Annotated in this window: 49 protein-coding genes, 1 tRNA gene and 1 pseudogene (1 of these 51 running past the window's edge); 39 read left to right on the top strand and 12 right to left on the bottom strand. The window is 64.9% G+C overall.

From position 1 onward, the window contains the following. A protein-coding gene (locus AC0V2Y_RS14935; RefSeq protein WP_475417320.1) for a sensor histidine kinase crosses the window boundary here: on the bottom strand, positions 1-605 show its 5' end (the start). 1420 nt of this gene lie to the left of the window's left edge; 605 of the gene's 2025 nt are visible here — the first part of the coding sequence; the start codon lies at positions 603-605; its stop codon lies off the left edge, out of view. A gap of 145 nt (positions 606-750) precedes the next feature. Between AC0V2Y_RS14935 and AC0V2Y_RS14930 the strand changes: the two genes are divergently transcribed. From AC0V2Y_RS14930 to AC0V2Y_RS14905, 6 genes are all read left to right on the top strand, one after another. Further along, on the top strand, positions 751-1743 hold the full coding sequence (locus AC0V2Y_RS14930; RefSeq protein WP_475417358.1) for a TRAP transporter substrate-binding protein: 993 nt from the start codon (positions 751-753) through the stop codon (positions 1741-1743). Between the two features lie 119 nt (positions 1744-1862). Further along, positions 1863-2435, top strand: a complete 573-nt coding sequence (locus tag AC0V2Y_RS14925) for a TRAP transporter small permease (RefSeq protein WP_092796197.1) — start codon at positions 1863-1865, stop codon at positions 2433-2435. Continuing rightward, on the top strand, positions 2432-3712 hold the full coding sequence (locus AC0V2Y_RS14920; RefSeq protein ID WP_099666605.1) for a TRAP transporter large permease: 1281 nt from the start codon (positions 2432-2434) through the stop codon (positions 3710-3712). The genes AC0V2Y_RS14925 and AC0V2Y_RS14920 overlap by 4 nt, the downstream gene beginning before the upstream one ends. Positions 3713-4137: 425 nt before the next feature. Beyond that, entirely contained in the window at positions 4138-4650 is a 513-nt protein-coding gene (locus tag AC0V2Y_RS14915; RefSeq protein ID WP_475417321.1) for a methylated-DNA--[protein]-cysteine S-methyltransferase, read from the top strand. Next, positions 4647-5564 carry a site-specific tyrosine recombinase XerD gene (gene xerD / locus AC0V2Y_RS14910; protein WP_475417322.1) on the top strand — a complete coding sequence of 306 codons (918 nt, stop codon included), beginning with the start codon at positions 4647-4649 and terminating at the stop codon, positions 5562-5564. The genes AC0V2Y_RS14915 and xerD overlap by 4 nt, the downstream gene beginning before the upstream one ends. Positions 5565-5644: 80 nt before the next feature. Next, positions 5645-5833 (top strand): hypothetical protein, encoded by a 189-nt coding sequence (locus AC0V2Y_RS14905; RefSeq protein ID WP_475417323.1) that lies wholly within the window; start codon positions 5645-5647, stop codon positions 5831-5833. Positions 5834-5899: 66 nt separating this feature from the next. On the opposite strand, the gene AC0V2Y_RS14900 is transcribed toward AC0V2Y_RS14905, so the two are convergent. From AC0V2Y_RS14900 to AC0V2Y_RS14890, 3 genes are read right to left on the bottom strand one after another with little or no spacing between them, the layout of a single operon-like run. Then, a complete protein-coding gene (locus tag AC0V2Y_RS14900; RefSeq protein ID WP_475417324.1) occupies positions 5900-7177 on the bottom strand; it encodes a TolC family protein in 1278 nt (425 codons plus the stop codon). Next, positions 7164-10268, bottom strand: a complete 3105-nt coding sequence (locus AC0V2Y_RS14895) for an efflux RND transporter permease subunit (protein WP_475417325.1) — start codon at positions 10266-10268, stop codon at positions 7164-7166. Before AC0V2Y_RS14895 ends, AC0V2Y_RS14900 begins: the two co-directional genes overlap by 14 nt. Continuing rightward, a complete protein-coding gene (locus tag AC0V2Y_RS14890) occupies positions 10261-11385 on the bottom strand; it encodes an efflux RND transporter periplasmic adaptor subunit (protein WP_475417326.1) in 1125 nt (374 codons plus the stop codon). The genes AC0V2Y_RS14895 and AC0V2Y_RS14890 overlap by 8 nt, the downstream gene beginning before the upstream one ends. Before the next feature lie 238 nt (positions 11386-11623). On the opposite strand from AC0V2Y_RS14890, the gene AC0V2Y_RS14885 reads away from it, so the two are divergent. Together AC0V2Y_RS14885 and AC0V2Y_RS14880 are read left to right on the top strand one after the other, a co-directional pair. Continuing rightward, on the top strand, positions 11624-12304 hold the full coding sequence (locus AC0V2Y_RS14885) for a response regulator transcription factor (RefSeq protein ID WP_475417327.1): 681 nt from the start codon (positions 11624-11626) through the stop codon (positions 12302-12304). After that, entirely contained in the window at positions 12297-13694 is a 1398-nt protein-coding gene (locus AC0V2Y_RS14880) for a sensor histidine kinase (RefSeq protein WP_475417359.1), read from the top strand. The genes AC0V2Y_RS14885 and AC0V2Y_RS14880 overlap by 8 nt, the downstream gene beginning before the upstream one ends. Here AC0V2Y_RS14880 and AC0V2Y_RS14875 read toward each other — a convergent pair. The 4 genes from AC0V2Y_RS14875 to AC0V2Y_RS14860 all read right to left on the bottom strand — a co-directional run bounded on the left by AC0V2Y_RS14875 (position 13686) and on the right by AC0V2Y_RS14860 (position 19428). Further along, the gene (locus tag AC0V2Y_RS14875) at positions 13686-13997 is read right to left on the bottom strand and encodes a hypothetical protein (RefSeq protein WP_475417328.1); all 312 of its coding nucleotides are present in this window, start codon (positions 13995-13997) and stop codon (positions 13686-13688) included. The genes AC0V2Y_RS14880 and AC0V2Y_RS14875 overlap by 9 nt on opposite strands. Further along, positions 13997-14716 carry an MgtC/SapB family protein gene (locus AC0V2Y_RS14870; RefSeq protein WP_216350415.1) on the bottom strand — a complete coding sequence of 240 codons (720 nt, stop codon included), beginning with the start codon at positions 14714-14716 and terminating at the stop codon, positions 13997-13999. Before AC0V2Y_RS14870 ends, AC0V2Y_RS14875 begins: the two co-directional genes overlap by 1 nt. A gap of 362 nt (positions 14717-15078) precedes the next feature. After that, positions 15079-18192 (bottom strand): efflux RND transporter permease subunit, encoded by a 3114-nt coding sequence (locus tag AC0V2Y_RS14865; RefSeq protein WP_475417329.1) that lies wholly within the window; start codon positions 18190-18192, stop codon positions 15079-15081. A 3-nt stretch (positions 18193-18195) separates the two neighbouring features. Continuing rightward, a complete protein-coding gene (locus tag AC0V2Y_RS14860) occupies positions 18196-19428 on the bottom strand; it encodes an efflux RND transporter periplasmic adaptor subunit (protein ID WP_475417330.1) in 1233 nt (410 codons plus the stop codon). A gap of 389 nt (positions 19429-19817) precedes the next feature. Here AC0V2Y_RS14860 and AC0V2Y_RS14855 point away from each other — a divergent pair, with 389 nt between their 5' ends. Further along, positions 19818-22352 (top strand): sensor domain-containing protein, encoded by a 2535-nt coding sequence (locus tag AC0V2Y_RS14855; protein WP_475417331.1) that lies wholly within the window; start codon positions 19818-19820, stop codon positions 22350-22352. Here the strand turns inward: AC0V2Y_RS14855 and AC0V2Y_RS14850 are convergent. Continuing rightward, complete coding sequence (locus AC0V2Y_RS14850) at positions 22349-23326, bottom strand: endonuclease/exonuclease/phosphatase family protein (RefSeq protein WP_475417332.1); 978 nt, start codon at positions 23324-23326, stop codon at positions 22349-22351. The two genes, AC0V2Y_RS14855 and AC0V2Y_RS14850, sit on opposite strands and share 4 nt — an antisense overlap. A gap of 37 nt (positions 23327-23363) precedes the next feature. On the opposite strand from AC0V2Y_RS14850, the gene ybaK reads away from it, so the two are divergent. From ybaK to eutC, 21 genes are all read left to right on the top strand, one after another. Then, positions 23364-23855: a Cys-tRNA(Pro) deacylase gene (ybaK, locus tag AC0V2Y_RS14845; RefSeq protein WP_326458013.1), complete on the top strand. Its 492-nt coding sequence runs from the start codon at positions 23364-23366 to the stop codon at positions 23853-23855. Between the two features lie 97 nt (positions 23856-23952). Further along, positions 23953-24597: a glycerol-3-phosphate 1-O-acyltransferase PlsY gene (plsY, locus tag AC0V2Y_RS14840; RefSeq protein ID WP_289945846.1), complete on the top strand. Its 645-nt coding sequence runs from the start codon at positions 23953-23955 to the stop codon at positions 24595-24597. Positions 24598-24687: 90 nt separating this feature from the next. Then, positions 24688-25359, top strand: a complete 672-nt coding sequence (locus AC0V2Y_RS14835; protein WP_475417333.1) for a DsbA family oxidoreductase — start codon at positions 24688-24690, stop codon at positions 25357-25359. 70 nt (positions 25360-25429) lie between these two features. After that, entirely contained in the window at positions 25430-25720 is a 291-nt protein-coding gene (locus AC0V2Y_RS14830) for a DUF427 domain-containing protein (protein WP_475417334.1), read from the top strand. A 44-nt stretch (positions 25721-25764) separates the two neighbouring features. Further along, the gene (locus AC0V2Y_RS14825; RefSeq protein ID WP_475417335.1) at positions 25765-26724 is read left to right on the top strand and encodes a DUF2157 domain-containing protein; all 960 of its coding nucleotides are present in this window, start codon (positions 25765-25767) and stop codon (positions 26722-26724) included. Beyond that, entirely contained in the window at positions 26721-28382 is a 1662-nt protein-coding gene (locus AC0V2Y_RS14820; RefSeq protein ID WP_475417336.1) for a GDYXXLXY domain-containing protein, read from the top strand. The genes AC0V2Y_RS14825 and AC0V2Y_RS14820 overlap by 4 nt, the downstream gene beginning before the upstream one ends. 102 nt (positions 28383-28484) lie before the next feature. Continuing rightward, a complete protein-coding gene (locus AC0V2Y_RS14815) occupies positions 28485-29729 on the top strand; it encodes a metal-dependent hydrolase (protein ID WP_475417337.1) in 1245 nt (414 codons plus the stop codon). Positions 29730-29836: 107 nt separating this feature from the next. Then, complete coding sequence (locus tag AC0V2Y_RS14810) at positions 29837-31588, top strand: cation:proton antiporter domain-containing protein (RefSeq protein WP_475417338.1); 1752 nt, start codon at positions 29837-29839, stop codon at positions 31586-31588. 81 nt (positions 31589-31669) lie between these two features. Continuing rightward, entirely contained in the window at positions 31670-32578 is a 909-nt protein-coding gene (locus AC0V2Y_RS14805; protein ID WP_475417339.1) for an ion transporter, read from the top strand. Between the two features lie 49 nt (positions 32579-32627). Beyond that, positions 32628-33608, top strand: coding sequence for a 3-oxoacyl-[acyl-carrier-protein] synthase III C-terminal domain-containing protein (locus AC0V2Y_RS14800; protein WP_070287756.1), 981 nt, complete (start codon positions 32628-32630; stop codon positions 33606-33608). A gap of 10 nt (positions 33609-33618) precedes the next feature. Then, a complete protein-coding gene (locus AC0V2Y_RS14795) occupies positions 33619-34656 on the top strand; it encodes an NAD-dependent epimerase/dehydratase family protein (RefSeq protein ID WP_475417340.1) in 1038 nt (345 codons plus the stop codon). Next, positions 34649-35479 (top strand): MBL fold metallo-hydrolase, encoded by an 831-nt coding sequence (locus tag AC0V2Y_RS14790; RefSeq protein ID WP_475417341.1) that lies wholly within the window; start codon positions 34649-34651, stop codon positions 35477-35479. The genes AC0V2Y_RS14795 and AC0V2Y_RS14790 overlap by 8 nt, the downstream gene beginning before the upstream one ends. Next, complete coding sequence (locus AC0V2Y_RS14785) at positions 35476-36798, top strand: F390 synthetase-related protein (RefSeq protein WP_475417342.1); 1323 nt, start codon at positions 35476-35478, stop codon at positions 36796-36798. Before AC0V2Y_RS14790 ends, AC0V2Y_RS14785 begins: the two co-directional genes overlap by 4 nt. A gap of 11 nt (positions 36799-36809) precedes the next feature. Beyond that, a complete protein-coding gene (locus AC0V2Y_RS14780; protein ID WP_475417343.1) occupies positions 36810-37433 on the top strand; it encodes a phosphatase PAP2 family protein in 624 nt (207 codons plus the stop codon). Then, positions 37430-38545 (top strand): sterol desaturase family protein, encoded by a 1116-nt coding sequence (locus tag AC0V2Y_RS14775; RefSeq protein WP_475417344.1) that lies wholly within the window; start codon positions 37430-37432, stop codon positions 38543-38545. The genes AC0V2Y_RS14780 and AC0V2Y_RS14775 overlap by 4 nt, the downstream gene beginning before the upstream one ends. After that, the gene (locus AC0V2Y_RS14770; RefSeq protein WP_475417345.1) at positions 38542-39648 is read left to right on the top strand and encodes a fatty acid desaturase family protein; all 1107 of its coding nucleotides are present in this window, start codon (positions 38542-38544) and stop codon (positions 39646-39648) included. The genes AC0V2Y_RS14775 and AC0V2Y_RS14770 overlap by 4 nt, the downstream gene beginning before the upstream one ends. A gap of 67 nt (positions 39649-39715) precedes the next feature. After that, positions 39716-40279 (top strand): GbsR/MarR family transcriptional regulator, encoded by a 564-nt coding sequence (locus AC0V2Y_RS14765; protein ID WP_475417346.1) that lies wholly within the window; start codon positions 39716-39718, stop codon positions 40277-40279. Further along, positions 40276-40917 (top strand): DUF4166 domain-containing protein, encoded by a 642-nt coding sequence (locus AC0V2Y_RS14760; RefSeq protein WP_475417347.1) that lies wholly within the window; start codon positions 40276-40278, stop codon positions 40915-40917. Before AC0V2Y_RS14765 ends, AC0V2Y_RS14760 begins: the two co-directional genes overlap by 4 nt. Then, a complete protein-coding gene (locus AC0V2Y_RS14755; RefSeq protein WP_475417348.1) occupies positions 40914-42377 on the top strand; it encodes a TIGR01777 family oxidoreductase in 1464 nt (487 codons plus the stop codon). The genes AC0V2Y_RS14760 and AC0V2Y_RS14755 overlap by 4 nt, the downstream gene beginning before the upstream one ends. Before the next feature lie 43 nt (positions 42378-42420). Beyond that, on the top strand, positions 42421-43809 hold the full coding sequence (locus AC0V2Y_RS14750) for an ethanolamine ammonia-lyase subunit EutB (protein WP_475417349.1): 1389 nt from the start codon (positions 42421-42423) through the stop codon (positions 43807-43809). 8 nt (positions 43810-43817) lie between these two features. Then, entirely contained in the window at positions 43818-44591 is a 774-nt protein-coding gene (eutC, locus tag AC0V2Y_RS14745; protein ID WP_475417350.1) for an ethanolamine ammonia-lyase subunit EutC, read from the top strand. Here the strand turns inward: eutC and tsaD are convergent, their stop codons facing one another. Beyond that, positions 44592-45632, bottom strand: a complete 1041-nt coding sequence (tsaD, locus tag AC0V2Y_RS14740; protein ID WP_475417351.1) for a tRNA (adenosine(37)-N6)-threonylcarbamoyltransferase complex transferase subunit TsaD — start codon at positions 45630-45632, stop codon at positions 44592-44594. It abuts the gene before it with no gap. Between the two features lie 210 nt (positions 45633-45842). Here tsaD and AC0V2Y_RS14735 point away from each other — a divergent pair, with 210 nt between their 5' ends. Further along, a complete protein-coding gene (locus AC0V2Y_RS14735; RefSeq protein WP_475417352.1) occupies positions 45843-46250 on the top strand; it encodes a nitrite reductase (NAD(P)H) small subunit in 408 nt (135 codons plus the stop codon). Between the two features lie 158 nt (positions 46251-46408). Here the strand turns inward: AC0V2Y_RS14735 and AC0V2Y_RS14730 are convergent, their stop codons facing one another. Together AC0V2Y_RS14730 and AC0V2Y_RS14725 are read right to left on the bottom strand one after the other, a co-directional pair. Continuing rightward, entirely contained in the window at positions 46409-47470 is a 1062-nt protein-coding gene (locus tag AC0V2Y_RS14730) for a 3-deoxy-7-phosphoheptulonate synthase (protein ID WP_102294162.1), read from the bottom strand. Positions 47471-47620: 150 nt separating this feature from the next. Next, positions 47621-48298, bottom strand: coding sequence for a hypothetical protein (locus AC0V2Y_RS14725; protein ID WP_475417353.1), 678 nt, complete (start codon positions 48296-48298; stop codon positions 47621-47623). Positions 48299-48458: 160 nt separating this feature from the next. Here AC0V2Y_RS14725 and ybiB point away from each other — a divergent pair, with 160 nt between their 5' ends. From ybiB to AC0V2Y_RS14685, 8 genes and pseudogenes are all read left to right on the top strand, one after another. Next, positions 48459-49451, top strand: a complete 993-nt coding sequence (gene ybiB, locus AC0V2Y_RS14720) for a DNA-binding protein YbiB (protein WP_475417354.1) — start codon at positions 48459-48461, stop codon at positions 49449-49451. Between the two features lie 56 nt (positions 49452-49507). Next, a complete protein-coding gene (locus AC0V2Y_RS14715; RefSeq protein WP_475417355.1) occupies positions 49508-50722 on the top strand; it encodes a BaiN/RdsA family NAD(P)/FAD-dependent oxidoreductase in 1215 nt (404 codons plus the stop codon). Between the two features lie 162 nt (positions 50723-50884). Next, positions 50885-51097, top strand: a complete 213-nt coding sequence (gene rpsU, locus AC0V2Y_RS14710; protein ID WP_008451879.1) for a 30S ribosomal protein S21 — start codon at positions 50885-50887, stop codon at positions 51095-51097. A gap of 196 nt (positions 51098-51293) precedes the next feature. Beyond that, complete coding sequence (locus AC0V2Y_RS14705) at positions 51294-51746, top strand: GatB/YqeY domain-containing protein (protein ID WP_070223119.1); 453 nt, start codon at positions 51294-51296, stop codon at positions 51744-51746. Positions 51747-51876: 130 nt separating this feature from the next. After that, entirely contained in the window at positions 51877-53673 is a 1797-nt protein-coding gene (dnaG, locus tag AC0V2Y_RS14700) for a DNA primase (RefSeq protein WP_475417356.1), read from the top strand. Between the two features lie 464 nt (positions 53674-54137). Continuing rightward, on the top strand, positions 54138-56381 hold the full coding sequence (gene rpoD / locus AC0V2Y_RS14695; RefSeq protein WP_475417357.1) for an RNA polymerase sigma factor RpoD: 2244 nt from the start codon (positions 54138-54140) through the stop codon (positions 56379-56381). 108 nt (positions 56382-56489) lie between these two features. Then, positions 56490-56568: transfer RNA gene (locus AC0V2Y_RS14690), tRNA-Ile, on the top strand. Positions 56569-56847: 279 nt separating this feature from the next. Continuing rightward, a pseudogene (locus AC0V2Y_RS14685) lies at positions 56848-57057 on the top strand (tyrosine-type recombinase/integrase); the annotation flags it as partial. Positions 57058-57083 lie beyond the last annotated feature (26 nt).

Raw genomic sequence — 57083 nt, 5'->3', positions numbered from 1 at the left:
CACCACGGCACCATTTCATCGAGCAGGCTGCTGATCTGATAGGTGGCCACCAGGCTGCCGACATAGCGCTGGCCATCGAACAGGGGCTGGTGGTAATCCATCAGCATGGCACCGGGTGGCGCGTCGGGAAAGCCCGTCTGCTGCGAAGGCTGGGCGTATTGGCCCCGGTGCAGGCGGCGCGCATTGTCGGCCGCCGTCAGCGAGGCGGGAGAAAACGCCAGGGCGTGCGGCGGATTGCTGTCGCTGGTGGCCAGCACCTTGCCGCTCGTGTCGAGCCACAGCACGCGCTGCAGTTCACGGCCATTGCGCAACATCTGCTGCAGCCGTTCGTGCACTTTTTCCGCCGACAGGGAGCCGCTGGCGATGTCCACGCCCAGGTTGAACAGGCTTTCCTCGTTGCGCGCCAGCTGGAAGCGGATGGTCTGCTCGACCCACAGCGTGTCGGCGATCAGCTGCTCCTGGCGCTCGTTGCTTTCCATCTGGCGCGCCTGCCAAGGCAGCCAGAACAGGACGGAGAGGAACAGCAGCAGCAGGATGACGGGCAGCAGCCAGCGCATCGGACTCGATAGCTTGAAGCGGCGCGCAAGGGTGGGGGGAGTCGGCATGGCTGGCAGGGTAGCGGCTTATCGGGAACCGGCTATTGTGGTTAACCACAATAGCCGAGGCAGTTTCTTTGGCACAATATCCAAGTAGACAAATAATAAAGTTTTTTTAAACACCATTCAGGAGACAAAAATGCAACTGCCACCAATGAAAACCCTGTTCGTCGCGCTGTGCGCAGCCATCGGCGCCACCGCCGGCGTGCACGCTTACGCGCAGGCGCCCATCGTCATCAAGTTCAGCCACGTCGTGGCCACGGACACGCCGAAAGGCCAGGCCGCCGAACGCTTCAAGCAACTGGCTGAAAAAGCCACGAATGGCAAGGTCAAGGTCGAACTGTACCCGAACAGCCAGCTGTACAAGGACAAGGAAGAACTCGAAGCACTGCAGCTGGGCGCCGTGCAGATGTTGGCGCCTTCGCTGGCCAAGTTCGGTCCGCTGGGCGTGAAGGAATTCGAAGCGTTCGACCTGCCCTACATCTTCCCCACCAAGACGGCGCTGTACAACGTCACCGAAGGCGAAATCGGCAAGAGCCTGCTGAAAAAGCTGGAACCCAAGGGTATCACGGGCCTGGCCTACTGGGACAATGGCTTCAAGGTGATGTCTGCCAACAAGCCGCTGCACACGCCGGCCGATTTCAAGGGCCTGAAAATGCGCATCCAGTCGTCCAAGGTGCTCGATGCGCAGATGCGCGCGCTGGGCGCCAACCCGCAGGTGCTGGCCTTCTCGGAAGTGTATCAGGCGCTGCAGACGGGCGTGGTCGACGGCACGGAAAATCCTCCATCGAATATGTACACGCAAAAGATGCATGAAGTGCAAAAGCACGTGACCGTGTCCAACCACGGCTACCTGGGTTATGCCGTCATCGTCAACAAGAAATTCTGGGATGGCTTGCCGCCCGATATCCGCGGCCAGCTGGAAAAAGCCATGCGCGAGGCGACCACGTTTGAAAAAGCCATCGCCCAGCGCGACAACGACCAGGCCCTCGAGGCCATCAAGAAAGCGGGCAAGACGCAGATCTACACGCTGACGGTGCAGGAACAGGCCGAGTGGCGCAAGGCGCTGGCGCCCGTGCAGAAGGCCATGGAAGGGCGCATCGGCAAGGATCTGATTTCGGCCATCAACAAGGAAAGCGCGAAGTAAGCAGCATGCTGTAGCGCACCGCCTGGTGCGCCAGGCAGGGTCTTCCCTGCCAATGGCTCGAATGACTCCTGCGCGTCCTGCGCGGGAGTCCGTGTACCCGCATTCTTTGAAAGTCCACCATGAAATTTCTGGATCACCTGGAAGAGTGGCTGATCGCGTCCCTGATGGGCGCGGCCACCTTCATCATCTTCGTGGCGGTCGTGCACCGCTACCTGGCAGGCTTGCCGATACCGGGCCTGCAAGACTTCCTGATTCAAATCAACACCAGCTGGGCCCAGGAACTGTGCATCTACATGTTCGTCTGGATGGCCAAGTTCGGCGCCGCGTATGGCGTGCGCACGGGCATCCACGTGGGCGTCGACGTCCTGATCAACCGCATGAACCCGCGCTGGCGCGACCGCTTCATCGTCTTCGGCCTGGCCGCCGGCGCCCTGTTTACGGGCATCGTCGGGACCCTGGGCGCCAGCTTCGTGTGGTCGATCGGCCACACGGACCAGACTTCGGCCGACATGGAAATACCGATGTGGCTGGTCTACCTGGCCGTGCCGCTCGGTTCCTACCTGATGTGCTTCCGTTTCCTGCAGGTGATGGTGCATTTCATCAAGACGGGCGCCCTGCCAAAACACGACCACTCGCATGTCGAGGGGCTGGAAGACGAACTGACGGCGGAAGAAAAAGGAGCCAAGGCATGAACGCGCTGATTATTTTTGTGCTGCTGCTGGCACTGATGCTGACCGGCATGCCGATCTCCATCTCGCTGGGCCTGACGGTATTGACGTTCCTGTTCACCATGACCAGCGTGCCCATCGAATCGGTGGCCCTGAAGATTTTTACGGGCATCGAGAAATTCGAGATCATGGCCATCCCGTTCTTCATTTTGGCGGGTAACTTCCTCACGCATGGCGGCGTGGCGCGGCGCATGATCAATTTCGCCAGCTCGATGGTCGGTCACTGGCATGGCGGCCTGGCGCTGGCCGGCGTGATGGCGTGCGCGCTGTTTGCGGCCGTCTCTGGCTCCAGCCCCGCCACCGTGGTGGCGATCGGCTCCATCATCCTGCCGGCCATGGTCAAGCAGGGCTATCCGCGCGGTTTCGGCGCCGGCGTCATCACCACCTCGGGCGCGCTGGGCATCCTGATCCCGCCCTCGATCGTGATGGTGATGTATTCCGTCAGCACGAACACGTCCGTGGGCAAGCTGTTCATGGCGGGCGTGATTCCCGGCATGATGCTGGCCATGCTGCTGGGCCTGACCACGTGGTTTTTGGCGCGCAAGCACAACTATCCGCGCATGCAGAAGGCCAGCTGGGGCGAGCGCTTCGTCACGTTCAAGAAGAGCGCCTGGGGCCTGCTGTTGATCGTCATCGTCATGGGCGGCATCTATTCGGGCGCGTTTACGCCGACGGAGGCGGCCGCCATGGCTGCCGTGTACGCCTTCATCATCGCCGTCTTCGTCTACAAGGACTTGAAGATCAAGCAAGTGGGCAAGGTCTTGCTCGATTCGGCCGCCATGTCGGCGATGCTGTTGTACATCATCACGAATGCCGTGCTGTTCTCGTTCCTGATGACGAGCGAAAACATCCCGCAGGCGATGGCCGAATGGATCACGGGCAAGGGCCTGGGCGTGATCAGCTTCTTGTTGGTGGTCAACGTGCTGCTGCTGTTGGCTGGTAACGTCATGGAGCCGTCGTCCATCGTGCTGATCATGGCGCCGATCCTGTTCCCCGTCGCCATGAAGCTGGGCATCGATCCCGTGCACTTCGGTATCTTGATCGTGGTCAATATGGAGGTCGGCATGTGCCATCCGCCCGTGGGCCTGAACCTGTACGTGGCGTCCGGCATCACCAAGATGGGCATCTCGGAGCTGACCGTGGCCGTGATGCCGTGGTTGCTGACGATGCTGGGTTTCCTGGTGCTGATTACCTACGTACCACAAATCTCGCTGTGGCTGCCAAATTTAATTTACAACTAAAACAGTTGTCCCCGTCATGGTGCAAAAAAAGTCGATCCGGCCGAACAAATGCGCTATGATGGGCAGCCTTAAGGGGAAACACGTATATGCATATGCGCCCCGGTAGCAAGGCTGAAATACAGAATTGGCAACAAGGTTAGTGGGGGAGTGGTCTATAAAAACGGTATTGATACCGGGGATATATTGAGGAGACACACGTTTCACAGAAGTTGTTGAGTCATAGCTGTCTGCGGCCACAAGCCGGCACCGGCGGACCCAAACGACCGGGAACGTGAAGCAATATTTGAAGCGCACCGGCTGGTGCGCTTTTTTTTCGTCCCCGGGAAACGTCCGCCGGCACGCCCAAAGTCGGTGCATAATTCCCGTGGCGCCGTTTCCGGCGCCGGCAGGTTGCATATATGCCACACTTGAATAATGATCAGCAGATGAAAAAACAACAGGGCAGTGAACTGTTCAGCGCCATCGTGGCCGCGCCGTTCGGCGCCATGGGCGTGCGCGCGCAGGACGGCCGCTTATGCGAACTGGTCTACCTGCCGCCGCACTTCGCCGAGAAGGAGGCGCAGGATGCCGTTTCAGAACGTGCCTGCGCGCAACTGGCGCGCTATTTCCGCGATCCCGATGCGCCGTTCGACCTGCCGCTGGCAGGCCTGGGCAGCGCTTACCAGCAACGGGTATGGGCGGCGATCGCCGGCATTCCGCGCGGCCAGGTGCGCACGTATGGCGACGTGGCACGCCTGATCGGCTCGGCGCCGCGCGCCGTGGGCCAGGCATGCGGCGCCAACTGGTTTCCCGTGGTGATCCCCTGCCACCGCGTCACGGCCGCCGGCGGCCTGGGCGGCTTTGCGCACCACGACGACGCGACGGGCTTCCACCTGGGCGTGAAGCGCTGGCTGCTGGCGCATGAAGGCGTGGCGGGCATGGGGTGGTCAACACGATGATGAACAGCCTGCTGGCGCCGGACAACGCCACCCTGATCGATGAATTCTGCGACAGCCTGTGGCTGGAGGACGGCCTGTCGAAAAACTCGCTCGATGCCTACCGGCGCGACATGCGGCTGTTCGCCCGCTGGCTGGAAGTGGCGCGGCCCGGGCGCGAGGGCCTGTACGAGGTGGCCACGGCCGACATCGAGGCGTATTTCGCCGCCCGCCACGACGAGAGCAAGGCGACCTCGTCGAACCGGCGCCTGTCCGTGCTCAAGCGCTTTTACCAGCTGGCGCTGCGGCACAAGCATATCGCCGCCGACCCGTGCCTGAAGATGGTGTCGGCCAAGCAGCCGGCGCGCTTCGTGCACACGCTGAGCGAAGCGCAGGTGGAAGCCTTGCTGGCGGCACCCGACGTGAGCACGCCGCTGGGCTTGCGCGAGCGCACCATGCTCGAACTCATGTATGCGAGCGGCTTGCGCGTGTCGGAACTTGTGGACTTGCAATCGGTGGAGCTGAGCCTCAACGATGGCGTGCTGCGCATCACGGGCAAGGGCAGCAAGACGCGCCTGGTGCCGTTCGGCGAACAGGCGCGGCTGTGGATCGAGCGCTACCTGAAGGAAGCGCGCGGCGTCATCCTCGACGGGCAGATGGACGACGCGCTGTTCGTCACGCGGCGCGGGGGCGCCATGACGCGGCAAATGTTCTGGGTCATCATCAAGAAACACGCGCTGAGCGCCGGCATCACGGCGCCGCTGTCGCCGCATACCTTGCGCCACGCGTTCGCCACGCATTTGCTCAACCATGGCGCGGACTTGCGTGTTGTGCAATTGTTACTGGGGCACTCGGATATTTCCACCACGCAGATTTACACGCATGTGGCCCGTGAGCGGCTGAAACTGCTGCATGCGCAGCATCATCCGCGAGGCTAAACATTTGGAGTTTGCTCCAACTACGTCATAATGTGCCTTATATGCTTATGTGTAACATCTAAAAACTAAAGAGGTAGTAAATGGCCAAGACAAATTTCCAATACGAAAAACGGCAAAAAGAGCTGGAAAAGAAGAAGAAAGCCGAGGAAAAAGCCAGGCGCAAGCTGGAAGCGAAGAACAATCCGAAGCCGGCCGATGGCGAAGAGGGTGCCGAGGGTGACGAGCCCGAAGCGGACGACGCTACCGACGCTCCTGCCCAGCCTCAGTAATTCCCCTGTTTCTGACGACCGGTGCGGCATGGCCGCGCCGGTCTCCCTTCGTTTTCCCTTCCCCCGCTACAAGCGCGGCCGCTGGCCGATCGCCAGTTGCAGCTGCGTGCTGGCGATGGCCGCATCGGCGCGCACCTGCACATAGCCCTGATACGCCTCATCGGCCGAACGCTGCGCCGCCAGCCATTCCAGCAGCGAAGCATTGCCGCTGAAGTAGGACAGGCGCATGCCGTCGACCACCTTTTGCGCATCGACCAGCACGCCGTCGCGGTAGCGCGCCAGCCTGTCCTGCGCCGCACGCAGCTGCCGCTGCGCCGTGCGTACCTGCGTTTCCGCCGCCAGTTCCGCCTGGCGCAGAGCCAGCATCGCCTGCGTCACGCCCGCTTCCGCCTGCACCACGTCGCCCTTGTCGCGCCGCGACAGGGGGATGGGGATGGCCAGCGATACGCTCAAGGCGCGCGAGCGCGGCGACCCGTCGACGGGATTGCCGCTGGCGTCAAAGCCGTCATGGTAGCCGCGCGCGGCGGCCAGGCCCACGGTGACGGTCGGGTCGACCGAGCGGTTGGCGCGCACCAGCGCCGCGCCGTCGCGCAGATTGTCCACGGTGGCGCGGGCGATGCGCACGTCGCTGCGCTCGCGCAGCGCCTGCGGCACCAGGGTGCTGGCATCCTGGTCGGCATACGCGGCGAAATCGCAGGCCAGCTGCGCGTCCGGAAACAGGCTGTCGAACTGGCGGCCCAAGGGGGGCGACAAATTCAACATGGCGCTGTCCGCCTCGCTGCGCGCCTGCGCCAGCTCGGCCTGGAACTGGTCGCGTTCCACGCGCGACTGCAGCAGCTCGATGCCGCCCACGTCGCCCGCCTTGCGACGCACGGCGTTCGCCTCGACGACTTTCGACAGGGCCGCCATGGTCTGCTGCTTGCGCGCGAGGACCTCGCGCGTGCGGCACGCTTCCGTGAACGCCGCGGCGGCCGTGCCATACAGTTCGCTTTTGAAGCCGGCCACCGTTTCCTCGGCCAGCGCGACATGGCTGTGCGCCGCCTTCAAGCGCGCGGCGCGCTTGCCGCCTGTCTCGATGGCCATGCTGATGGCCGGATTCCACGTGACGGGACGGTGTTCGACGCTGCGCACGGTTTCGCGCGTGGCGCCCAGCGTGAATTCGGGATCGGGACGCAGGCCGGCGATGCCGATGCCGGCCTTGGCCGAGACGATGTCTTCCTGCTGCGCCTGCAATTCCAGGCTGTGGCTCTCCACGGCGGACAAATAGGTCTCGAAGGTCAAGGGCGCGGCGTTGGCGCCGGGGGCGATCAGCCAGGCCGCCAGCAGGACTTTAAAACGTGTCATGGTTCACTCCTTCGGTATCGATCCGGCGTTGTTGTACATACGCCTCGATCAGGTAATACAGGGCCGGCAACAGCAGCAAGGTCAGCGCCGTCGCCGTCACCAGGCCGCCCACCACCACGGTGGCCAGCGGGCGCTGCACGTCGCTGCCCAGGCCCGTCGCCAGCATGGCCGGCGTCAGCCCCAGGGCGGCCACGGTGGCCGTCATCAGCACGGGGCGCATGCGGTCGCGCGCGCCACCCAGCACGGCCTCGCGCAAGCTCATGCCTTCATCCGCGCGCAAGCGGTTGATCTGCGCCAGCATCAGCACGGCATTGAGCACGGCCACGCCGAACAGGGCGATGAAGCCGACGGCGCTCGACACGTTCAGGGTCATGCCGCGCAGGTGCAGCGCGGCCAGGCCGCCCAGCATGGCCAGCGGCACGGCCAGCAAGACCAGCGCGGGCTGGCGCAGGTTGCGGAACTGGCCAAACAGCAGCAGGAACATGGCGCCCAGGGTCATCGGCAGGATCAGGGCCAAACGGCTTTGCGCGCGCTGCAGGTTTTCAAACTGGCCGCCCCACTCGACGCTGATGCGCTGGTGCTCGTTGGCCACGGCTTGCGCCACCAGCGGGCGCGCTTCGGCCAGGAAACCGGCCAGGTCGCGTCCGCGGGCGTTGAGGCGCACGATGATGTGGCGCCGCCCCATTTCGCGCACGATCACGCTTTCGCCCGAGGTGGTGCTGATGGTGGCCACCTGCGCCAGCGGTATCCTGGCGCCGTTGGCGGCCGTGAGCTTCAGGCTGGCGATGGCATCGGGGCTGGAACGCGTGGCGGGCGGGAAGCGCACGGCGATGTCGTAGCTTTTCTCGCCCACGTACACCTGGCCGATGGGCGCGCCGCCGATGCCGGTGGCAATCAGGTCGGCCACGTCGGCTGCATTGATGCCATAGCGGGCCGCCTTGGCACGGTCCAGTTCCACCTTCAGGTTGGGCAGCGGCGGCTCCACGTCCACGGCCACGTCCGAGGCGCCATGGACAGCCTTCAGGACATTTGCCACCTTGCCGGCGATGGCGCGCACTTCATCGAGGTCGTTGCCGAAGATTTTCACCGTCAGGTCGCTGTGCGCGCCCGACAATTTATCCTGCACGCCATCGATCATCGGCTGCATGAAGGCCACCGTGACGCCCGGCATGCGCGCGAAGCGCGCGTTCATTTTCGCGATCAGCTGCTGTTTGCTCATGCCCGACTTCCAGCTTTTGTATGGATGCAGTCCCACGCTCGCCTCGATGTGCGACGGCGTCCAGTAATCGGTGCCGTCGTCGTTGCGCCCCGTCTGCGTGACGATGGTCGACACTTCGGGAAATTCCAGCGCGGCGCGCCGCAGTTCGCCGGCCATGTCCGACGCCTTGTCCAGGGTGATCCCGGGCGGCATCTGCACCTGCAGCCACAGCGAACCCTCATCGAGGTAGGGTAAAAAATCGCGGCCGATGCTGCCGCCCAGGATGGCAAGCGCTGCGAGCGATCCTGCGCACACCATCGCCACCCAGCGCTTCTTGCCCACCATGCGTTCGAGGAAGCGCCCGTACGCGCCCGCCAGCTTGTCCAGCGCGCGGTTATGGAAGGTGCGGCGCGGCTTGCGCAAGGCCAGCCAGGCCAGGCCGGGGATCAGCACCAGCGCCACCACCAGCGCGCCCGCCAGCGCCGCGCCCACCGCATACGCCATGGGCGAAAACAGCTTGTACTCGATGCGCTGGAAGGCGAACAGGGGCAGGTAGGCGGCGATGATGACGGCCATGCCGAACATGATGGGGCGCGCCACCTGCAGGGTCGCGTCGATGGCGTCCTGCAGGGTGAGGGGCCGCTCCTGTTCCCGCTCGCGGCGGCGCAGCATGTTTTCCAGCACCACCACGGAACCGTCGACGAGGATGCCGAAGTCGATCGCCCCCAGCGACAGCAAATTGGCGGGAATCTTAAAGTGGTGCATGAAGATGAAGGCGATCAGCAGGGCCAGCGGAATCGTCAGCGCGACGATGGCGGCCGCGCGCGGGCTGCCCAGATACAGCAGCAGCACGAGGGCGACCAGCAGCATGCCTTCGCCCAAGGTGAATCCGACCGTGTGCAGGGTGGCGTCGATCAGCGAGCTGCGGTCCAGGTAGGGCACGACCTTGACGTCCTTCGGCAGCACGTTGGCGTTCAAGTCATCGACGGCCGCATGGATGCCGGCCAGCGCTTCGGACGGGTTGAAATCCTTCAGCAGCAGGGTGATGCCTTCGATGGTGTCGGGGTTGTCGTCCTTGCCGAGGATGCCGCGCCGCTCGACGTTGCCGTAGGCGAGCTTGCCCAGGTCCTTCACCAGCACGGGCACGCCGTCCTTGCTGCTGACGACGACGTTGCCCATGTCATCGAGCGAATGCAGCAGGCCCACGCCGCGCACCACGTACGATTGCTGGCCGCGGTCGATGACGCTGCCGCCGCCGCTGACGTTGTTGGCGTTGATGGCGTCCTTCACCTGTGCCAGCGAAAAGCCGTAGCTGTCCAGTTTTGCGGGGTCGAGTTCCAGCATGAATTGCGTCGTCAGGCCGCCGAAATTGCTGACGTCCGCCACGCCGCGCACCTGCTGCAGGCGCGGGATCACGGTCCAGAACTGCAACTCGGACAGTTCGCGTAAAGACCGTGTTTTCGACTCCAGCGTGTAGCGGTAGATCTCGCCCGTGGGCGAGGTGTAGGGATCGAGCCCCGGCTTGGCGTCGTACGGCAGGTTCACGCTGGCCAGGCGCTCCTGTAACCGTTCGCGCGTGAAGTAGCCGTCGCTGCCGTCCTCGAACACCACCGTGATCAGCGACAGGGCGAACAGGCTGCGCGTGCGCAGCACGTGCATGCCGGGCGTACCCAGCAGGGCGCGCTCGAGCGGAATGGTGATCTGCTGCTCGATTTCCTCGGCGCCCAGGCCCGGCACCTGCGTGACGATCTGCGAGGTGACGTCGGCGATGTCGGGATAGGCTTCGATGGGCAGCTGCTTCCAGCAGTAGACGCCGTAGACGGCGACGAACAGCAGCACCAGCCAGACGATGCCGCGCCGCTGGCAGCAGGTGGCGATGAAACGGTCAATCATTGAGCAGCACTCCTTCCTTGACGACGATGCGTTCGCCCGCTTTCAGGCCGGCGAGGATTTCCACCTGTTCTCCATGGCTGGCGCCCACTTCCACCGTGCGCGGCGTGAATACCAGCGGGCTGCGCTCGACCATCACGCGCGTCGACGGCCCGCTCTGCAGCACGGCCGCTGCGGGCACGAGGAGTGCGCGGCGGCTGGCGCCGGCGAATCCCGCGTGGGCGAACATGCCCGGCTTGAAGGCGCCGGCGCGGTTGTCGATGGCCACGCGCACTTGCACCGTGCGCGTCTCGGGATCGAGCACGGCGCCCACATACGCGACCTTGCCCTCGAAAGCCTTGCCGGGCCAGGCGTCGACGGTGATGCGGGCCGAATGGCCCACGGCGACCTGGGCCAGGTCCCGCTCGGCCACGTTGGCCGACAGCCACACGGTGGAGAGATCGGCCACCGTCATGACGGGCGCGTTGATATCGTTCCAGTAGCCGCCCTGGGCGCCGTCCATGGCGATCACGGTGCCGGCGATGGGCGAACGCAGCACGTAGTCGCGGCGCGAACCGCGCGCGCCGGCGCCGTACTGGGCCAGCTTGTCGGCGCTGGCCTGGGCGTCGCTGCCCGCCTGCGCAAAGGCCGCCTGGGCCGATTCGTACTCCTTGCGCGCGGCGATCTCCGCCTCGAACAGGGTTTTCTGGCGCTCGAGTTCCTGGCGCGCCTGCAGCAGGACGGACTTCGCCTTGCTGTCGTCCGCGTAGACGGCACTGAGTTCCGCCGAGTCGAGCGTGAACAGCGGGTCGCCCGCCTTCACGCTGTCGCCCAGCGCGCGCTGCAAGCGCGTGATCCGGCCTGCCAGGGGCGGCGTGATCTTCACCAGTTTTTCCGGCATCGCTTCGATGCTGCCCGGCGCCTCCGTCTGCGTGGCGAACTCCTGTTCCTGCACGGACGCGATCTGCAGGCGCTGGCGCAGCGGCGACATCCTGTCGACGGCGATGCTGCCGTCGTCCAGATGCATCGATTGGACGGGCGGCGTGGCTGCCGCCGTCGGTTTGGCGCAGCCGGCCAGGGCCGAGCAGGCGAGAGCGAGGGCGCAGCTGGCGCCCAGGGCGTTGCGGGTGGTCGTGTTCATCCCGTGTTTCCTTGTTATTGATGGTGATGGGGCATGCGTGGATGCCGTGCCCAGGCGGGCGGTCAGAGGGGAGCGCGGGCAGCGGTATGACAGCGCCGGAAAAGCATAGCAATGTGCTCCTGAAGAAGCGCCCAAGAACGCCTGAATCATTCTTCAGGTTCCGCGCGCGCACGGTGCGGCGCGGTAAAATGCAAGGATGGAAAATGCGGGAAAACGCAGCACAATGGGAAAGGCAGGCATGAGAATCCTCCTGGTGGAAGACGACCGCAAGGCTGCGCGCCTGCTGGCCCGTGGCTTGCAGGAAGAAGGCTTTGTCGTCGACGTGGCGCACAGCGCGGAAGAGGGCGAGGACGAAAGCTACGCCGTCGATTACGACGCGATCGTGCTGGACTGGATGTTGCCGGGCAAGCAGGGCATCGATTTTTGCCGCGATTTGCGCGCGCGCGGCATCCAGACGCCCGTGCTGATGCTCACGGCGCGCGACGCCACGGCCGACCGGGTGGCGGGCCTGAACACGGGCGCCGACGATTACCTGACCAAACCGTTCGAATTCGAGGAGCTGCTGGCGCGCATCCGCGCCTTGCTGCGCCGCTCCGACATCAGCCGCCCGCTGGTGCTGGCGCTGGCCGACCTGACGCTCGATCCCGTCAGCCACCAGGCGACACGGGCCGGCGCGCCGCTGGTGCTGACTCCCAAGGAATACGCGATTCTGCTGATCCTGCTGCGCCAGGCGGGCGAGGTGGTCAGCCGCGCGCGCCTGGCCGAGCAGATCTGGCAGGCGGACCTGATCGGCATCGACAACCTGATCGATGTCCACGTGCGCAACCTGCGGGGAAAAGTGGATGCGCCGGGCTTGCCGCCCTTGATCCACACGGTGCGCGGACGCGGCTTCCGCCTGGCGGAAAACCATGATGGCTAGCTTTCGCAAGCGATTGCTGCTGGTGCACCTGGCCGTCATCCTCGCCATCGTCGCCTGCACGGCGCTGGCCGGCTACTGGGGCCTGTCGCGCGCCGTGCATGGCCAGCTCGATGCGGCGCTGCTGGCGCTGGCCGAGACGGAAATGGCCATGCTGCCGGCCGCGCCGCGCCAGCCCGTGCAGGTGCACGAGGTGGCGCCGGGACTGGCGCCGCCGTCGTTGACGCGCCTGGACCGCCTGGTGCAGATCATCGATGGCGAAGGCCGCGTGCTGGCGCGCAGCCGCAACCTGGAGGCGGCGCAGCTGCCGGCGCCGCCCGCCCTGCTGGCGCGCCTGGCGGCCGGCGAGACCGTCTTCGAAACCCTGCCCAAGTTCGGCGAAGAGCCGCTGCGCATGGTCTCGATTCCCGTGCCCTCATCCGGCGCGCGCCTGGCGGTGCAGGTGGCCGGTTCGCTCGACGACGCCAACCACGTGCTGGCCGCGGCCACCGTGCTGTTTGGCGCCATGGCGCTGGCCTTGCTGGCGGCCGTGGGCCTGGCCGGCGAAATGCTCACGCGCCGCGTGCTGGGCGCCATTGACGATGTGGTGGACCAGGCGCATTCGATCGGCGAAGCCAGCCTGCACCAGCGCCTGCCCCATCCCGGCACGCAGGACGAGATCGGCCGCCTGGTCGATACCCTGAACGCCATGCTGGACCGCCTGGAACACGGCTACGATGCGCAGCGCCGCTTCACGGCCGACGCCTCGCACGAACTGCGCTCGCCCCTGTCGCGCCTGCGCACGGAAATCGAAATCACCCTGCGCCACCCGCGCGAAGCGCCCGAGTATGTCGATGCGCTGGCGTCCTGTCTCGACGAAGTGCAGCGCCTGACGACGCTGGTGGAAGAGCTCCTGATGCTCACGCGCCTGGACGTGGGCCAGGAGCGCAATGCCGTGGAAACCATCGCGCTCAATCCGCTCGTGCGGGCGGCCGCACAGCGGCTGGAAAAGCCGGCCGCGCAGCGCGGCATCCGCATCGTCTTCGATGACAGCGTGGCCGTGCAGGCGCGCGTGGCGGCCGGTCCCGTGGATCTGGTGCTGGCCAATCTGCTCGATAACGCCGTGAAGTTTTCGCCGCCAGGAAGCAGCATCACCGTGCACGTGGCGCGCGAGGGCGAACATGCGCTCGTCGGCGTGGCGGACGCGGGACCGGGCATCGGCGTGGAAGACCTGCCGCATCTGTTCGAGCGCTTTTACCGGGGCGCCCAGGCGCGCGCGGGCGAGGCGCCCGGCTTCGGCCTGGGCCTGGCCCTGTCGCAAGCCATCGTGCACGCCTACGGCGGCAGCATCGAGGCGCGCAACCGCCCGCAAGGCGGCGCGCTGTTCCTCATGCGCCTGCCCGCGTCAAGCTGAGGGGGCCACGCCTTCCCAGCGCACCTGCCGCACTTGCGGCCAGGCGCCCGCGCGGTTGACGAAGCGCACCAGCACGGCGCGCTGCACGGCCTGGCACAGCACCGTGGCGATCAGCCGCACCACTTGCCGGGCATCGTCCCAGCTGCGCAGCATCTGCGACGGCGCCAGGCCCGCGCCTTTGAGTTCGGCCAGCAGCAGGCGCACCACGTGGTCGGCCTGCGCCGCGGGGCAGGTGACGGTCAGGCGGTAGGTGGCCACGACGGGGCCGCGCCTGGCGAACCAATGGAAGAATTTTTTCATCATCACACTCCCCGTTCGGCGACAAATTCCGCGTTGTTCACCAGCGCCCAGCGCACGGCCGAGACGCTGCCTTCCAGGCTCACCTGGCTGACGATCTGTTCCAGCAATCCCAGGCTGGACAAGGGCGTGAGCAGGTCGGCCCGCACTTCGATGCGCCCGGCCTGCGCGGCGTCCTCGCTGTGCAAGGATTGCAGCATCAGCGCCGGCATGCCGCTGATCAAGCGCAGCATCAGCTTGCGCACCTGGACTTCCTGCTCCGCCTCGCACACGGCCGTCACGCGGTAGATGCTTTCCGTCTCGATGCCCGCTTCGCTGCCGTGGGCGTTGATGCGTTGCGCCAGGTGGCGCAGCACCAGGTTGGCGATCAGCACGAAGCCCGTGCCGATGGCCGCTTCCAGCGCGAAGCCCAGGCCGCACAGGATGCCGATGGCGGCCGAGCACCACAGGGTGGCGGCCGTGTTCAGGCCGCGCACCGTCATGCCCTCGCGCATGATGACGCCGGCACCGAGAAAACCGATGCCCGACACCACCTGCGCGGCGATGCGCATATGGCCGGAGGCATCGCCTTCGAGCACGGAAACCATCACGAACAGCGAGGCGCCGACGGACACCAGCGCATTCGTGCGCAGGCCCGCCATGCGCTGGCGCAGCTGGCGTTCGGCGCCGATCATGGCGCCCAGGGTCAATGCCGCGGCAACGCGCAGCGCAAAGTCAAATACCACCATCAGTTTCTCCCGGCTGGGGAGGAACAGGCGAGTGCAAGGGCGAAGACAATCCGCCCGCAAGGGGGCAGCAGACGATCACGGTGGAACGATGAGGAGGGAAGTGGCGGCGAGAGAGTACTGCCGCTGGTAAAACCGCACCTTGCCGAGGGCAGGGCGGGCGGAATGCGCGCGTCTTGCCTAAGGCCGATCGCCGATGGTCAATCGACTACTGTCACTGGAACAAGCACCCACGAGTCACTCCATATCATTGATAACGGGGACAGTCTAGCCAGTGGTGCCGCTTTGGTCAACTGAAGCTCTCTTCAGGCAGCCGCCGCGTCGTCCCCGCCAATGCGGGGACGGTGAAGGCGACCGGTCAATCAGTGGGCGTGTGCCTTGCCGTCATCGGCGGATTCGGCATGCTCGCCGCCGCCGAAAAAGCGCGCGGCGCGCTTGCCCAGGCTGTCGAGATAGGTGTAGGCGACGGGCACCACCACCAGCGTCAATAGCGTCGAGGTGATCACGCCGCCGATGACGGCGCGGCCCATCGGCGCCTGCGATTCGCCGCCGTCGCCCATGCCGATGGCCATCGGCAGCATGCCGAACACCATCGCCAGGGTCGTCATCAGGATGGGGCGCAGACGCACTTGCCCCGCTTCCATCAGCGCCTCGAACTGCCCCAGGCCTTCGCGCTGGCGCTGATTGGTGAAGTCGACTAGCAAAATCGCGTTCTTCGTCACTAAGCCCATGAGCATGATGAAGCCGATCACGGAGAAGATGTTCAGGGTGCTGCCCGTGATCAGCAGCGCGGCCAGCACGCCGATCAGGGACAGCGGCAAGGACACCATGATGGCGATCGGTTGCAGGAAGCTGCCGAATTGCGACGCCAGCACCAGGTAGATGAAGATCACGGCGATGCCCAGCGCCATCATCGCACCGCCCATGGTTTCGGCCATCTGCTGCGCATTGCCGGCCACGTCGAAGCGCACGCCCGGCGGCAGGTCGATGGACTTGATGGCCTTCTGCACGTCGGCGTCGACGTCGCCGGCAGGGCGGCCCTGCACGCCAGCATAGATGGCGACGCGGCGCTGCAAGGCCTGGCGTTTGAGCACCTGCGGGCTGGAGGACGGCACGAATTCGACCACCTGGCGCAGCGGAATCATGACGGGCTTGCCGTTCGCGTCAAGCTTGCTCGACGCGAGCGACAGGTCGGCCAGGTCGGCCACTTTTTGACGGCCCGATTTCGGCAGCTGCACGTTGACGTCGTAGTTCTGCCCGTCGCTGGCCAGCCAGTGGCTGACCGTGTCGCCCGCCACGAACGGCCGCAAGGCATTGCCGATCTGCTGCACCGACAAGCCCAGGTCGCTGGCCAGTTCGTTATTGATCTTCACGGTGGTCGAGGGATTGGCGCCTTCCTGGCTGTATTCCATGTCGGCCAGGCCCTTGATGTTGCGCATCTTGTCCATCAGGGTGTGCGCCACCGCATCGAGCTTGCCTTCATCCGTGCCGAGGATGGCGATGAAGATGGGACGCTGGCCGACGGACAGGGTGATGCCGGCAATCGGCGCCAGGCGTTCGCGGATCAGCTTTTCCAGTTCCTGCTGCGAGCGGCGCTTGTGCGTCTTGATGTCCGTCAGCTTCAGGTTCACCTCGGCCGTGTTGCGCCCATCGGGCGTGCCGATATTGGCCACCAGGCTGTCGATCTCGGGAAATTCCTTCAGCGCCGTTTCGATCTGGCGCACCTTGGAATCCGTGTATTCGAGGCTGGAGCCGACGGGCGTCTTGAAGCGCAGGTTGACCCAGCCCTGGTCCGTTTCCGGGAACATCTCGCCGCCGATCATGGGCACGAGCATCAGGCTGCCGACGAACAGCGCCACGGCCGTGGCCAGCGTGGTCTTGCGCCAGCGCAAAGCGACTGCCAGCACCTTGCCGTACCAGACGTGCAGGCGGTCGATGCCCGTTTCGATCCAGGCCATGAAGCGGCCCAGCCACGGCGCGTACTTGAAGCGGTCCTTGACGGGATCGCGCCAGACGGACGACAGCATGGGGTCGAGCGTGAAGCTGACGAACAGGGAAACGAGCACGGCGACGGCCACGGTGATGCCGAACTGCAGGAAGAAGCGGCCGATGATGCCGTCCATGAAGGCGACGGGCACGAACACGGCGACGATGGCGAAGGTGGTGGCCATTACGGCCAGGCCGATTTCATTGGTGCCGTCGTTGGCCGCCTTGTAGTGGTTCTTGCCCATGCCCAGGTGGCGCACGATGTTTTCGCGCACCACGATGGCGTCGTCGATCAACAGGCCGATGCACAGGGACAGCGCCATCAGGGTCAAAAAGTTCAGGGTGAAGCCGAAGGCCTTCATGGCGATGAAGCTGGCCAGCACGGAGATCGGCAGGGTCAATCCCGTGATGATGGTCGAGCGCCACGAGTGCAGGAACAGGAAGACGATCACCATGGTCAGCACGGCGCCTTCGATGATGGTGCGCTTGACGTTATTGAGCTGGCTTTGCACGCGCTCGGATTCGTCATCGAGCACGCGCAGGGTGATATCGGGCGGCAGCGTCTTTTGCAGGTCCGCCGCCACTTTCAGGATGCCGGTGCCCACTTCGACCACGTTGGCGTCCTGCACCTTGGTGATTTCCATGGTCACGGCCTGCTGGCCGTTCATGCGCGAAATCGACAGTTCTTCCTGCTCGCCGTCGACGACGGTGGCCACCTGGTCCAGGTAGACGGGGCCGACGGCGCGGCGCGCGACGATGATCTTGCCGAATTCGCGCGCATCCTTGATCTTGCCTTCCACGCGCACCAGCTGCTCTGCCGCGCCATGGCTGATGGAGCCGGCCGGCAGGTTGGTGTTCGTCGCCTGGATGGCGCGGATCACTTCATCGACGCCGATGCCCTGGGCATTGAGTTCGATCGGCTTCATGCTGATGAGGATCTGGCGCGCGCGCAGGCCGCGCAGCTTGACTTGCCCCACGCCGGCCACGCCCTGGAAGCGCTTGCTGATGATCTGCTCCGTCATGGTCGACAGCGCGCGCAGGTCATGCCCGGTCGAGGTCAGCACGATGGTGGCGATGGGGCGTTCGTTGTCGCCCTCGGCGCGCGCGATGAACGGGTCCTTGGCTTCCTTCGGGAAGCGCGGGCGCACCAGGGCCACCTTGTCGCGCAAGTCCTGCATGGCCTTGTCCATGTTGGTCGACAGCTCGAATTCCAGGTAGACGCCGGCGCGTCCTTCCCACGAATTGGCGCGGATGGTCTTGATGCCGCTGACGGTATTGACGGCGTCCTCGATGGGGCGCGTGATGTCGTTTTCCACGGCTTCGGGCGAGGCGCCCGGGTAGTTCACTTCAATGGCGGCGAACGGGAATTGCACGCTGGGCATGCTCTCCACGCCCAGGCCCCGGTAGGAGAAGATGCCCAGCACCACCAGCGCCACCATGACCATGGTGGCGAAGACGGGGTTTTGAATGCTGACTTTGGTCATCCACATGGCTTAATCCTTCCGTGCCAGCACGGCCGCCGGCGCGGCGGGGGCCGTGGCGGGCGCGGCGAAGGTTACGCCATGGCCCGGTTTTACGCCATCGAGTCTGGCGATGATGACTTTCGCGCCCGGCACCAGGCCCGATTTGACTTCCGCATAGCCTTCATCCTCGTTGCGCAAGCCCAGGGTGACGGGCTGGGCGACCACCTTGCTGTTCACCAGCGCATACACGACGGGGCCCTGCTTTTCGTTGCGCACGGCCGTCAAGGGCACCAGCGGCGCGACGATTGATCGCTCGGTGACGATGCTGCCCTTGGCGAACATGCCGCCGCGCAGCGCGCCATCGCCATTGTCGACGGCGATGTAGACGAGCATGGCGCGCGAGCCGCTCTCGGTGGTGGGGTTGATGCGCATGACCTTGCCGGCGAAGTCGCGCGCGCCGAAACCGTCGACCTTGAAGTGCACGTCCTGGCCCAGCTTGATGCGGGGAATCTCCGCGCTGGGCACGGGCGCTTCCAGGGTCATCTGGGCCAGGTTGACGATGGTGTAGACGGGCATGTCGGGCGAGACTTTTTCGCCCGCCTGCAGGTGGCGCTTGCTGACGATGCCGGCCATCGGCGCGCGGATCACCGTGTCGGCCAGCGCGATGCGGGCGATGTCGACCATGGCGGCGGCGGACTTGACGTTGGCGCGCGCCAGGTCGACCGAGTTTTGCGTCGTGTCGTAGGCCGTCTGCGAAATGTATTTTTGCTTGAGCAGCGCCTGGCTGTTCGCCTCATTCTTGGCCGCCATCGACAGGCGCGCCTGCGCTTCGTCGAGCATGGCTTGCTGCTGCGTCAGGCGGGCGCGCAGGTCGGCTGCGTCCAGGCGCACGAGGACTTGCCCGTTGGCCACTTGCTGGCCTTCCTGCAAGGTCGTTTCCTGGATCACGCCGGAAACCTTGGCCTTGATGGTGGCCTGGGTCACGGGCGCCAGCGAACCGGACAGGGGCAGGCTGATACTGAGTGCGCGCGCATCGATGGCGGCCACGTCGCCCTGCGCCAGTTCATGCACGGGCGTCTTTTCCTCTTCCTTCTTCTTGCTCGCTTGCTGTTCAGCAACTTTGGCTGCCTGCTGCTTCGATTGCATCACCGTCCAGCCGCCGCCGGCCAGGCCCAGCACGACGAGGATCAAGAGGGGCGTGCGCCAGCGCCGGCGGCGCGTGGCGGCAAGGGGAGAGGCGGGGGGCAGGGTCTCGTTTTTCATAGGTTTTTTTCAGGAGCGGCGCAGGGCTTCGGCGCCAGGTCTCGGTGCGGCCGGCCTGCGGCAGGCCGGGGGAATTCGGGTAGCGCATCACCGTGGCGGCCGCAGACGACACGCCTGCCGCTGCGGCCGTTCACGGCGATGCGCATGTTGCCACTTTAGGAAGATTCAAGTCCGGCCGCCATCGCCGTGCGACAGATTGCACAAAATCGGGGCTGGAATGCAAAAAACGGCGACCAAAGACCATCGCCAGCATGCGCGCCGTGCGCGTCACGATGCTTGCGCCTTCTCAAGAAGCCGATTCGCCGGCGCGCAAGAATGGTCGGGATGGTTGCGCCACCGGACAGGTCATTTGCCCGCCGGTTGCCGCGCGGTCGCGCCACGGGGGGCTGATGTCTGATCGGATTGCCGGAGCCGCCCCGTCGCCGGGCCGTTTGCTGGCCGCGGCCGAACCGCAGGCGGGGCCGGCCGGCAAGGCGCTCGATTTGCTGTCCATCATCGTTGCCGCCGTCGAGCAGGCGCCCGGCCTGGCCGTGCGTGGCATCGACCGCGACGGCATCGTGCGCTACTGGAGCTTTGGTGCGGCGCGCCTGTACGGCGTGGCGGCCGAGCTGGCGCTGGGCCAGCCATGGGCCAGGGTGGCCGCCTCGCTGCCCGGTGGCGCCACCCTGGCCGAGGAGCTTGCCGGCGAACTGGCGGCCGTGTGGGAGAGCGGCAAGGCGCGCGGCATGCGCCTGTGGAAGCTCGATGCCGACGGGGCCGCGCCGCGCTGCATCTGTTCCACCGTGTTTCCGGTCATGCAGTCCGGACGTGTGCGGCAAGTGGTGTGCATCGATGCCGACATCACGGCCAGCGGCCAGGATGGCGCTGCGCAGGGCGCCTTGTTGTTGATGGGCGACAATTTCCGCCAGTTGTACGAGAAATCCGCCGACGCCATCGTGCTGCTGCGCGACGAGCACATCGCCGAGGCGAATCCGGCCGCCATTGCCTTGTTTCAATGCGAAGACCGGCCACGGCTGCTGGGGCGCCGCCTCAGCGACTTTTCGCCCTTGCGCCAGCCCGATGGCGAATTGTCCTCGTTGCGCGGCACGCAGCTGGCGGCGCAGGCCCACGCCGACGGCAACTGCCGCTACGACTGGCGCTATCAGACGTGTGCGGGCCAGCTGTTCTGGGGCGAAGTGCTGCTCACCTCCGTCACGCTCGACCATAGCTATCTGTTTTATGCCGTGATCCGCGATATTTCCTCACGCAAACTGGCCGAGCGGGCACTGTACCTGTCGGCGCAGGTGGTCGAGCATGCACGCGAGGCCATCGTCGTGATGGACCCGCAGCAGCGCGTCGTCAGCATGAATCCCGCGTACAGCGAGATCAGCGGCTACAGCCTGGACGACATGCTGGGCAAACCCTTCGTCCCGCACGGCGTCGAGCCGGACGCGCCTGCGTTTTTCGACCACGTGTGGGACGAAGTCGATGCCAACGGTTATTGGCAAGGCGACATCGTCGGCCAGCGCAAGGCGGGCGGGCGCTATCCGGCCTGGCTGTCGCTGACGGCCATCCGCGACCCGCAGGGGCAATTGAGCAATTATCTGGCCATCCTCAGCGACATCAGCGAGCGCAAGAAAAACGAGGAGCACACGCGCCACCTGGCCGAGCACGATTTCCTGACCGACTTGCCGAACCGCGTGCTGCTGCTGGACCGGCTGTCGCTGGCGCTGGCGGCCGCGCGGCGCAAGCTGAGCATGCTGGCCATCCTGTACCTGGATCTCGACCATTTCAAGCACATCAACGACAGCATGGGCCACCACGTGGGCGACCTGCTGCTCAAGGAGGTGGCGCGGCGCCTCGTGCGCTGCGTGCGCGGCGTCGATACCGTCAGCCGGCATGGCGGCGACGAGTTCGTCATCATCCTGGCCGAGGTGGGCGGCATCGACCAGGTGGCCCACGTGGCGGCCAGCCTGCTGCATGCCGTCACGCAACCCTATCAGCTGGGCGAGTACGAATTGCATGTGTCGACCTCGATCGGCGTGGCCATCTTTCCCAGCGATGGCGACAGCATCGATACCCTCGTGCACAACGCCGACATCGCCATGTACCACGCGAAGGAAAGCGGGCGTAACAATTTTCAGTTTTTCAATGCGGAGATGAATGCGCAAATCGTCGAGCGGGCCAGCCTGGAGCAAGGCTTGCGCGCGGCGCTGGGGCGCGACGAATTCGTGCTCGAATTCCAGCCCGCGCTCGATGTCGCCAGCGGGCAGATCCTCGGCGCCGAAGCGCTGCTGCGCTGGCGCCACCCGCAACTGGGCCTGCTGCCGCCCGAGCGCTTCATCGCCGTGGCCGAGGAGTGCGGCTTGATGGTGTCGATCGGCAACTGGGTGCTGCAGCAAGCCTGCCGCCGCGCACGCGCCTGGCACGATGCGGGCCATGCCTGGCGCGTGGCCGTGAATCTGTCGCCGGCGCAATGTCTGCACAATGACTTATTGCTCAGCGTGCAAGAGGCGCTGGCCGTGTCGGGCTTGCCCGCCGCCTGCCTGGAACTGGAAGTGACGGAGTCCTTGCTGATGAAAGGGGGCGCGCGCCTGGCCGGCGTGCTGTCGCAGCTGCGCGCGCTGGGCGCCAGGCTGGCCATCGACGATTTCGGCACCGGCTATTCGCGCCTGGCCAATCTGCGCCATTATCGGGTGGATCAACTCAAGATCGACCCGTCGTTCCTGCCGGCCGCGGCGGACGGCGCGGCAGGCGAGTCCGACACGGCCATCGCCGCCACCATCATCGCCATGGCGCGCGAGCTGCAATTGACGGTGATCGCCGAAGGCGTGGAAACGGCGCAGCAGCTGGCGTATCTGCGGGGGCAGGGCTGCCAGCAATACCAGGGGCGCTATGCCAGCGCGCAAGTGGCGGGCAGTGCTCTGGCGAAGTTATTGAATTAGTGAATGTTTCCTAGCAGCTTGATGCGTGCGAGCACCTGGCCATGGTCGGACGCATGCGGCAATCCCAGCAGCAAATGGTCGTTCAGATACGTCACTTCCTGCAGCACGCCGATGGCGCGCGGCGAGGCGGGGTGGAAATGCTCGGACACGAGGATGTGGTCGATCGTCATGTAGGCGCTGTCGTGGATATTCGTGTAGCCCACGTGGCGCAGGGCATCCTGGCGCAGCTGGATGGCATTGGCGTCGTACAGGCGCGCGCGCATTTCCATGCCCGGTTCGCACGGCGCGCCCGCGCCCATGACGATGGACGTGGTGACGGCATTGGCGATGTCGTTGAAGTCGCCCAGCACGATGCGGGGACGGCCAGTGTGGCCCAGTTCGCTTGCCAGCACGCGCAGGGCCACGGCTTCCGCGCCGCGCCGCTGCAGCGAGCGCAGGTTGGCCAGCGCGTAGGCGGCCGCATCGTTGCCGTCGCCGTGGCGGTAGTCGGGCCGGCGCGATTTCAAGTGCACGACGACCACGTCGGTGAGTTGTCCGCCCGGCAAGATGACCTGGACATGCAGGGGCGCGCGGGCGAAGCGGCAGGCGTTGTCGTCGGCAGGCTGCCTGTCGGCGGACACGGTCACGCCGGCGGGAAAATTCGCCCAAGCAACACCAGCGCCGGCCAGCGGCAGGCGCGATACGAGCGCCACGGTGGGCAGCATGCGTCCGGCAATATCCGTCGCATCGTAGCCGGCCAGCGTGGCTGCGCGGTAGTGGCGCGTGCGCGACAGCACGTCGCGCAGGGCCGCCTGCGAGAAAATTTCCTGGAAACCGATCACGTCGGCGTCGAGCAGGTCGATCTGCCGCGCCGTCCATTCCGCCTTGGCCTCGTATTGCGCCGGGCTCAACGGTTCCAGGTTGTCATACAATTTCGCCCCGGCGGGGGCCAGGTTGCAGACATTGAATGTGGCAAAGCGGATTTCTTCCTGCATAATTAGCACTCCTCACTGAACGATCAGCGTATCACGCATGGCTAAAAAAGAGCATATTTCCGAAACGCAGGCGACGCAGCTGCTGCGCAAGCATCAAGTTTCCTTCGAAGAACACCCGTATCCGTATGAAGAGCACGGCGGCACCAGCGTCTCGGCGCGCGAATTGGGCGTGCCGGAACATGCGGTGATCAAGACCCTGGTGATGCAGGACGAGGCGGCCAAGCCGATGATCGTGCTCATGCATGGCGATTGCAAGGTGTCGACCAAGAATTTGGCGCGCGGCATCGGCTGCAAGTCCGTCGAGCCGTGCAAGCCCGAGGTGGCGCAGCGCCATTCCGGCTACATGATCGGCGGCACCTCGCCGTTCGGCACGAAGAAGGCCATGCCCGTGTATGTGGAGCAATCGATCCTGGAATTGCCGCGCATCTACATCAATGGCGGACGGCGCGGTTTCCTCGTCTCGCTGGCGCCGCAGGTCTTGCTCGACTTGCTCAAGGCTAAGCCGGTGCAGTGCGCGCTGCAAGATTAAGAAAACCAGACGCCGCCCTGTCCCTGGACTGGACGCTGGTGTATATTCTGCTGCGCCAGCCTCGATGCTGGTGTAATAAACACAATAAAGGGAAGAAATGAATCCAGTAATCACAACCGTGGCAATGACAGTGGCCGCTTACTTGCTCGGCTCGATATCGTTTGCCGTGGTGATGAGCAAGGTCTACGGCATTGCCGATCCGCGCACCTATGGCTCGAAAAACCCGGGCGCCACCAACGTGCTGCGCAGCGGCAACAAGGGCGCGGCCATCATGACCCTGCTGGGCGATGGCGCCAAGGGCTGGCTGGCCGTGTTCCTGGCCGACCATTTTGCCAGCGCGCTGGGCGTGGGCGACACGGCCGTGGCCTTGGTGGCCATCGCCGTCTTCCTCGGCCACTTGTGGCCCGTGTTCTTCCGCTTCGTCGGCGGCAAGGGCGTGGCCACGGCCCTCGGCGTGTTGCTGGGCATTAATCCCTGGCTGGGCCTGGCGACCCTGGCCACCTGGCTGATCATCGCCTACGCCTTCCGCTATTCCTCGCTGGCAGCCCTGGTGGCGGCCCTGTTCGCGCCGTTTTACTATGGCTTGCTGTTCGGCGTCGATCCCATCTTGCTGGCCGTGATCGTCATGAGCGTGCTGCTGGCTTACCGCCACAGCCAGAACATCGCGAACTTGCTCTCTGGCAAAGAAAGCAAGATCGGCGGCAAGAAGGATGGGGCCAAGGCGCCCGTCAAGAAAAAGTAAGCGCTTGATTTCCCGCGGCCCGCACGCATATGCAGTGCTTGCGGCGCCGCGCGGTGCGGCCGCCACCGACCCGCGCAAAGGCTGCTCACCATGACCGTTTCCACCACCTCCGCCACACCAGCTCCCCTCCGTATCGATTTCGTTTCCGACGTTTCCTGCCCCTGGTGCGTGATCGGCCTGAAGTCGCTGGAGCAGGCGCTGGACAAGTTGCAAGACACCGTCCAGGCCGAGATCCACTTCCAGCCCTTCGAGCTGAACGCCAATATGCCGCCCGAAGGCGAGGATATCGGCGAACACATCGCCCGCAAATACGGCTCCACTCCCGAACAGATGGCGCAATCGCGCGAAGCGATCCGCGCGCGCGGCGAACAGCTGGGCTTTACCTTTGCGATGGACAAGCGCGGGCGCATCTACAACACTTTCGACGCGCACCGGCTGCTGCACTGGGCCGGGCTGGAAGGGCGCCAGAAGCAACTCAAGATGGCGCTGTTCGATGCCTACTTCACGCAAGGCCAGGATCCGTCCTCGCACGAGGTGCTGCTGAACGTGGCGGGCAAGGTGGGCCTCGATACCGCGAAAGCGGCCGAGGTGCTGGCGTCCGATGCCTATGCGGACGAGGTGCGCGCGCAGGAGCGCTTCTACCAGCAGAACGGCATCAATTCGGTGCCCGCCGTCATCATCAACGAGCGCCACCTGATTTCCGGCGGCCAGCCTCCCGACGTGTTTGAGCAAGCCTTGCGCCAGATCATCACCGGCGCCTGAACGGGGCGCCAATGGCGCGCGCCATGGCAGACTTTTTGCGCTACACTCGGCGCAGAAGGAGGATAGTCAAATGCCAACAGCCAGCTGGAATGGCGCCGTCATCGCGCAAGCCGCCGACGATCAGGTGCAAGTCGTTGAAAACAATGTATATTTTCCTTTGTCGGCGGTGACGCAGGAGTACCTGCGTCCCAGCAGCCACACGAGCGTCTGCCCGTGGAAGGGCACGGCCAGCTATTACGACCTCGTCGTCGATGGCCAGACGAATGCCAACGCCGCCTGGTACTATCCCCAGCCCAAGGACGCCGCCAAGCAAATTGCCGGCCACGTCGCCTTCTGGCGCGGCGTGAGCGTCGGGCGCTGACCTGACTCCCCCGATTTTCCCACCATTCCCACAGAAAGCAGACGATGGATTTACGCCTCGCCGTGTACCAGCTCGCCTCGGCCCATGCGCTCGATGCCCAACAAACCCGGCAGTTGCAGGAAGCGGCCGGCTTCCAGCGCGAACCGGCGCGCCTGGCCTACTGGCTGCCGCGCGGCGTGGCCGTGCTGGGCGCCGCGCTGCTGGGCATGGGCTTGATCTGCTGGGTCGCCGCCAACTGGGAAGACCTGGGCCGCATGGGCCGCTTTGCCCTGCTGCAAGGCGTGTTTGCCGCCGCCTGCGTGGGCGCCTTCGCCGTGCCCAAGGCGCGCGTACCGCTGCTGCTGATGGCCTTGCTGGCCATTGGCGGCCTGTTCGCGTATTTCGGCCAGACCTACCAGACGGGCGCCGATCCGTGGCAATTGTTCGCCCTGTGGGCCGTGCTGGCCTTGCCCCTGTGCCTGGTGGCGCGCAGCGACGTGCTGTGGCCGCCGTGGATGCTGGTGCTGGCCACGGCCGCCGCCCTGTGGATGCAGGCGCATGCGCGCCACAGCTGGCGCATCGATTCGGCCGATCTCTCCATTTTCCTCAGCGGCTGGTTGGCCGTGCTGTTGGCCTGTGCGTTCGTGTCGCCCCTGCTGGCGCGCTGGACGGGCGCGGGCAGCTGGTCCTTGCGCCTGGGCCTGGTGCTGGCCACCATCCTCATCACGGGCACGGCCGTCAGTGCCTTGTTCGGCAATGAGATCGAGTCGCCGTACTGGGCCGGTCTCGGCTTGCTGGCCGTCGCCGCTGTCCTGCTGGCCACGCGCCGCTACTTTGACGTGTTCGGCCTGAGCGCCGTCGCGCTCGGTATCAATACCTTGCTGGTGGGAGGGCTGACGCACGTGCTGTTCAACGGCCATGGCGATGGCGTCGGCGCGCTGGCCATGCTGGGCTTGCTGGCCGCCGTGCTGCTGGCGCTGACCGTGCAAGGCATTCTGTGGCGCACGCGCCAGGAGGCGGCATGAGCAAGATGAACATTCAGCGCGACGATGCGCTCGCCACCCTGATCGACGATGCCACGCGCGCCGGCCTGTTGCCGCCCAACGCCAGCCGCCCCGTGCAGGATGTACGGCCGTGGCCGCTGGTGCTGATGACGGCCTTCGGCGCCTGGCTTGCCGCCATCCCCCTGATGATCGCGCTGGGCGTGGGCCTGGAAAGCGTGGTGCGCCACGGCCCCGGCGCGTATGTCGTGGCCGCCATCGTGCTGGTGGTGTCCGTGCTGCTGATCCGCACGCGCGGCGTGGCGCTGTTTGTCGAGCAGCTGGCCGTGCCCTGCCTGCTGGTGGGCGGCGGCTTGCTCGGCTATGCCCTGTACCGCGACTATTCCACGCAGACGGCGTCGCTGCTGCTGTGCCTGGCAACCCTGGTGGTGGCCGCCGCCTTGCCGCGCGACTGGCTGCGCGTGCTGCTGGGTCTGGTCGCCTGCGGCCTGCTGGGGCTGGGCATCGTCAACAGCACGCGCGACTGGATCTTCGATAACGACCCGACGCAACTGTATCTGGCCTGGATGCTGGCCCTGGCACTCTGGCTGGCGGCCCACTGGCTGCAGAAGCAGGCCTTCAACGATGGCCGCGGCGCCCCCGTCGCCGCCTTCCTGGAATCGCTGTCGACGGGGTGGGTCCTGGCCATCTTGCTGGGGCTGGTCTTCTGGTCCGGCATGACCTTCATGCTGGGCGGTGCCTTGGGCGGCGGCTTCACGGGCGAAGTGGCGCGCGAAGTGAGCCGGCACCATGCCGGCGCCTGGTATGCGCAAGCGTTGAACGGCGTCTCGCTCGTGCTGGCCACGGCGGCCGCCGCCTGGACGGGCTGGCGCTGGCCGGCGCTGCGCCAGTTGCCCGCCATCGGCGTGGCGCTGGTGTTGATCGTGCTGGCGTGGTTCATGCCGGCGCTGGGGCCCGTGCTGCTGATCCTCGCCTACTGCGTGACGAGCGGGCGTACACGCGTGGCCGTGGCCGCCGCGCTGGCGGCGGCGTGGATCATCGGCAGTTTTTATTACCAGCTGGCCTGGCCGCTGGCCAGCAAGGCGGCGCTGCTGGCCGTGGCCGGCGCCGTGCTGTGCGCCCTGTCGTGGCTGGCCACGCGCGGCGCCGTGCTGCACCTGGTGGAAAGCAAGCCGGCGGACGTGGCGGTCGAACGCCGCTTCTTGCGCCTGGGTGCGCTGGGCGGCTTGCTGCTGGTGCTGCTGGTCGCCAATATCGGCATCTGGCAGAAGGAGCAGCTGATCGCCAAGGGCGAGGCCATCTTCGTGGCGCTGGAACCCGTCGATCCCCGCTCGCTGATGCAGGGCGACTACATGCGCCTCAATTTCGTCAACCTGGGCGTCCTCTCCACGTTGGCCAGCGTGGAGCGGGCGCCGGGCCGTCCCTTCGTGGTGGCCCGGCGCGATGCGCGCGGCGTGGCCGAACTGCTGCGCCCGTACACCAAAGAGGCGCTGGCGCCCGGCGAATTCCTGCTCGAGCTGACGCCGAAGGATGGCAACTGGGTGCTGGTCAGCGATGCCTGGTTCTTCAAGGAAGGCGAGGCGGCGCGCTGGGAAAAGGCCCGCTATGGCGAGTTCCGCGTGCTGCCCGATGGCCGCGCCTTGCTGGTGGGCATGCGTGGGGAAGATTTACAGGCGCTGTAGCCGCTTGATTGAACAAACCCAATGGCAGAATCCGGGGGCGTACCCTGAGGGGACGACCCCGGCCTTTGCTCTTGGGGTGGCCGTATCCTGTAAAATTGCCCCATGGATAATATTACGCATTCGGTCATCGGCCTCGGGGTCGGCGAACTGGTACACCGCAGCCTGCCGCCCGAGCCGCAAGCCCCCGCACAGCGCACCCGGCGCGCGCTGTTTCTGTTTACGGCCTGGTTTGCCAGCAACGCGCCCGACCTGGACCTGGTGCTGACCAGACTGCTGCCGCGTCCGTTCGGCTACATGCTGCACCACCGGGGCCACACGCATACCTTGCTGCTGGCCTTGCCGCAGGCGCTGCTGTTGCTGGCCCTGCTGTGGCTGTTGTGGCCCGGCGCGCGGCGCTTGCTCAAGGAGAGCGTGCCCGCCCGCATCGGTCTGGCGGCTTGTCTGCTGCTGGGATTTTGCTTGCACATGGGCATGGATTTCCTCAATTCCTATGGCTTGCACCCGTTTTACCCGTTCAACAGCCGCTGGCTGTATGGCGACATGGTCTTCATTGTCGAACCCATGTTCTGGGTGCTGCTGGGCGTGCCCGTGATCATGTCATTGCGCTACGGTATCGTCAAAAGCGTGCTGCTGGCCGGATTGGCGGCGGCCCTGTGCTTCTTTACCTATAAAACCTACCTGGCGCCCGCCGCGCTGGCCGTGCTGCTGGGGCTGGGCTTGGTCCTTGCCGTGCTGCAAGGGCGGGCTGGCGAGCGGGGGCGGGGACCGCTGCTGCTGGCCTTTGCGCTGGCCGCCACGTTTATCGGCACGCAGGGCGTGGCGTCGGCCATCGGCCGCACGCGCATCGAGGCGGCCGTGCAGCGGCTCGATCCCGGCACGCGCGTGTGGGACGTGGCGATGACGGCGTTTCCCAGCAACCCCCTGTGCTGGATCTATGTCTCGCTCGACAGCAAGACGGACGTGTATACCTTGCGGCGCGGCACCCTGAGCCTGCTGCCCGCATCGCTGGCGCCCGCCGCCTGCCCGGCCGGCCTGGCGGAAACCAGCAAGCAAGGCCGGCAGCTTGCGCCCGGCATCGCCGTCTCCGCCCAGGCGGCCGGCAGCCTGGGCGCCATGCGTGCGCTGCAGGAAGAAAATTGCTATGTGGACGCCTGGTTCCGCTTTGCCCGCATGCCCAGATTGAATGCGGACAAGCTGACGGACGTGCGCTTCAACCCCGGCATGTTGCCCAATTTCACGACCGTGGAACTGCGGCAGTTCCGCGGCCGGCCATGTCCCGCCTACGTGCCGGGCTGGGACCGCCCCCGTGCCGACATGCTGGCGTTGCCGAAAGAGGATGGCAAGTAGCGGATATGTTGCTCTGTGGAAAAAATATCGTGTGTGCACTTACTTCGCCATGGCCCAGCATGCGACAATTGTAAATTCGGCATGCATGCCATTAAGTTAGGATTATCTTGGAAGAGCAACACGCCTTACCGTATTTGCGGGAAACCCTGCTGTTTCTCGCCTTGGCCGGGATTTTTATTCCGCTATTGCAACGCCTGAAGGTCAACCAGGTGCTCGGCTTCCTGGCCGTGGGCGCCCTGTTCGGCCCGTTCGGCTTTGGCCTGTGGGCAGGCGACTTCACGTGGCTGACGTATTTTTCGTTCGTGCGCGCCGAGCAGGTCAGCGGCCTGGCCGAGCTGGGCGTGATGTTTCTGATGTTCATGATCGGCCTGGAACTGTCGACGGAACGGCTGTGGGCGCTGCGGCGCTGGGTGTTCGGCGCGGGCGTGGGGCAGGTGGCCGTCAGCGCCTGCCTGATCGGCGGCGTCGCGTATTACTTCGGCTTGTCGCTGGAAGCGTCCATCGTGCTGGGCCTGGTGCTGTCGCTGTCGTCCACGGCCGTGGTGATGCAGCTGCTGACGGACCAGCGCTCCCTGCAGACGCCGGCCGGCCAGGCGGGCTTTTCCATTCTGATGTTCCAGGATCTGATGGTGGTGCCGCTGTTCATCCTGATCGACGTGTTCGCCAGTGGGCGCAGCGACGACCTGGCGTACCTGCTCAGCTTTGCGGCCGTGAAATCGGCCGGCGCCATCCTGCTGATCTATCTGCTGGGACGCCGCGTGATCCGTCCCCTGTTCCAGTTTTTCGTCAAGAAACGCCAGCCCGACGTGTTCATGGCATTGACCCTGCTCAGCACCCTGGGCATCGCGGGCCTGACGTATCTGGCGGGCTTGTCGATGGCGCTGGGCGCCTTGCTGGCCGGTCTGCTGCTGGCGGAAACGGAATTTCGCCATGAAGTGGAAGTGACGATCGAGCCCTTCAAGGGTTTGCTGATGGGCCTGTTCTTCATGTCGGTGGGCATGCAGATCGACGTGCGCGAAATCCTCAAGTCGCCCATCCTGATTCCCTTGGCCGTGCTGAGCCTGTTTGCGGTGAAAACCCTGGTCATCAGCGTGATTTTCCGCCTCGGCGGCTTTCACTGGGGGCGCGCCGTGGAAACGGGCGTGCTGCTGGGACAGGGCGGCGAATTCGCCTTCATCGTCGTCGCATATGCGCTCGGTACCAAGCTGATCGGCCCGCAGGTGGCGCAGTTCGTCATGCTGGTGGTGGGCCTGAGCCTGTTCGCCACGCCGGCGCTGGCCAAGGCGGCGCGCGCCTTCGGCAACTGGTGGGAGCGGCGCCACCACCATCAGCTGGCCGACCTGGCGCACGGCGCGCTGCCGCCGCAGGGCAGCACCGTCATCATCGCCGGTTTCGGCCGGGTGGGGCAGTTGCTGGCCAAGGTACTGACGGAGCAGGATATCGCGTATGTGGCGATTGAAAACGATGCGCGCCTGGTGACGACCCTGCATCCGCGCGGCTTTCCCGTGTATTTCGGCGATGCGTCGCGCGCGGAACTGTTGCAAAAGGTCAATGCCGACCGCGCCGCCGCCGTCGTGCTGACGATGGACCATGCGGCGTCCGTGCTGCACGCCGTCAAATCGATCCGCCGCGAATATCCGCTGCTGCCCGTGTATGCGCGCGCCCGCGACGAGGCGCATGCGGTGGCCCTGATCCAGGCGGGCGCCACCCTGGTCGTGCCCGAGGCGCTGGAGTCGGCGCTGCAGCTGACGGCTACCGTGCTGCACACGGTGGGCCTGTCGGAAGCGCGCACGACGGACATCGTGCAAGCGGAGCGCGACCGGCGCAATGCCGTGCTGCTGGCGAAAAAATTGTCGTAGGGCAAACCTTAGTGCAAACGTGCGTGTCGCCGTGCTTTGTCAATTATCTATACAATAATAGTATATGAGCACACTAACCACATGAAAGCCGCGACGAAGAGCGGGGCGGCTCCGCTGACGCCGCAGCAAATTGCCGCGCAGGAAACGCAACAGAAATATGGCAAGCCCGAGCGGGGCTGGCGCGAACAGGTGTACACCGTCATTTTCGAGGCGGAAACGCGTACGGGCCGCGCCTTCGACCTGCTGCTGATCGCCGCCATCCTGATCAGCGTGACGGTGGTCGTGCTCAGCAGTGTCGCCTCCGTGGCCGAGCGCTATGGCACCTGGCTGACGGCGCTCGAATGGTTTTTCACTATTTTATTTACCATCGAGTATTTCGCCCGCCTGTCGTGCCTGCAGCATCCGGTGCGCTACGCCAAGAGTTTTTTCGGCATCATCGACTTGCTGGCCATCGTGCCGACCTATATCGGCTTGCTGCTGCCGGGCGCGCACGTGCTGATCGACGTGCGCATTTTGCGCCTGCTGCGCATGTTCCGTATCCTCAAGCTCACGTCGTATGTGCATGAGTACACGGTGCTGGGGCGGGCCTTGCTGGCCAGCCGGCGCAAGATCCTCATTTTCTTGTCTTTTGTCATGATGGTGGTCTTTCTGCTGGGTACTGTAATGTATGTCGTGGAGGGGCCGGAAAACGGTTACAGCAGTATCCCCACGTCGATTTACTGGGCCATCAGCACCATGACCACGGTCGGTTTCGGCGACATCACGCCGAAGACGGATATCGGGCGCACCATCGCCTCGCTGATGATGCTGCTGGGCTGGGGCATCCTGGCAGTGCCTACCGGCATTATCAGCGCCGAGATGACGGTGCAGCGCAGCTCCAAGCTGGTCACCACGCGTACCTGTCCCACGTGTCTGAAAGAAGGGCTCGATGACGATGCCAATTTCTGCAAGAACTGCGGGGTCGATTTGCCGCCGCTGGCACGCGATTAGCGCATAGACCATACATAGACCATATTTACTTTACTTTGTTAAGGCCAACATGATTCCAGTTCGCCTGATCGCGACGGGCAAAGCCTTGCCGTCGCATAGTGTGACTTCCGCCAGCCTGGACCTGAAATTGGGGCATCCGGACGGCTATACCCTGCGCAAGAGCGGCGTGCTGTCGCGCTTTGTCGCCGCGCCCGATGAATCGCAAAGCCAGCTGGGCGCCGCCGCCCTGCTCGACGCGCTGAAGAATGCCAGCCTGCGTCCGGCCGACATCGACTTGCTGATCTGCGCCTGCGGCGTGCCCGAGCAAGCCTTGCCGAATACGGCCTGCTTCGTGGCCGAACATGCCGGTTTGCCGCCAGGCACGCAAAGCTTCGACGTCAACGCCAGCTGCCTCAGTTTCATGGCCGCTTTCCGCGTGGCCGCGTCCATGCTGGCCGGCGGCGCCTACCGCCGCATCGCCATCGTCTCGTCCGACCTCGCCTCGCGCGGGGTCGACTGGAGCGAGCCTGAAGCGTCGATGATCTTTGGCGACGGCGCCGCCGCCGTCATCGTCGAGCGGGGCGACGGCAGCGCCGGCATCCGCGCCTACAAGATGGGCACGTATCCGGAAGGGCGGCGCTACTGCGAAATCCGCGGCGGCGGTACCGAGCGCAACCCCCGCAACGGCTGCGAACCGGGTGACTACCTGTTCCGCATGGATGGCAAGGCCGTGTTCCGCCTGGCCGTCAAGGTGATGCCGGATTTCCTGACGGAACTCATGCAGGAATCGGGCGCGGGACTGGATAAAATCGACGTGGTCGTGCCGCACCAGGCCAGCCCGCTGGGCCTCGCGCATGCGGCGCGCATCCTCGACGTTCCCGATGCTAAAATCATCAAGATCTTTGAAACGCATGGCAACCAGGTGGCCGCGTCCCTGCCCACCGCCCTGCACGAGGCGGTGATGACGGGGCGGGCCGTGGCAGGCCAGCGTTTGCTGATGATGGGCACGGCCGCGGGCCTGACCATCGGCGGCATGATTCTTGACCTGTGAAGGTGGTGCGATGAGGCGGATTCTGGTCACGGGAGCGACGGGCGGCTTGGGGCGCAATGCCGTGCGCACCCTGCTGGCGCAGGGCGTGGAAGTGCGCGCCACGGGCCGCAACGCCGCCGTGGGCCGCGAACTCGAACGCATGGGCGCGCAATTCGTGGCGCTCGACCTGGCGCAAGCCACCCCGCGCCAGGTCGACGAGCTGGTGCGCGGCATGGACGCCGTCTGGCACTGCGCCGCGCTGTCGTCGCCGTGGGGCGCGGAACGCGACTTCATCGCCGCCAACGTCACGGCCACGGCCCAGCTGCTGCGCGCGGCCGCCAGCCTGCACGTGGCGCGCTTCGTGCACATCTCCACCCCGGCCATCTATTTCGACTACCGCAACCGCTACGAGGTGCCGGAAACCTTCCGCCCCGACGCCTTCGTCAACGCGTACGCGCGCTCCAAGGCGATGGCGGAAAAACTGGTGCAGGAGTGCGTCGACCGCCACCGCGGCATGACGTGCGTGATCCTGCGCCCGCGCGCCATCTTCGGCCCGCACGACCAGGTCTTGATTCCGCGCCTGGCACGCGTGCTGGAACAGCGCGGCGGCAAGCTGCCGCTGCCCAATGGCGGCGCGGCCACCATCGACGTCACCTATGTCGACAATGTCGTGCACGCGATGTGGCTGGCCACCGTGCACAAGACCATCGCTTCGGGCGCCGCCTTCAACATCACGAATGGCGAGCCGGCGCGCCTGTGCGACATTTTGCGCACCTTGTTTTGCGACCACCTGCAGCAGCCGTTCGAGATCGTCAGCGTGCCGTACCGCGTGCTGGCGCTGGCGGCGCGCCTGATGCAGTTCGCCTCGCGTTTTACACGGCGCGAACCGGCGTTGACGCCCTACAGCATCGGCGCGCTCAGTTTCGACATGACGCTCGATAATGCCAAGGCGCGCAAGGTGCTCGGCTACCGCCCCGTCGTCAGCCTGCAGGACGGCATCGCCCGCACGGCGCAGTGGATGCGCCAGGAAGCGGCGGCGCACAAGGTGGGCAAGGAGCGCAATGGCTAGCATCACCGCATTTCGCGTCGGCCACTGCACCCACCCATCGTGCATGGTCTTGAAAGGCAGCGGACTGGCCAGCCGCTGCTTCCCTTCGCGCGCCTACCTGATAGCGACGCGCGCGGGCCTGTACCTGTGGGACACCGGATACGCCGAACACTTCCGCGCCGCCACGTCGAAAGGCGTGTACCGCATGTACGCGTGGGTGACGCCGATTGCGTTCGACGAGAACGAGTCGCTGCACGGCCAGCTGCGCGCGCATGGCGTATCGCCCGGCGACATCCACACCTTGCTGCTGTCGCACTTTCACGCCGACCATATCGCCGGCCTGCGCGACTTTCCCGGCGCGCGGCTGATGGCCTCCAAAACGGGCTGGGACGCCGTGCGGGGTTTGTCCGGCGTGGCCGCCGTGCGCCAGGCCTTCGTGCCCGAGCTGTTGCCAAACGATATCGCTGACCGCCTGGCATTTGTCGAAAGCGTGCCCGAGACGGCCTTGCCGGCCGCCTTGCTGCCGTTCACGCACGGGCGCGACGTCAGCGGCACGGGCGAGATCTACATCGTCGACTTGCCCGGCCACGCCATCGGGCATATCGGCGCCTTCGTGCTGCAGGACGGCGGCTGGACCTTGCTGGCGTCGGACGCGGCCTGGGTGCCGGAAAGCTTCCAGCAGCTGCGCGGACCGTCCGAACTGTCGTTCCTCATCCAGCACAAGCGCGCGCCGTATTATGAGACGTTGAACCGCCTGCACCAGCTGCACCAGTCGGGCCAGGCGCAGATCCGCATCACGCATGAAGATACCAACGATTATTTGCCAGTGGCGGGCCGCCCGTGAAGCGTATTGTCTGGCTGTTGCTGTCGTACTGGCGCACGCGCCGCCTGCGTTTCGCCAGCCGCGCGCAGCTCGACGCCTACCAGCACAAGCAGCTGGCCCGTTTCGTCGATGTGCTGTGCATCCGCAGCACGTATTTTGCGCCGTACCGCAAGCTGCCGCTGGCGCAGTGGCCGACGATGAACAAGGCCCTGATGCTCGAGCATTTCGATGCCATGAACACCGAGGGAATCACGTTGGCGCAGGCGATGGATGCGGCCATGGCGGCCGAGCGGAGCCGCGACTTCACGCCGGCCGTGGGCGACATCACGGTGGGGTTATCCTCTGGCACGTCGTCGCGGCGCGCCGTATTTACCGTCAGCCCCCGCGAAAAGGCCCAATGGGCGGGCGTGATGCTGGCCAAGGCGCTGCCCGACGGCCTGTTTTCCGGCGAAAAAGTGGCGCTGTTCCTGCGCGCGAACAGCAATCTGTACACGGCCGTGCGCTCGCCGTGGCTGACCTTTGCCTTCTACGACCTGTTCGCACCGTTCGACAGCCTGTGCGCGCAGCTGGCGCGCTATCAACCTTCCGTGATCGTCGCGCCGGCCCAGGTGCTGCGCCAGCTGGCGCTGCGCGTCATCGATGGCAGCCTGGCGCTGGCGCCGAAAAAAGTCATCTCCGTGGCAGAAGTGCTGGAAGCACAGGACCGCGCGCTGATCGTGCAGGCGTTCGGCGCCGTGCATGAAATCTACCAGGCCACCGAGGGTTTCCTCGCCAGCAGCTGCGAACACGGCGTGCTGCACCTGAACGAGGAATACGTGCACATCGAACCGCAATGGCTCGATGCGGAGCAACGCCGTTTCGTGCCTGTGATTACGGACTTCACGCGCATCACGCAGCCCATCGTGCGCTACCGCCTCGACGACATCCTGGTCGCGCGCGCCACGCCATGCCCGTGCGGCCGCGCCACGCGCGCCATCGACGGCATTGAAGGGCGCTGCGACGACATGCTGCTTTTGCCATCCTTGCCATCCCTAGCATCCATGTTGTCGGCGAACGGCGGCGCCCCCGTCGCCGTGTTTGCCGACGTCTTGACGCGGGCCTTCGCGCAAGCCTTGCCGGCGGACGCCGATTACCGCCTGCTGCAGTCGGGCGACAGCGCCTTGCAGCTGCACGCGGCCCTCGACGACGCTGGCCTGGCTGCCTTGCGCGATCACCTGGCAACGGTGCTGCGCGGCCTGGGCGTGGCCGTCGACAGCCTGGCCTGGACGACGAGCGGCGAATTGCCTCCCTTTGACCCCACCATGAAACGGCGCCGCATCCGGCGCCTTGCGACTGCATGAATCCTTCTCCCATGAGCGTACGCTGCCGCCTGCTGCATTTGCTGGCCGGCTGGGGCAGCGTCGGCCTCGTGTATTTTTCCAGCGACGTGCTGCAAGGGCAGGGCGTGCTGCTGCCGGAAACGGCGCTCGACCGCGCCATTCCCTACACGGATGCCGCCATCTGGCTGTACCTGTCGTTCTTCATCCTGATCCCCTACGCCTACCTGGCGGCCGATGCGGCCCGCGTGCGCTGGCTGGCGCGCGCCATGGTGCTTTCCGCGCTGGCCTGCGGCGTGGTCTTCCTGCTGTATCCGACCACGCTCGCATATCCGCCCGTGGGCGACGGTGCCGCCTGGAGCACGCAGGCGCTGCGCCTGCTGCAGGCGGCGGACTCCGCGCAAAACTGCCTGCCCTCGCTGCATGGCGCCCTGACCCTGCTGTGCGTGTGGGCCTTGTGCGACAGGCGCCGCCTGCTGCGCTCCGCGCTGGCCCTGGTGCTGGGCGTGGCGATCTGCTACGCCATCATCGCGCTGCGCCGGCACGTGAGCATCGACCTGGCCGCCGGCCTGGCTGTCGGCGTGGCGGGCGGCATGCTGGCGAAAATGCAGGTATTCTGGACGGCTCGCCGCGCCATTTCCACTGAAACCGCATCATGATGAACCCCTTTGCCCTCTCTTTCCTTGTCATGCTGGCCTTCGTGCTGGCCGAATTGCTGATCCTCAAATGGGTGCGCAAGACCCCGGTGCCGTGGAAAGACGTCATCTTCAATCTCAATTCCGGCCACATCCTGATGTGGGTGTTCCGCGGCGTGGAAGTGGCGGCCTTCGCCCTGCTGCTGCGCCATGTGAACCTGCACATCGTCGACCAGTGGCCCGTGGCGGCGCAGTGGGTGTTCGCGTTTTTTGCCTGGGACCTGTGCTTTTACTGGATGCACCGGCTGCACCATAAGATCCCCTTGCTGTGGGCCGTGCACGTGGTGCACCACCAGGGCGAGCATTTCAACCTGTCGCTGGGCGTGCGCAATTCCTGGTACTCGTCGCTGACGAATTTCCCCTTCATCGCCATCCTGGCCGTGCTGGGCGTGCCGCTGGAAATCTTCCTCGTCGTCTCATCCCTGCATTACACGGTGCAGTTCTACAACCACAATGCGCTGGTGAACAAGTCCGGCATCCTCGATAGCTTCATGGTCACGCCCTCGCACCACCGCGTGCACCATGGCACCGATAAACGCTACATCAACCGCAATTTCGGCGGCACCCTGCTGCTGTGGGACAGGCTGTTCGGCAGCTTCCAGCCCGAACTCGAGGGCGTGGAAATGCGCTATGGCGTGAAGGGCATGACGCAAACGCACAATCCCCTGCTGGCCAGCAACGGCAAACTGTTCAAGTGGCTGCGCGCGCGCTTTCCCCACTGGCAGTCGCGCGGCACTTTCGAGGTGCCCGAGCTGTTCATCGGTATCGGTGGCGTGATTTTGTTTGGCCTGGTGATCTATTACGTCAATCACGAAGCGGTGCTGGCCGGCGCGCAGCAAGCCATCCTGTTCGCGCTGATCTTTGGCGGCACCCTGGCGCTGGGCGGCCTGTCGGACGCGCGCCGCTGGGGCGCCATCGCCTGGGTGGCCATCGCCGTGGCCATGCCCGTGCTGTTCCTCGGCTGGTATGGCGCGCGCGACGTGTGGGGCATGGTGTTCCTTGCCGCGCTGCTGGCGCATGGCCTCGACGGCGCGCGCCGCCTGTGGTGGCCGGCCGCGGCGGGGACGCGCGCGTGAGCCAGCTTCCCCCGCTGCGCTTCCAGCCCGCCCGCGATTCCGCCTTCCGCCGCGAACTGCGCGCGCGCGCCGACGCCTACCTGGCGGCCCAAGGAAAGCACCGCTTCGGCGACTGGCGCCTGCACGCGAAAACCGTCTTCCTGGCCGCGCTGACGGCGGGGCTGTATGCGCTGGCCTTGAGCGCCGGCAGCACCTGGCCGTTTGTCGCCAGCTATGTCGCCTGCCTGGTCGCGGCCATGGCGCTGGCCATGAATACCCTGCACGATGCGGCCCACAGCGCCGTCTTTCGCCAGGGACGCCTGAATCGCATCCTGATCCGCCTGGTGGGCTTGCCCGTGGGCGTGGACACGGATTTCTGGACCATCCGCCACGTGCATTTCCATCACACGTATGCGAACGTGGAAGGCTATGACCTCGACACGGAACCGAACCCCTTCCTGCGCCAGACGCCGTTCCAACGCTGGTCGCCCCAGTACCGCTATCAATACCTGTACTGGCCCGTGGTGGCGGCCCTGTCGCTGCCGTATCTGAACTGGTATGGCGACTGGCTGGACCGCTTCGGCAAGACGCCCGTCGCCGCGCACAGCCGCCTGCAGGGCTGGCGCGGCTGGATCTCCTTCCTGGGCTGGAAGCTGGGCCACGTGGCGCTGGTGCTGGCGCTGCCCACGTGGGTGCTGCAGCAGCACGGCATCGGCTGGGGCGTGGTGCTGGGCGCGTATTTCCTGGGCCAGATGCTCGCCTCGTGCGCGCTGGTGGCGCTGATCCTCGGCACGCACTGGGCTGAAGTGGAGTTTTTCCAGCCGGGGCAGGACGGCACCTTGCCGCATGACTGGTACCAGCACACGTTTTACACGGCCTGCGACTGGACGCCGAAGCCGCGCGCGCTGCGCTGGCTAGGCTACTGGCTCGGCGGATTGAATTTGCACCTGACGCACCATTTGTTCCCCACCTGGAACCACCGCCATTATCCGGCGCTGGCGCGCATCCTGGCCGAACTGGCGCCGCGCCACGGTCTCGTCTACCGTGAACTCGGTTATGGCCAGCTGCACGCCTCGCAGCAAGCCTTCCTGCGCGCCATGGGCCAGCCACCGGCACAGTCCTGACGAATCGCGCTTGACTGGTTTTCTGTTTCGTCTTACATTTCTGTAACGACAGAAATAAGAGAAAGCCATGGAATTGAGTCCGACCACGCAAAAGTATATTTTGCACTGGGGTGAAATGGGCACCCGCTGGGGCGTCAACCGCACGGTGGCGCAGATCCACGCGCTGCTGTTCCTGGCGAATGCACCGCTGACGGCGGAAGACATCGCGGCCAGCCTGAACGTGGCCCGCTCGAACGTCAGCAACAGCCTGAAGGAATTGCAAAGCTGGGGCCTGGCGCGCATCACGCACGTGATGGGGGACCGGCGCGACCATTTCGTTGCCCTGCAGGATGTATGGGAAATCTTCCGCGTCATCATGGAGGAGCGCAAGCGGCGCGAGATCGACCCCACCCTGACGGTGCTGCGCGAGTGCGCGATCGAGGGCGAACAGGATGCGGCGATACCGCCAGAAACGCTGGCGCGCATGGGCGAAGTGCTGGCTTTCCTGGAAATGCTCAGTTCCACCTACAGCGACTATAAAAATCTGCCGCCGGCGACCCTGCAGCGCATGCTGGCCATGGGCGGCAAGGTGGCCAAGTTCCTCAGTCCGGAAGACAAGCCGGGCAAGCCGGGCAAGCCGGGAAAAGCATGAACGGCCCGTCCGAAGGAGAGCTGTTCAAGAAGGTCATGGGCGAGCGGTGGCTCACCCTGCACCCGGACATCCGCCGCCGCTTCGAGAAAAATCCCGCACCGGGCCAGCCCCTGTACTACCGGGGCGAGCTCAGTGAACTCACCAGCTCGCGCCTGGGCAAGGTGCTGGGATGGCTGACGCGGCCCTTCATCGACGGCGCCCTGATCCCGCATGACGACCACGACTTCCCCGTCGATATCGAAGTGTATTCGCGCCCCGGCTGCCCCTTCATCTTCAAGCAGCGCACCTATCGCCTGCATGGTCGCGCGCCCATCCGCTTCACCTCCTACATGGCCGAAAGCGAACAAGGCGAAGTGCTCGAATACGTGGGCATGGGCCTGGGCATGAAGCTGGTGCTGCACGTGGAAGATGGCAACCTGCATTTCACCAGCGACGGCTATTTTTGGGATCTTTTCGGCTGGCGGATGCCGCTGCCCGGCGTGCTCACGCCCGGCAAGACCTATCTGTGCCACCGCAACGACACGCCGCAGCAGTTCAACATCCGCATCGAGATCCGCCACGCCCTGTTCGGCACCACGTTTACCCAGGCCGGCGTGTTCCGCGAATCCGCCGCGCCGGAAATGAAGGAGACACCATGAATACGCATCTGCTGGCCCTGCAACTGATGGCGGCGCAAGGCTGCCTGGGCGCCTTCGACACCATCTACCACCATGAAATCACGGAAGCGCTGCCGCAAAAGGCCTCGGCGCGGCTGGAACTGACCATCCACGCCACCCGCGCCCTGATCTACAGCCTGCTGTTCGTGGGCCTGGCGGCGTGGGAGTGGCACGGCGCCTGGGCCTGGGTGCTGGTCATCGTGTTTGGCGTGGAAATCGTGCTGACCCTGTGGGATTTCGTCGTGGAAGACCAGACCCGCCTCTTGCCCGCCACGGAGCGGGTCACGCACACGGTGCTGGCAATCAACGCGGGCGCCTTCATCGCCCTGCTGGCCCTGAACAGCAGCGACTGGGCGACCTTGCCGACGGCCCTCGTGTGGCAGCCGTACGGCTGGCTCAGCGTCTTCCTCGCCCTGTGCGGCGTGGGCGTGGGCCTGTCCGGCCTGCGCGACGCGTATGCCGTGTGGCAGCTGGGCCGGCGCACGGTGCAGGAGCAGCAAGAGCAGGAGGAGCATCTGCGCTTTGCCGCCGCGCCGCAATCCGTGCTGGTGACGGGCGCCACGGGTTTCATCGGCCAGCAGTTAGTCAGCGCCCTGCTGGCCGACGGCCACGCGGTGACGGTGCTGACGCGCCAGCCCAAGCCGGCCGCGTGGACCTTCGATGGCCAGGTGCGTTGCATCGACTCGCTGGACGCATTGTCGGATGCGCAGCGCATCGACATGGTGGTCAACCTGGCCGGCGCGCGCATCGTCGGGCGTCGCTGGACGGACGCGCGCAAGGCGGCCCTGCGCCGCAGCCGCGTGGCGCTGACGCAGGACCTGGTGGCGTGGATCGCCCGCGCCCAGCACAAGCCGAGGGTGCTGCTGTCGGCGTCGGCCATCGGCTACTACGGCGTGCAGCCGCAGGGCGACGCCACGGAATTGACGGAGGAGAGCGCGCCGCAAGCCATCTTCATGTCGCAGCTGTGCCAGGAGTGGGAGGCGGCCGCGCGCCAGGCGGAACGCTATGGCGTGCAGGTGGGCTGCATGCGCTTTGGCCTCGTCTTCGGCCATCAGGGTTCGCTGCCGCAGATGCTGCTGCCGATACGCTTCGGTGCGGGCGGCCCGCTCGGCAGCGGCAAGCAGTGGGTCACGTGGGTGCATGTGCGCGACGTCATCCGCGCCATCGCCCATGTGGCGCGCCGCAGCGAAGAGGGTGCCGTGAATGGCGCGTATAACTTCTGCGCGCCGGAAGCGATCGCGCAGCGCCGCTTCGCCCAGGTGGCGGGCACCGTGCTGCACCGCCCCAGCGTCGTGCCCACGCCGGCCTTCGTCATGCGCGCCTTGCTGGGCGAGCAGGCCGACTTGCTGGTGGAAGGCCAGCGGGTCGCCCCGCGCCGTTTGCTGGCCGACGGCTTTGTCTTCCGCTATCCGCAGCTGGAAGGGGCGTTGCGCAGCCTGTAGCCTGGCGTAGAATGGGCCATTGGGATGCCTTGGAGCACAATCTATGCCCCGCTTCAGCCATACGATAGACAGCCATGTTTACCAGTTTGCCAGCCTGAAGGAGCTGCTGGCCAAGGCCACGCCGCCCCGTTCGGGCGACGTGCTGGCCGGCGTGGCGGCCGCCAGCGCGCGCGAGCGGGTGGCGGCGCAACTGGCGCTGGCGGACGTGCCGCTGTTGACCTTCCTCAATGAGGCGCTGGTGCCGTACGAAGACGATGAAGTCACGCGCCTGATCGTCGACACCCACGCGCGCGCCGCGTTCGCGCCCATTTCCCACCTGTGCGTGGGCGACTTTCGCGACTGGCTGCTCGATGACGCGACGGACACGCCCACGCTGGCGCGTGTCGCGCCCGGCATCACGCCGGAAATGGCCGCAGCCGTCTCGAAACTGATGCGCCTGCAGGACCTGGTGCTGGTGGCCCGCAAATGCAGGGTCGTCACGGCTTTCCGCAATACCCTGGGCCTGGAAGGGCGCCTGTCCACGCGCTTGCAGCCGAACCACCCGACGGATGACGCCACGGGCATCGCGGCGTCGATGCTCGACGGCTTGATGCTGGGCAGCGGCGACGCCGTGATCGGCATCAATCCCGCCACCGACAATGTGGCGCAAGTGGTCTCGCTGCTGCACCTGCTCGACGCCGTCATCGACCAGTACCAGATTCCCACGCAGTCCTGCGTGCTCACGCACATCAGCAATACGCTGGAGGCGATCCGCCGCGGCGCGCCCGTCGACCTGGTGTTCCAGTCGGTGGCGGGCACGCAGGCGGCCAACCGCAGCTTCGGCATCGACCTGGCCCTGCTGGCCGAGGGGCAGGCGGCGGCCCTGTCGCTGGGGCGCGGCACGGTGGGCAGCAACGTCATGTATTTCGAGACGGGGCAGGGCAGCGCCCTGTCGGCCGGCGCCCACCACGGCATGGACCAGCAGACGTGCGAGGCGCGCGCGTATGCGGTGGCGCGCGCGTATCAACCGCTGCTGGTCAATTCGGTGGTGGGTTTCATCGGCCCCGAATACCTGTACGACGGCAAGCAGATCATGCGCGCGGGGCTGGAAGACCATTTCTGCGCCAAGTTATTGGGTTTGCCCATGGGCTGCGACGTGTGCTACACCAACCACGCGGAAGCGGACCAGGACGATATGGACGCCTTGCTGACCATGCTGGGCGTGGCCGGCTGCAATTTCATCATGGGCGTGCCGGGCGCGGACGATATCATGCTCGGCTACCAGAGCACCTCGTTCCACGACGCCCTGTATGCGCGCCGCGTGCTGGGCCTGCGCCCCGCGCCCGAATTCGCGGCCTGGCTGGTGCGCATGCGGATCACGGATGCGCGGGGAAATCTGAACGTGGCGCTGGCGCCGGCCTTCCAGGCGGCCCTGCTGCGCTTGGAAGATTAGGAGGATACATGGACGAGAAAACCCCGTGGCAAACGCTGCGCGCGCATACGGCGGCGCGCATCGCGCTGGGGCGCCGCGGCGTAAGCGTGCCGACCCGCGCGCAGCTGGCGTTCCAGCTGGCCCATGCGCAGGCGCGCGACGCCGTGCACCTGGCCCTCGATGGCGAAGCGCTGGCAAGCGCACTGGCCGCGCAGGGGCAAGCCTGCGTGCAGCTGCACAGCGCCGCCGCCACGCGTGCCGACTACCTGCAGCGCCCCGACCTGGGGCGTCGGCTCGACGACGCTTCACGGGCGCGGCTGGCCGCAGGGACGACGGGAGTGGATCTGGCGCTGGTGGCGGCCGATGGCCTGTCGGCGCTGGCGATACAACGCCACGCGGCGCCGTTCCTGGCCGCCCTGCGCGCACGGCTGGCGCTGGAGGCATGGACGCTGTCGCCGCTGCACATCGTGGCGCAGGGCCGGGTGGCCGTCGGCGATGAGGTGGGCGAATTGATAAAAGCGCGGGCCGTGCTGGTGCTGATCGGCGAGCGGCCGGGCTTGAGTTCCCCGGACAGCCTGGGCCTGTACCTGACGTGGGCGCCCAAGGCAGGCTTGCTGGACGAGCGCCGCAACTGCATCTCGAACGTGCGCCCGGAAGGGCTGGCGTATGCGCCGGCCGCGTACCGGCTGCACTATTTGCTGTCGCAGGCATTTACCAGGCAGTTGTCGGGCGTGGCATTGAAGGATGAGACGGTGGAAGAGGGCGCGGCCCTGGCGGGGGCGCGCAACTTCCTGCTGGCGTGATCAGACTTCGCGGATTTCGTCCAGCGGCCAGCGTGGGCGCACGTTGAACGAGTAATCGTGCTTGGCGGCGGCCGGGTTGATCTGCAGGCGCATGGCGCCGGCAAAGGCGATCATGGCGCCGTTGTCGGTACAGAATTCCAGCTCCGGGTAATACACTTTAAAACGCTTCTTGGCGGCGGCCGCGTTGAGCGAGGCGCGCAGCTGCGCATTGGCGCCCACGCCGCCGGCGATCACCAGGCGCTTCAAGCCCGTGTGCTTGAGGGCCGACACGCATTTGGCGGTCAGCACGTCGACGATGGCGTCGACGAAGCCGCGAGCGATGTTCGCCTTGTCCTGCTCGCAGATATTGGCGATGACTTTTTCTTCATGGTTTTTCACCACGGTCAGCACGGCCGTCTTCAGTCCGGAAAAGCTGAAGTTGAAATCCTTCGAGTGCAGCATGGGGCGCGGCAGCTTATACGCCAGCGGGTCGCCGAATTCGGCCAGGCGCGAAATGGCGGGGCCGCCCGGGTAACCGAGGCCCAGCAGCTTGGCCGACTTGTCGAATGCCTCGCCGGCCGCATCATCCAGCGTTTCGCCCAGCATCGTGTACTGGCCCACGCCATCGACGCGCATCAGCTGCGTGTGGCCGCCCGATACCAGCAGCGCGATGAAGGGGAATTCCGGCGGCTCGGACGCCAGCAGCGGCGACAGCAAATGGCCTTCCAGGTGGTGGATGCCCAGCACCGGCTTGTTGATGGCCAGGCCCAGGCTGCAGGCGACGGACGACCCCACCAGCAGCGCGCCGGCCAGTCCCGGCCCTTGCGTGTAGGCGATGGCGTCGATTTCGGGCAGGGCGATGCCGGCCTTCGTCAGGGTCTCTTCGAGCAGCGGGATGGCGCGGCGGATATGGTCGCGCGACGCCAGTTCCGGCACCACGCCGCCGTACTGCTCGTGCATGGCTACTTGCGAGTAGAGGGCGTGCGACAGCAGGCCGCGTTGCGTGTCGTACAAGGCCAGGCCAGTTTCGTCACAGGAGGATTCGACGCCAAGAACAATCATGAAGGTACTGAATAGGGAGGAGTAATCCGCCATTGTAAAGGAAAGCCGCGCAGTCCACCGTGCGGCCAGCGCACCATTTCGGCGGCAGTGTGCACTTGCGCAGTGCGCCGCAGGCCGGTTTTGCCCGGGATTGCGGCTGCTTTACGCCTGGAACGGCACTGGCACCGCTCTTGCTTAGACAGGCGTGTGCCTTTCTCAAGGGAGCTTGCGATGTCGGAACAATGGAAAATGATTTGCCGCCTGAAGGACATGCCGCTGGCGGGCGTGCGCATGGTGCAGCGGGGCCTGGCGTGGCAGGATTTGCCCGGCGTGGCGCTGTTCCGCGCGGCTGACGATACGGTCTACGCGCTGCTCGACACGGTGCCCTGCCTGGGCGGCCCGCTGGCGCACGGGGTGCTGATGGAGAAGAACCTGATGGGGCCGAAAAACGGCTGGATCATCGAGCTCGATTCGGGCCGCCTGGTGGCGCCCGTGCAGGGCATGGCGCGCATGTACGCCGTGCGCATCCTGGACGGGCGCATCTACCTGGACGTCAATGAACTGAATATCCCGGCCAGCAAGGCGGAGCAGGCGTTGGCGGGATCGTTCGCCGTACTGCCGCATGTGCAGATGGCGTGATGAAGGGAAAAGCAATAACGGCGCACAGGGCGCCGTTCTTTGTCTGCAGTGATGTGTCGGCTTACGCGCTACGCGCTAAGCCGACCTACGCGGCTCAATTCGTAGGTCGGATTAGGCGCAAAGCGCCGTAATCCGACAACATCGTTGGCCGTAATGTTTTACGCCGGGCGATTGAGCAGGTGCGCATGCGCGTCGCGCAGCATGGTGGCCGTCGTGTCCCAGTCGATGCAGCCGTCCGTGACGGAGCAGCCGTAGGTCAGTTGCGACAGATCTTGCGGGATCTTCTGGTTACCGCCGACGATGTTCGATTCGATCATCACGCCCACCAGCGAGCGGTTGCCCTGGCGGATCTGGTTGACCACGTCGCCCATCACCAGCGGCTGCAGTTCCGGCTTTTTATAGCTGTTCGCGTGCGAGCAGTCGACCACCAGGTTGGCCGGCAGCTTGGCCTTGGCCAGTGCCTGTTCGGCGATGGCGATCGAGACGGAATCGTAGTTCGGGCGGCCGTCGCCGCCGCGCAGCACCACGTGGCCATACGCGTTGCCGCGCGTGCGCACGATGGCGACGTTGCCTTCGCCGTTGATGCCCAGGAAGGAGTGCGGGTGCGCGGACGACAAAATCGCGTTGACGGCGATGCTGATGTCGCCGTCGGTGCCGTTCTTGAAGCCGACCGGTGTCGACAGGCCCGACGACATTTCGCGGTGCGTCTGCGATTCGGTCGTGCGCGCGCCGATGGCGGTCCAGGCGATCAGGTCGCCCAGGTATTGCGGCGAGATGGGGTCCAGCGCTTCGGTGGCGGTGGGCAGGCCCAGTTCGCACACGTCGAGCAGGAACTGGCGCGCCTTTTCCATGCCTTCGTTGACCTTGAACGAATCATCCATGTACGGGTCGTTGATATAGCCCTTCCAGCCCGTGGTGGTGCGCGGTTTTTCGAAATACACGCGCATCACCAGCAGCATCGTATCCTTGACTTCCTCTTGCAGCGCTTTCAGGCGGCGCGCGTAATCGAGGCCGGCCACGGGGTCGTGGATCGAGCACGGACCGACGACGACAAACAGGCGCTGGTCCTTGCGGTCGATGATGTTGCGCAGCGCTTCGCGGCCGCGGCTGACGGTGTCGAAGGCGCTCTCCGACAGGGGCAGCTTGGCGTGCAGTTCGGCCGGTGTCGGCATGGGCGCGAAAGAGGTGACGTTGATATTTTCGATGTCTGGCGTATTCATGATTCTGGCTCGGCTTTCGCTATTGCGTTCTTTAAGAGGCAATAGTGTAGCGGAAATGCGGCCTGGCGGCGGGGATGGGGCCAAAACGGGAATGCATGAGTTGTTTTTATGGCAGGGCCGGCACGCCGCCGGCCCCTTGCCGCTGGACGCTCAGTGGCCGCCGGCCAGGCTGGCGCCGGTGCTGTAGCGGGCGATGCGCTGGTAGTTGCCGGCCAGCTCGGGCGGCCGGGGCAGGCCGGGATGGCGCCGCACATGCGCGAGGATGGCCGTTTCATGCTGGCGTATCTGCGCGTCCAGGCAGGCGATTTGCTGACACAACAGGGCGTGCAGCGCATGCTGGCCAGCCTGCAGATGGGTATCGAGGCGCGCCGACTCCTGCTTGCGCACGCCTACGATGGCGTGCAGGCGGCGCAGCCACAGGCGCAGTTCCACGTAGGCGGGCGAGGGCGGCGTCCAGCCAGCGGGGCGTTTGTGCTCGCAGTAATTGGCCAGCACCACGGCGCCGTGTGCCGCGTTCTCGGGCAAGCCTTGGCCGCGCAGATAGTCTGCCAGTTGCGCGGGCTGGGCGTCGCAGACCAGCATGCCCATGTCCGCCAGCGCGCGGGCCGGCGCCTCGCTGTACGGGGCGTCGAGGCGCATGCAGACGCGCAAGCCCATGACGGGCACGTCGTTCCTTTGCAGCCAGCTGCGCAGCCAGCGGTAGCCGGCCATATCGTTTTCCAGCACCTTGCACAGCACGTCGCCGCCCGAGCGCAGCACGGCTTTCAGCAGCAGCTTGCCCGTTTCGATGCCGACGAAGGCAGTTTCCTGTTTGATCGCGTGTTCCATGATGAGTTCCCCCCTGTGCACTCTTATACGCAGCGGCGGCGCGTTTGGATGCAGGCACGAAGCACATTCATCAAAAAAATAGCTGGAAAGACTGTTGCATCGGCGCCTATGGCATCCGCCAGCCCGTCTGCAAGGGGGAAAATCCGTGTAAGCTGGCGCCATGACGACTGTTTCCATCCCCCATACCGACGTGGCCGGCGAGCCATTCCCCGCTGCGCGTTTCATTAAAGAAATAGGACGCGGCAAGAACGGCGCGCGCAGCATGACGCGTGACGACGCCTGCGCCCTGTACCGCGCCATGCTCGAGGGCCGCGTGTCGGACCTGGAACTGGGCGGCATTTTGTTGTCGATGCGCATCAAGGGCGAGTCCGTGGACGAGATCGCCGGCTTCCTCGACTCTGCCGAAGCCTCGTTCGCCCCGCTGGCCGCGCCGGCAGGCGTGTTCGCCCCGATCGTCATTCCCAGCTACAACGGCGCGCGCAAGATGGCGAACCTGACGGCCTTGCTGGCGCTGCTGCTGGCGCGGGCCGGCGCACCCGTGCTCGTGCATGGCGTGACCAGCGACCCGGGCCGCATCACGACGGCCGAAGTGCTGGCCGCGCTGGGCGTGCCCGCCTCGCTCGACCATGCGCAAGCCGAGGCCGCCATGGCGCGCGGCGAAGCGGCCTTCCTGCCGATCGACGCGCTGGCGCGGCGCCTGGCGCACATGCTGTCGCTGCGGCGCGTGCTGGGCGTGCGCAATTCCACGCACACCTTGGTGAAAATCATGCAGCCGTTCGCCGGGCCGGCCCTGCGCCTCGTGTCGTACACGCATCCCGAATACCTGGAAATGCTCGGTGAATATTTCCTGACCGCCTGTGATCCCGCGCGCGGCGACGCCTTCCTGATGCGCGGCACGGAGGGCGAAACGGTGGCCAACGCCAACAAGGCGCAGCAGATCGACTGGTTTCACGGCGGCGAGCGCACGGTGCTGGTGGAAAAGCAATTGCTGGTGGAAGAACTGCCGCATTTGCCGGCCGAGCGCGACGCGGCCACCACGGCCGCCTGGATCGCGGCCGTGCTGCGCGGCGAGCTGCCCGTGCCGCCGTCGATCGCCGAGCAGGTGGAGCAATGCCTGATGGCATCGCGGCAGATTGCGGCACGGCCGCGCTAGCCGCGCCGCCGCAGTTTACAATGGCGTCTTTGTAATCAGCGGTGACCGGAATTCTTATGGCAAAACAATTTGATGTGGCAGTGATCGGCGCGGGCGCGGCCGGCATGATGTGTGCGGCTGTTGCCGCCCAGCAAGGCAAGCGCGTGGTGTTGATCGATCACGCGGCCAAGCTGGCCGAAAAGATCCGCATCTCGGGTGGCGGGCGTTGCAACTTCACCAATATCAACGCCACCCCGCAAAATTTCCTCTCGGAAAACCCGCGTTTCTGCAAGAGCGCGCTGTCGCGCTACACGCCGCAGGATTTCCTCGCGCTGGTGAAAAAATACCGGATCGGCTATCACGAAAAGCACAAGGGCCAGCAATTCTGCAATGAATCGGCCGAGCAGATCATCGACATGCTCAAGGACGAGTGCGCCGCCGGCGGCGTGCACTGGCGCATGCCGTGCAAGATCGACAATGTTGTCCAGCAAGCGGACGGCGGCTTCGTGCTGCAGACGGACAGCGGCGACATCGAGACGGCCAGCATCGTCATCGCCACGGGCGGCCTGTCGATCCCGAAGATCGGCGCCACCGACTTTGCCTACCGCATCGCCAAGCAATTCGATCTGGCGATGGTCGAGCCGCGTCCGGCCCTGGTGCCGCTGACGTTCGACCCGGCCAGCTGGGCGCCGTTCGCGGAACTGTCCGGCATCGCGCTGGAAGTGGATGTGGAGACGGGCAGCCTGAAAGGCCGCAAGGCCACGGGTGCGCGTTTCCGCGAAGATTTGCTGTTCACGCATCGCGGCCTGTCGGGTCCGGCGATCCTGCAGATTTCCAGCTACTGGCTGCCGGGCGAGCCCATCGTCATCAACCTGCTGCCGGAAGTGGACGTGGCGCAGACCTTGATCGAAGGCAAGGGCACCCTGAAGAAGCAGCTGGGCAATATCGTCGCCCAATGGCTGCCGCAGCGCCTGGCCGACTGCCTGCTGGCTGTCAACGGCCTGGCGCCGGACGCGCGCATCGCCGACATGCCCGACGCGCAGCTGCGCAAGCTGGGCCAGGCCATCAATGCCTGGTCCATCGTGCCCAACGGTTCCGAAGGCTACCGCAAGGCGGAAGTGACGCGCGGCGGCATCGATACGCGCGAACTGTCGCAGCAGACCATGATGGCCAATAAGGTGCCGGGCCTGTATTTCATCGGCGAGTCGGTCGATGTGACGGGCTGGCTGGGCGGCTACAACTTCCAGTGGGCCTGGGCTTCCGGCGTGGCGGCAGGTATTGCCTTGCAGTAAGCAAGTCTGTAGGATGGGCGCACCGGTGCGTGGTTTACGCCACATTCCGGCAGCGACCTCAGGCTGCATGCCGCACGCAAGTGGGGAGGGGCTTCCCTTTCCGAATAAAAGCTGCTACTATCTATCTCTTCCTATACACCACCTCAACGGTTTGAATTTTACATGACCACTATTCGCCTTAAAGAAAACGAGCCGTTCGAAGTCGCAATGCGTCGCTTCAAACGCACCATCGAAAAAACGGGTCTGCTGACCGAATTGCGCGCTCGCGAATTCTACGAAAAGCCAACAGCTGAGCGCAAGCGCAAGCTGGCAGCTGCTGTCAAGCGTCATTACAAACGCATCCGCAGCCAACAACTGCCGAAAAAATTATTCTAAGACTGTTCAGTCAGAACCAACCCGGGTAGTTCGGCGCATTGTTCGCCACGGGTTTTGTTTTGATTCGCCTGGAGTGATACTTCAGATGAGTCGCATACCCGCTCCGGTTCGCCGCAGCGGGTTTTCGCTTTTGTGGCCCGTACTTGTTTCTGGCCGCGCACGAGCACCGTTCCCATACTGACCAACGAGGATTGCCATGAGCTTGAAAGAACAAATTACCGAAGACATGAAAAACGCCATGCGCGCCAAGGAAACGGGCAAGCTGGGCACGATTCGCCTGTTGCTGGCGGAAATCAAGCGCAAGGAAGTCGACGAGCGCATCGAATTGACGGATGCCCACGTGACGGCCATCGTGGAAAAGATGATCAAGCAGCGCAAGGATTCGATCACCCAGTTTGAAGCCGGTGGCCGTGCCGACCTGGCCGACATCGAAAAAGCCGAGCTGGTGCACCTGATCGGCTACATGCCTGCCGGTCTGTCGGATGAAGAAGTGGCGGCCGAAGTGGCTGCCGCCGTGGCCGCCTCGGGCGCCGCCGGTCCGCAAGACATGGGCAAGGTCATGGCCATCGTCAAGCCGAAGCTGGCTGGCCGCGCCGACATGACCGTGGTGTCCGCCCTGGTCAAGAAAGCCTTGACGCCGGCCGCGTAAGCAACAATAGTAGCAAGGGCTGCCAGCCGTCGCGCTGGCAGCCTGTTAAACAGCCCACACGTTGACCTGGCTCAACCTCCGGCCACGTGCGGTAGTATAGTCTGACCTATAACAAGACCCGCCCTCGCCAGTGATACCTCAATCCTTCATTTCCGATTTGCTCAACCGCGTCGATATCGTCGACGTCGTGGGCCGCTATGTGCAGCTGAAAAAAGGCGGCGCCAATTTCATGGGATTGTGCCCGTTCCACAGTGAAAAGTCGCCCAGCTTTACCGTCAGCCCCACCAAGCAGTTCTACCACTGCTTCGGCTGCGGCGCGCATGGCACCTCGATCGGCTTCCTGATCGAGTACTCGGGCATGGGCTTTGTCGATGCCGTCAAGGACCTGGCGCAAAACGTGGGCATGGTCGTGCCGGAAGCGGACGACAAGATCCCGCCGGCCCAGCGCGCGCAGATCCAGGCGCAAAGCCTGGCCCTGTCCGACGCCATGACGCAGGCGTGCGATTATTACCGGGGGCAATTGCGCCACGCGCCGGAAGCCATCGCCTACCTCAAAAATCGGGGCTTGACGGGCGAAGTGGCCGCTCGCTTCGGCATGGGTTTTGCGCCCGGCGGCTGGGATAATCTGCGTTCCGTTTTCCCCGATTACGACGTGGTGGCTCTGGCCGAGGCCGGTCTCGTGATCGACAAGGTCGATGAAGAGGGCAACAACCGCAAGCGCTACGACCGTTTCCGCGAACGCATCATGTTTCCGATTCGCAATACCAAGGGCCAGGTCATCGCCTTTGGCGGCCGCGTGCTCGACCATGGCGAACCGAAATATCTGAACTCGCCGGAAACCCCCTTGTTTTCCAAGGGTTTCGAACTATATGGGCTGTTCGAGGCGCGCCAGGCCATCCGCGACGCCGGCTACGTGCTGGTGACGGAAGGGTATATGGACGTGGTGGCGCTGGCGCAGATGGGTTTCCCGCAAGCGGTGGCGACCCTGGGTACGGCGTGCACGCCCACCCACGTGCAGAAACTGTTGCGTCAGACGGATAACGTGATTTTCAGCTTCGACGGCGACAAGGCCGGCCGCCGCGCCGCCCGCCGCGCGCTGGAAGCGAGCCTGGCCCACGTGTCGGACAACAAGACCATCAAATTCCTGTTCTTGCCGGCGGAACACGATCCGGACAGCTATATCCGCGCATTCGGCGCCGAAGGTTTCGAGCAGCAAGTGCATGAAGCGATGCCGCTGTCGCAATTCTTGCTGAAAGAAGTGTCGGGCGAGCATGATCTGTCGGAACCGGAAGGGCGCGCCCGGGTGCAGTTCGACGCCAAGCCATTGCTGCAGCTGATGGCGCCGTCGTCCCTGCGCCTGCAGATCGTGCGCGGGCTGGCGCAGCTGACGCAGTCCACGCCGGCCGAGATCGAAGCCCTGTTCGAGCTGGCGAAACCCGTTGCCGTGGCGCACCGCGCGCCGCCGAAATCGGGCCGCCCCGTGCCTGTCGGCCTGGAATTGAAGATCATGCGCATGCTGGTGGCGCATCCGCCGCTGACGATGCGCATCGACGAAGCGGCCCTGGCCGCCTTCCAGCACTTGGGGCCCGATGCGGCGCACAGCCTGGGGCAGCTGGTGGCCGTGGGCCAGGCGCTGGGCGAGCACGGCAGCTTTGCCGCGCTGGCGCAGCAATTGAAGGAGCTGGGCAGCGAATATGACGAGATCATCGGCGAGATCGCGGCCGGCACGGAATCCGATTACGACAGTGAATTGTCGTGGCTGGTGAGCACCATCCGCGAGATCAAATTGAATGCCTTGAAGGCGGAATTGCAGCAATTGTTTGCGTCGGGTTTGCCATCGGAGAAAATTGGTGTACGCTACCGCGAAATCATGCAGGAGCAAGGCGAGCTGGAACGTGAACGCGATGCCGAGTTGGTGAATCGCTAACCTTGCCCTGAGGGTATGTCGCGCACTGGAAAAACATTTTTCGCGTGCTATAATTAAATGCTAAGTATTGTGTGCTTTGGCAAGCTAGTTCTGTTTCGTAAATAGTATTTGTTTTCAGTAAGTTAGGCTCTTGATCGGCGCGGTGGATCGTGTCGGCAGCCAGGGCCAACTGGTGCTTTCGGCGTTGCGGGCAAGGCCCGCGGACGCTGGCAAGCCGCGCCAGGCTCTCGCTCCCAACGCGGTCGATGCAGGAATTTTTGCCGAGACGGCTGGCAACAGCCGGTGGACAGGAATTGCTGCGCTTCCCGCGGATCGTGGCCGATGAGGTGTAAGTAACGTAACAGTGTCGAATTTGCGTAGTCGGCAGGTTCGAAGATGGTGGTTCCCGCAGGTAGACAGGGAGCTGGCAGCAAACTTTATCCTAATCCACCGTAAAGCAAGTCGTTGTGTAATCGAAAGCGCCTGTGCCAATCAAGAAACCCGAATCCAAAGCGGCTGCAAAGCCCACTAAAGTTACCACGAAAGCCGAAAAGGCGCTCGATCGGCCAGAAGCGCGCGTGACCAGCGCGCCGCCTGTGGTCAGCCAGACCACCGACGCCGCCACCCTGGCGGCCATCGATACGTCCGGTTATGTCTTGCCGTCGGTAAAAGTGCCAGGCCGCCGCGGCCGCAAGCCAAAAGAATTCCAGCCAGAAAATGATGAAGTCGCCGCCCTGAACGCCGTCGAGCGGGCCGAACTGAAAGCCGTCGACAAGGCCAAGGCCAAGGACCGCAAGGCGAAAGAGCGCGCGCTGCTGAAAGACGCCTTCTCGTCCGACACGGAAGCGAGCGAGGAAGAACTCGAGCGCCGGCGCCAGAAACTCAAGACCCTGATCAAGTTCGGCAAGGAACGCGGTTTCCTGACGTATGCGGAAATCAACGATCACTTGCCCGAAAACATAGTCGATCCGGAAGCCATCGAAGGCATCATCGGCACCTTCAACGACATGGGCATCGCCGTCTACGAGCACGCGCCCGATGCGGAAACGTTGTTGCTGTCCGATAACGTTGCCGTCGTCACCAGCGATGACGAGGCGGAAGCGGCGGCCGAGGCCGCCTTGTCGACCGTCGATTCCGATTTCGGCCGCACCACCGACCCGGTGCGCATGTACATGCGCGAAATGGGCTCGGTCGAGCTGCTGACGCGCGAAGGCGAGATCGAGATTGCCAAGCGCATCGAAGATGGCTTGAAAGACATGATCCAGGCCATTTCCGCCTGTCCCGTGACGATCGCCGAAATCATCGCCGCCGCCGACCGCATCGCCAACGAAGAGATCAAGATCGATGAAATCGTCGACGGCCTCGTCGATGAAAACGAACCGGTCGCCGCTGCTCCGGTCGTGTCCGCTCCCGTCGAAGAAGACGAGGAAGAAGGCGAAGCGGAAGAAGAGGAAGAGGAAGAAGAGGAAGAAGCGAGCGCTTCGGGCGCCGCCGGCTTCTCGGCCGAACAGCTGGAAATCCTGAAACGCACGGCGCTGGAAAAATTCGCCGTCATTTCGCAGCAGTTCGACAAGATGCGCCGCGCCTTCGAAAAGGAAGGCTACAACTCGAAACCGTATGCCAAGGCGCAGGAAGCCATTTCGCAAGAGTTGCTGGGCATCCGCTTCACGGCCAAGGTCGTGGAAAAGCTGTGCGACACCCTGCGCGGCCAGGTGGACGAAGTGCGCCATATCGAGAAACAGATCCTCGACGTGGCCGTGAACCGTTGCGGCATGCCGCGCGCCCACTTCATCAAGGTCTTCCCGGGCAATGAAACCAACCTCGACTGGGTCGATGGCGAAGTCAACGCAGGACACGCCTACAGCGCCATCCTGGGTCGCAACATTCCGACCGTCAAGGAACTGCAGCAGCGCCTGATCGACCTGCAGGCGCGTGTCGTACTGCCGCTGCCGGACTTGCGCAATATCAACCGCCAGATGGCGGCCGGTGAAATGAAGGCGCGCAAGGCCAAGCGCGAAATGACGGAGGCCAACTTGCGCCTGGTCATTTCGATCGCCAAGAAATACACGAACCGGGGCCTGCAATTCCTCGACCTGATCCAGGAAGGCAATATCGGCCTGATGAAGGCCGTCGACAAGTTCGAGTATCGCCGCGGTTACAAGTTCTCGACGTATGCGACCTGGTGGATCCGCCAGGCGATTACCCGCTCGATCGCCGACCAGGCGCGCACGATCCGTATTCCCGTGCACATGATCGAGACGATCAACAAGATGAACCGGATTTCCCGCCAGATACTGCAAGAAACTGGCGCGGAGCCCGATCCGGCCACCCTGGCGATCAAGATGGAGATGCCCGAGGACAAGATCCGCAAGATCATGAAAATCGCCAAGGAACCGATCTCGATGGAAACGCCGATCGGCGACGACGACGATTCCCACCTGGGCGACTTCATCGAGGACAACAACACCCTGGCGCCGGCCGACGCGGCGCTGCACGCGTCCATGCGGGGCGTGGTCAAGGACGTGCTCGATTCCCTGACGCCACGCGAAGCGAAAGTGCTGCGCATGCGTTTCGGCATCGAGATGTCCACCGACCACACCCTGGAAGAAGTGGGCAAGCAATTTGACGTGACGCGCGAGCGCATCCGCCAGATCGAAGCCAAGGCGCTGCGCAAGCTGCGCCACCCATCGCGCTCCGACAAGCTGAAAAGCTTCTTGGAAGGCAACTAGAAGCCAATAGGGCTTGACGTACGCCCCTGATACCCCTATCCTCGCGTGTCCGTTTCCAAAACGGCCGCGCGAGGCGGGCATCAACAGCGCCGCCAAGCCGCAGTCCCCGGGCCTCTAGCTCATGCTTGGTTAGAGCAGCGGACTCATAATCCGTTGGTGCCGTGTTCGACTCACGGGAGGCCCACCAGAATTTAGCAATATTAGAAAAAGCCCCGGCGGGCCACTGCCGGGGCTTTTTTTATGCGCGAGATGATCGTCGCAAGGTTTGGTCTTTTGGGCGTGATAGCTGCTGGCTTCGTCACCAATTCCATCTTTATGGAGGTACGGAGTGCATACGAGGCGTCGCGTAGTTTGCCAGTCGTTCGATCTTGTATTTGCAATTGAGTACGCTACAGGTCATTATCGTTGTTCAATGCGGCTATGGTTGGGCTTGTGTCTGAATGGCGGACCTGAACCTGCCACCTGTAAGGCTTTAAAGCGTTGTGGTATTGAAGACTTTCGGTGGCATGATCTAAGGCATACATGGGCTAGTTGGCACGTGCAAGATGGCACACCATTGAATGTTTTGCAGGAGCTGGGTGGTTGGGAAAGTGCAGAAATGGTAAGGCGATATGCCCATTTTTCGGCATCGCATCTTGCTGCAAATGCAGACAAACTTCCTAATTTTCTAAAATAGAGATAGTATTTTTTAGGACTTTGGAA

It is taken from the genome of Janthinobacterium sp. BHSEK (genome assembly GCF_056174685.1).
Note: the sequence above shows the minus strand (reverse complement) of the source record. Positions and strands in the feature narration are given on the sequence as shown.

Excerpts from the sequence above, each read along its gene's own strand:
- AC0V2Y_RS14930 (WP_475417358.1), top strand. The coding sequence starts at position 751 with ATGAAAACCCTGTTCGTCGCGCTGTGCGCAGCCATCGGCGCCACCGCC.
- AC0V2Y_RS14925 (WP_092796197.1), top strand. The coding sequence starts at position 1,863 with ATGAAATTTCTGGATCACCTGGAAGAGTGGCTGATCGCGTCCCTGATG.
- AC0V2Y_RS14920 (WP_099666605.1), top strand. The coding sequence starts at position 2,432 with ATGAACGCGCTGATTATTTTTGTGCTGCTGCTGGCACTGATGCTGACC.
- AC0V2Y_RS14915 (WP_475417321.1), top strand. The coding sequence starts at position 4,138 with ATGAAAAAACAACAGGGCAGTGAACTGTTCAGCGCCATCGTGGCCGCG.
- xerD (WP_475417322.1), top strand. The coding sequence starts at position 4,647 with ATGATGAACAGCCTGCTGGCGCCGGACAACGCCACCCTGATCGATGAA.
- AC0V2Y_RS14905 (WP_475417323.1), top strand. The coding sequence starts at position 5,645 with ATGGCCAAGACAAATTTCCAATACGAAAAACGGCAAAAAGAGCTGGAA.
- AC0V2Y_RS14900 (WP_475417324.1), bottom strand. The coding sequence starts at position 7,177 with ATGACACGTTTTAAAGTCCTGCTGGCGGCCTGGCTGATCGCCCCCGGC.
- AC0V2Y_RS14895 (WP_475417325.1), bottom strand. The coding sequence starts at position 10,268 with ATGATTGACCGTTTCATCGCCACCTGCTGCCAGCGGCGCGGCATCGTC.
- AC0V2Y_RS14890 (WP_475417326.1), bottom strand. The coding sequence starts at position 11,385 with ATGAACACGACCACCCGCAACGCCCTGGGCGCCAGCTGCGCCCTCGCT.
- AC0V2Y_RS14885 (WP_475417327.1), top strand. The coding sequence starts at position 11,624 with ATGAGAATCCTCCTGGTGGAAGACGACCGCAAGGCTGCGCGCCTGCTG.
- AC0V2Y_RS14880 (WP_475417359.1), top strand. The coding sequence starts at position 12,297 with ATGGCTAGCTTTCGCAAGCGATTGCTGCTGGTGCACCTGGCCGTCATC.
- AC0V2Y_RS14875 (WP_475417328.1), bottom strand. The coding sequence starts at position 13,997 with ATGATGAAAAAATTCTTCCATTGGTTCGCCAGGCGCGGCCCCGTCGTG.
- AC0V2Y_RS14865 (WP_475417329.1), bottom strand. The coding sequence starts at position 18,192 with ATGTGGATGACCAAAGTCAGCATTCAAAACCCCGTCTTCGCCACCATG.
- AC0V2Y_RS14860 (WP_475417330.1), bottom strand. The coding sequence starts at position 19,428 with ATGAAAAACGAGACCCTGCCCCCCGCCTCTCCCCTTGCCGCCACGCGC.
- AC0V2Y_RS14855 (WP_475417331.1), top strand. The coding sequence starts at position 19,818 with ATGTCTGATCGGATTGCCGGAGCCGCCCCGTCGCCGGGCCGTTTGCTG.
- AC0V2Y_RS14850 (WP_475417332.1), bottom strand. The coding sequence starts at position 23,326 with ATGCAGGAAGAAATCCGCTTTGCCACATTCAATGTCTGCAACCTGGCC.
- ybaK (WP_326458013.1), top strand. The coding sequence starts at position 23,364 with ATGGCTAAAAAAGAGCATATTTCCGAAACGCAGGCGACGCAGCTGCTG.
- plsY (WP_289945846.1), top strand. The coding sequence starts at position 23,953 with ATGAATCCAGTAATCACAACCGTGGCAATGACAGTGGCCGCTTACTTG.
- AC0V2Y_RS14835 (WP_475417333.1), top strand. The coding sequence starts at position 24,688 with ATGACCGTTTCCACCACCTCCGCCACACCAGCTCCCCTCCGTATCGAT.
- AC0V2Y_RS14830 (WP_475417334.1), top strand. The coding sequence starts at position 25,430 with ATGCCAACAGCCAGCTGGAATGGCGCCGTCATCGCGCAAGCCGCCGAC.
- AC0V2Y_RS14825 (WP_475417335.1), top strand. The coding sequence starts at position 25,765 with ATGGATTTACGCCTCGCCGTGTACCAGCTCGCCTCGGCCCATGCGCTC.
- AC0V2Y_RS14820 (WP_475417336.1), top strand. The coding sequence starts at position 26,721 with ATGAGCAAGATGAACATTCAGCGCGACGATGCGCTCGCCACCCTGATC.
- AC0V2Y_RS14815 (WP_475417337.1), top strand. The coding sequence starts at position 28,485 with ATGGATAATATTACGCATTCGGTCATCGGCCTCGGGGTCGGCGAACTG.
- AC0V2Y_RS14805 (WP_475417339.1), top strand. The coding sequence starts at position 31,670 with ATGAAAGCCGCGACGAAGAGCGGGGCGGCTCCGCTGACGCCGCAGCAA.
- AC0V2Y_RS14800 (WP_070287756.1), top strand. The coding sequence starts at position 32,628 with ATGATTCCAGTTCGCCTGATCGCGACGGGCAAAGCCTTGCCGTCGCAT.
- AC0V2Y_RS14795 (WP_475417340.1), top strand. The coding sequence starts at position 33,619 with ATGAGGCGGATTCTGGTCACGGGAGCGACGGGCGGCTTGGGGCGCAAT.
- AC0V2Y_RS14790 (WP_475417341.1), top strand. The coding sequence starts at position 34,649 with ATGGCTAGCATCACCGCATTTCGCGTCGGCCACTGCACCCACCCATCG.
- AC0V2Y_RS14780 (WP_475417343.1), top strand. The coding sequence starts at position 36,810 with ATGAGCGTACGCTGCCGCCTGCTGCATTTGCTGGCCGGCTGGGGCAGC.
- AC0V2Y_RS14775 (WP_475417344.1), top strand. The coding sequence starts at position 37,430 with ATGATGAACCCCTTTGCCCTCTCTTTCCTTGTCATGCTGGCCTTCGTG.
- AC0V2Y_RS14765 (WP_475417346.1), top strand. The coding sequence starts at position 39,716 with ATGGAATTGAGTCCGACCACGCAAAAGTATATTTTGCACTGGGGTGAA.
- AC0V2Y_RS14760 (WP_475417347.1), top strand. The coding sequence starts at position 40,276 with ATGAACGGCCCGTCCGAAGGAGAGCTGTTCAAGAAGGTCATGGGCGAG.
- AC0V2Y_RS14755 (WP_475417348.1), top strand. The coding sequence starts at position 40,914 with ATGAATACGCATCTGCTGGCCCTGCAACTGATGGCGGCGCAAGGCTGC.
- AC0V2Y_RS14750 (WP_475417349.1), top strand. The coding sequence starts at position 42,421 with ATGCCCCGCTTCAGCCATACGATAGACAGCCATGTTTACCAGTTTGCC.
- eutC (WP_475417350.1), top strand. The coding sequence starts at position 43,818 with ATGGACGAGAAAACCCCGTGGCAAACGCTGCGCGCGCATACGGCGGCG.
- tsaD (WP_475417351.1), bottom strand. The coding sequence starts at position 45,632 with ATGATTGTTCTTGGCGTCGAATCCTCCTGTGACGAAACTGGCCTGGCC.
- AC0V2Y_RS14735 (WP_475417352.1), top strand. The coding sequence starts at position 45,843 with ATGTCGGAACAATGGAAAATGATTTGCCGCCTGAAGGACATGCCGCTG.
- AC0V2Y_RS14730 (WP_102294162.1), bottom strand. The coding sequence starts at position 47,470 with ATGAATACGCCAGACATCGAAAATATCAACGTCACCTCTTTCGCGCCC.
- AC0V2Y_RS14725 (WP_475417353.1), bottom strand. The coding sequence starts at position 48,298 with ATGGAACACGCGATCAAACAGGAAACTGCCTTCGTCGGCATCGAAACG.
- ybiB (WP_475417354.1), top strand. The coding sequence starts at position 48,459 with ATGACGACTGTTTCCATCCCCCATACCGACGTGGCCGGCGAGCCATTC.
- AC0V2Y_RS14715 (WP_475417355.1), top strand. The coding sequence starts at position 49,508 with ATGGCAAAACAATTTGATGTGGCAGTGATCGGCGCGGGCGCGGCCGGC.
- rpsU (WP_008451879.1), top strand. The coding sequence starts at position 50,885 with ATGACCACTATTCGCCTTAAAGAAAACGAGCCGTTCGAAGTCGCAATG.
- AC0V2Y_RS14705 (WP_070223119.1), top strand. The coding sequence starts at position 51,294 with ATGAGCTTGAAAGAACAAATTACCGAAGACATGAAAAACGCCATGCGC.